Here is a 47,864-nt window from a genome sequence, read left to right as displayed (position 1 = left end):
AGTCGCTTGTCAAATGACAGTGGATTTATTAGGACTAAAAGAAGAAGAAATTATGGAAGATGTTGAATTTGCCGGAGTTGCAGCGTATTTAGCGGATGCATCTGAAGGAAATGTGAACTTGTTTATTTAAATTCAATCTCTAATGGGTAGTTGCACTTATCCCGCTATTCGTGGGCAGTAATACTCCCACCTCAAAATTCGGCGAAAGCATTGTCCAGCTCCAGCGGCTAGAATCTCCGGTCGTTTCGCCCCCTCGGACGAGGCAAAAAGCGCCTCTTTGTCAGGGGCGTGGGCGCCCTGCGATTCTGAGCGAGCCGCTTCCGCTTTTCTTAAGAAGTTAGGAGGGAGATAAACTGCTGGCATGCGCCCGATTGGTGAGGGCTGATAATCAGTGGGGGATGAAGAAAACCCCCACTGATTAAAGTTTCACTTTATCGAAATAAAGAAATGGATTAGGGTATTCTTTGAATAGCATACCTTCTTTACAAAAGGGGGAAGAATAAAGATGAGCCTTGGCTTTATCGCTGTGCTCTTTATCATCGGTTTTATTGGCTCATTTATTTCGGGAATGGTCGGCATTGGTGGTGCCATTATTAACTATCCCATGATTTTGTATATTCCAGTGCTATTAGGGTTTACTGGGTATACAGCGCATGAAGTAAGTGGGATTACAGCTGTACAAGTGTTTTTTGCAACTTTTGCAGGTGTATGGGCGTATCATAAAAGTGGTTATATAAATAAAACATTAGTGCTATATATGGGAACGAGTATTTTAATAGGAAGTTTTGCAGGGAGTCTTGGTTCCAAAGTACTAGATGAGAATCAAGTAAATGTTGTGTATGCAATTTTAGCTACAATTGCAGCTATTATGATGTTTGTACCGAAAAAGAATCGTGATGATCTCCCGTTAGAGGAACTAACGTATAATAAATGGTTGGCTAGTGTTTTCGCTTTTATTGTAGGATCTGCTTCAGGCATTGTTGGAGCAGGAGGAGCTTTTTTGTTAGTGCCTATTATGCTTGTTATTCTCAAATTGCCTACACGTATGACAATCGCGACTTCATTAGCGATTACTTTTATTTCGTCTATAGGTATTATGGTTGGAAAAATTTCTACAGGACAAGTGGTTGTATTTCCGTCTATAATCATTGCTGTTGCAAGTTTACTTGCATCACCTATCGGAGCAAGTATCGGTAAGAAAATGAACCAAAAAATATTACAGTGGATATTAGCGATATTAATTGTCGCAACATCGGTTAAGATTTGGATGGATATGTTGTTGTAATATACCCATTTTGCTTTTGGAGAAGAATTTTCGTTTGCGGAATTTCTTCTCCAAAAGCCTTTTTTGTGAAGAGGAAATTTCAATAATTACAGATTGCTCTTGAATAGTAAAATATTTACTTTAATTTCACACATGGTTAAAAATCCCTTAATAATTAAAGGTTATAGTAAAAATATAAAAAGGAAACAAACTTCGACTAAAAAATAATATTTGTGAGAATGTATGGATAGAGATAATTTACGAACACCTGCTTGCATAGAATAGTGCCATTCACAATCAATAAGAGATCATAAAAGTTGTCTATGTATTGTGTGTGAATGACAGTCTATATATGCAAGTAGGTGTTATTTGTTTTTGTAAAAATAGACTGATTTTTTCATTCTTTTATATTTGGAAATAAGAGGGGATTATATCATGATTACTTTGCGAAACGTATGTAAAACATATGAAAACTCAACTCAAAAAGCAGTACAAGATGTTTCTGTTCAGATTCAAAAAGGGGAGTTTTTCGTTTTAGTAGGACCTTCAGGGTGTGGGAAAAGTACATTACTTCGAATGATCGCTGGGTTAGAAACGATTTCATCAGGCCATCTTTTAATTGATGAAGTTGTTTCAAATGACTTGCAACCGAAAGATCGTCACTTATCAATGGTATTTCAAAACTATGCGTTATATCCGCATCTTACGGTAGAAGAAAATATTTTATTTGGCTTAAAGGTACGAAAAATAGAGAAAATGGAACAGAAAAAACGTTTAATGGAGGCTACTGAATTAGTTGGATTAACTCCATATATAAAGGCGAAGCCGAGAGAACTTTCAGGAGGACAGCGTCAGCGTGTAGCACTTGCACGGGCAATTGTCAGTCAAGCACCGATCTGTCTTATGGATGAACCGTTATCTAACCTTGACGCAAAACTGAGGGCGCAAATGCGCATGGAAATTCGAGATATTCAACAGCGTCTTGGCATTACAATGATTTATGTAACACATGATCAAATTGAAGCGATGACAATGGGAGATCGTATGATGGTATTAGATAAGGGAGAAATCCAACAAGTAGGGACACCGCTTGATATATATAACAAGCCAGAAAATGAATTTGTTGCTACTTTTATTGGTTCTCCGTCTATGAATGTTGCTAATTGTCAAATTGATACGACGCAAAATTCTGCTCATGTAGGATCTTTACGTATTCCGCTTACAGATTCGTTAGTTAGTCAATTGCAACATACAGATGTACGTATCGGTATAAGGCCAGAATATATTCGTATTGGCGAGCAGGGACAGCCTGTTATTGTACAATCTGTTGAAGTATTAGGTAATGAATCAATTGTTAATTTTCTAGTAGACAATAACATGTGGAGTGCTAAGGTGACTGGACAATTGAAGTGTAAACGAGATGAAATTGTACATGTACAGTTTCAAGTAGATAAGCTACACTTCTTTGAACAATCTACATTAGAATTCTTATTATTACATAGTGAGCAAGGGGTGGCTATAACATGATCGATGTGCCGAAACCTTTAACAAAGCAGCAAAGTGTAAGAAAACGGAATGTATGGAACCGGGCATCGGATTTACGTATAGCTTGTATATTTTTGGCTCCATCACTTATTTTATTTTCGGTATTTTTGTTTTATCCGTTGATTAAAACGTTATTTTATAGCTTTCATTTAACGAACGCCCAAGGTGAAGCAAGTGTCTTTGTAGGTCTAGAAAACTATCAATATTTATTAACAGATCCTTCTTTTTATCAAAGTATAAAATCGACGTGTTTATTTACTTTATATACTGTTCCTGCTAGCATATGTATTTCTTTATTTCTAGCATTGCTAGCGAATGAAAAGTTACGAGGGATTGGGATTTTTCGTGTGCTTTTTTCTTCCACAATGGGAATTTCCGTGGCTGCGAGTGCGGTGATTTGGTTGTTTTTATTTCATCCAAGTGTTGGTGTGTTTAATAATATACTAGGCATTCTTCATCTACCTACAATTGAATGGCTAACCAGTCAAAAGTGGGCATTAATCTCGGTATCTATTCCAACGATTTGGATGAATATTGGTTTTTCATTTTTAGTAATTCTAGGAGGCTTGCAAAATATTGATACGACACTTTATGAAAGTGCATCAATTGACGGTGCATCTTATTTTTATAGACTTCGTAAAGTGACATTGCCGATGTTATCGCCAACTTTATTTTTTATAGCAACTGTTACGCTAATCAATGCAGTTCAAAGCTTTGGGCAAATCGATATTTTAACAAAGGGTGGCCCAAACAATGCAACGAATTTAATTGTTTATTCAATTTATAAGGAAGCCTTTGTGAATTACCAGTTTGGTACAGCAAGCGCTCAAGCTATCGTGTTGTTTATTTTTATCTTTATTGCAACAATACTTCAGTTTAAATTTGCGGAAAGAAAGGTGCATTATCAATGAGTTATACATGGAGACGGAAAGTATTGTTATACATATTACTTTTACTTAGTGCAATACTTGTATTCTTTCCGGTGTTATATGCAGCTTCAATCGGATTTATGACACCTGATGATATCCAAATGCGTCATCTTTTTCCGACGAATTTCACTTTTAATAATTTTGTTCATATTTTCGATAAAGTACCATTGCTTTTATATTTGAGAAATAGTTTTATCATTTCAACAACTGTTATGATTGGACAACTTATTGTATCTAGTTTAGCAGCATATGCGTTTGTGTTTTTACGATTTAAAGGAAGAAATGCAATCTTTTTCTTATTCATCTCAACGATGCTTATTCCATGGGAAGCAACAATGATTCCGAATTTCTTATTGGTTCAGCAATTTGGATGGACAAATACTTTGATGGGATTAACAGTACCATTTTTTGCAATGGCTTTTGGGATTTTCTTGTTAAGACAACATTTCCTCACAATTCCGCATGAACTTCGAGAAGCTTCATTAATTGAAGGTATTGGTCATTTTGGATTCCTTTTTAAAGTAGTAGTTCCGTATTGTAAAACGAGCTTTATTACGTTAGGGGTATACGGATTTTTAACAACTTGGAATATGTATTTGTGGCCACTTCTCGTAACGAATGATGCAACATCTCGGACAGTACAAATTGGGATTAAACAATTGCAAACACAAGAAGTAGCAAATGATTGGGGAGGTGTTATGGCTGGCATTACAATTGTGATTCTTCCAACATTGATATTGTTATTTTTAGGTCAAAAACAATTACAACAAGGATTGACAAAAGGTGCGATTAAATAAGGTGTCATTACTAATAAAGTGAAACTTGAATCAGTGGGGGTCTTACTGCCCGTTAAAGCGGGATAAAAAATGAGAAAAGGTGGATAAAAACATGAAGTTAGTAAAAAAAGGTTCTTTATTACTTACAGCAGTGGCAATGGCAATGTCAGTAGCAGCATGTTCAAGTTCGCAAACTTCAGTTAAGGATTCTTCACAAGCAAAAGCTGAAACAGCACCTGTTGAAAAAAATGGGAATAAAGTTGTTGTACGTTTTTGGCATGCAATGAGCGGAGATTTGCAAAAGAAATTAGATGCACTCGCAGCAGAATATAATCAATCTCAAGATAAGTATGAAATTAAACCTGAATTTGAAGGCACATACGAGGAGTTATTAACAAAGTTTCGTAGTACGGCTACATCTAAGGACGTACCAGCAGTAGTACAATCCAGTGAAATTACAACGAAATATATGATTGATAGTAAAAAAATTACGCCTGTACACGAGTGGATAGACAAAGATAAGTATGATACATCGAAATTAGAAAAAGCCATTACAAACTACTATTCAGTAAATGGTAAAATGTATTCCATGCCATTTAACTCATCTACACCTGTATTAATCTATAATAAGGATGCGTTTAAGAAAGCAGGTTTAGATCCTGAAAAAGCACCTAGCACGTATTCGGAACTAGAGGAAGATGCCAAGAAATTGACGATAAAAGAGGGGAATACAACGAAGCAATACGGTTTCTCTATGTTAAACTATGGCTGGTTCTTTGAAGAATTATTGGCAACGCAAGGCGGCTTGTATGTAGATAATGAGAATGGCCGTAAAGGTTCTGTTAAAAAAGCAGTATTTAATAGTAAAGAAGGACAAAAAGTTTTCACAATGCTTAATAACTTAAATAAAAATGGGGAACTTGGAAAATACGGTAACGATTGGGATGGTATGCGTGCAGCATTTCAATCTGGACAAGTAGCAATGTATTTAGACTCTTCTGCTGGTGTTCGTAATATTATTGATACATCTAAATTTGATGTAGGTGTTGCATATATTCCTCATCCAGATGGCGTAGATTCAAAAGGTGTTGTAATTGGCGGGGCATCATTATGGATGACAAATATGGTTGGAAAGGAGACACAACAAGGCGCATGGGATTTCATGAAGTACTTAACTAAGCCAGATGTGCAAGCGAAATGGCATACACAAACAGGATATTTCGCTATTACACCATCGGCGTATAATGAACCATTAGTAAAAGAACAATATGAGAAATATCCACAGTTGAAAATAACAGTTAATCAACTTCAGTCTACAAAAGCATCACCAGCGACACAAGGAGCATTAATCAGTGTGTTTCCTGAATCACGTGATGCGGTTGTAAAATCACTAGAAGCAATGTATGGCGGGGCAGACGGTAAACAGGCGTTAGATGATGCAGCGAAAGCAACAGATCGTGCTATTGAAATTGCAAACAGAACAAACGGTAAAAAATAACACATATCGTAACGGGGGAAATTTATAAAATACGCAGAGACTATCTTGAAAGCTGAGATAGTCTCTGCGTATTTTTAAACGATTAAATGCTTGACTAGAGGCACCGGAAGGATGTATAAAATAGCGACATTTTATGTGATTATAAAAAATAAGCCCTATTTTCATAGGACTTATCCTTTACATTAATTTTCACTTGTTTCACTAGTTGCTGTATTCTTTTGTGCGGGTTGTTGTTTATCTTCTTGATTTTGTTTTTTATCTGGATCTTTAGTTTTATCCGTATTCATATCTTTATCTTGTGAAACAGAATTTGCATCAGCAGGAAGCCCAAGATGTTCACGGAGTTGTTTTGTTATGTCAGCTATATTTTTTTGATCAGGCATGTAGTAATACGTATGTTTTGGAGCAGGGTTGGGTTTACAAATTTTATCTTCCGCCGACATATAGCAGTCTTCTCCAGCTAGTTGGAGTTTTCCAATTGAAGAATCTATACCATATTTGTAGAATGATAACATATCGTCAAATGAGAAGTTTGTTTTAAATTCTCCATTAATATCATCAATAATTTTTCCTACTTTTGTGATGGATCCAGCACTTGCTAGTTTTTTAACGATCGCTTCAATAACAATTTGTTGACGTTGACCGCGCATTGCATCGCTATCAATTTTACGCGTTCTTGCTAGTGCAAGAGATTGTTCTCCGTTTAGATGTTGAAACCCTTTTTCAAGATGAATTGCACCAGCTGTATCGTTACTATCTTGTTCTGTAAATGTAACAGGTACATCTAAGTCAATTCCTCCTAAATCGTCGACAATTTTTATGAAAGATTTAAAATTAAACCGCACAAAATAATCGACTGGAACGTTGAAGAGTTTTTCTACTGCGTCAATAGTAGATTGAGGCCCACTGTCTTTTCCGTTTTTTGCAACCCCGAGTGAATATGAGTTTGTAATTTTATCTTTTTTCTTCTCTACTGGAATGTATGTGTATGTATCACGCGGAATACTTACTAGTTTTACTGTTTTATTATCTTTATTAAACGTTGCAAGTAACAGTGCGTCTGGATGAAATGCACCAGAATACTCCTTTTCACGCCCTTGATTTTCATCAATTCCCATAATTAACACAGATACATTATTGGAAACGGGTTTAACCGCTTGTTCGCGTAATTCAGACTTTTCACCACGTTCTAAATTTTGAGAGGCATTTTGAACAGCGGAAGAGGCCTTATTTACTAAAAACCAAGTGTAACCTCCACCGCAAATTAAAAACAAGACAATAATGAACATTGTAATTTTTAGCTTTTTATAACTTTTTTTATGCTTATTTTCACGTAAATCCGTTTTTTGATCCATTTTCTATGCTCCTTCATCAATAATGAGAGCGCATCCACTCCCTGCATCAATTAATTATAATTCTTTGTTGTAAAAAAGAATATTACAAGTTATTTACATTTTTAAAATTTTCTTTCTTTTCTAGCGGTAAGTTAGTTTCCTTCTTTCATATTCTGTAGAAAAAAAGGTTGCCATATCTAGCAACCTTTTTACTATTCATATCGCAAGCACTCAATTGGGTCTAGTTTCGCTGCTTTGTTTGCAGGAAGTAAACCGAATGCAATACCGATTAACATGGACAGTCCAACTGAAATTAATCCTAATTTTATTGAGACAACGAGTGGCCATGCTGCAAATATTGATACGATCCAGGCAAAGAAGATACCGAGTACAAATCCGATCAAGCCACCTAGTGCTGTTAAAATACAAGATTCAATAAGAAATTGTGTTAATACTTTCCCACGCGTTGCACCAAGTGCCTTACGGACGCCGATTTCACGTGTACGCTCTGTAACGGATACAAGCATGATATTCATAACGCCGATACCACCAACTAATAGTGAAATAGCTGCAATACCACCGAATACACTTTTTAAAATACCTGTGAATTTATCAATTTCTTTTAGTACTTCTCGTGGATCTGGTACTTCGAATTTTCCAGTAGTTCCTTGTTTTTTTGCATTATTTAATGATTTTACAACTGCATCTTGTACAGTTTGCTTATCTTGATTAGGAGCAATTTTTACTGTGATACCATCATAGTTGTTTTTGCCAAATAAAACAGGCCAGTTTTCTGCGGAGATGATTCCTTCTTTAAATTCCGCACCACCTATCATTGATTTGATGGAATATACACCTACTACTTTATAAGGTGTACCTTTCACATCTACATATAAGTTTGGCTCCCATGACGAGAACAATTTATTGAATGCATCTTTATTTAATACAATTGTATGTTCTGGTTTATCCAAATTGGCAGCTGTTAAAAAGCGGCCATGTTCCAGTTGGAATTTAGAGGTATCATCAAAGTAATCTCCTTTAGCACCAATTACATCGATATCTAATTCTTTTTTTCCTGCATATATTTTCGCGTTGCTTCTAACATCAGGATAAACATCTTGAACACCAGGAATTTTTAAGACATTGTCATACATGCTTGCAGACACTTTACCGTCCATATCTGCAACTTCTTCTGTTTTATAGTTTACTTGAAACTGATCTTTCTTTTCTTTCCCGATTTGTTCACGGAATTTCGCATTGGTTCCATCACCAATAGAGATAATGGTAATAATCGCACTAACCCCAATAATAATTCCAAGCATTGTTAAAATCGAACGCATTTTATGAGCGAAGATGGAGGAAAGGGCCATACGTATATTTTCATTTAAGTTCAAACTCAACCTCTCCAATCTTGGACGATCTTTCCGTCACGAATTACAATTTGGCGCGCTGCCGCTTCCCCAATTTCTCGGTCATGGGTGATTATAATAATGGTAGAGCCTTGTTTATTTAATTCGTAAAAGAGATCCATAATTTGTGTACTTGTTTTCGTATCAAGGGCACCAGTCGGTTCATCGGCTAAAATGAATTTTGGGTTATTCACAATCGCACGGGCGACAGCGACACGTTGTTTTTGTCCACCTGATAATTCATTCGGTAAGTGAGTTGCTCGGTCCGCAAGCCCTACTTTTGCTAATGCAGCTAACGCAAGCTCGCGTCGCTCTTTTTTATCTACGCCAGCATAGATGAGCGGTAGTTCGACATTTTGCATCGCATTGAGGCGAGGGAGCAACATGAAGTTTTGGAATACAAATCCAATTTCCTTATTGCGAATGTGCGCCAGTTCTGTTTCAGACATGTTTGAAATATTTTGCCCAGCTAATGTATATGTGCCCGCTGTCGGTCTGTCTAAGCAACCGATGATATTCATTAATGTTGATTTCCCGGAACCAGATGGTCCCATAATAGAAGTAAATTCACCTTGATTTAGTGTTACATTAATACCATGTAGTACTTGAACAACTTCTTCTCCGTTTTGAAAAGACTTCGTGATGCCTTTTAGTTCAATCATTTAATGTTAACCTCCATACCATCTTGTAAATCTTTTTCTGGTTTTGAGATCACTTGCTCACCTGTTTTTAATCCGGCAATTTTTGCTTCGCTATCTGTTTCAAATTCAATGGTAATGGCTTGTTCTTTTGCCTTTCCATCTTTTACAACGAATACGACGTTTTTATCACCCTTTTTCACGATACTGCTTTTCGGAACAACGGTACCGTTTGCTTCACCAGATTTTGCCGTTACATAAACATGGAAGCCTGGTTGTAGGTCATCATTATTATCTAATGTAATAACGAAAGGATAGTTAGAAACTGTTTTGTTTTCATCCATATTCTTTACTGGCGTTGTTCCAATTTCTGTTACTTTTCCTGTCCATGTTTTTCCAGGTACTGTTTTGGATGTAACAGAAATCTCTTGACCAATTTTCATTTGAGAAAGTTCATATTCAGATAGCTGACCTTTTACTTTTAATGCCCCAGCATTGCGAATAGTAATACCGCTTATAGCTGCTTTTTCTTCTGTACCTTTGTTAATGTCTTCGATTGTGCCATCTACAGGGCTTGTTACTGATAGTGTATCTTCTTTTTCTTGAGTATTTTGGATCATTTGCTTCGCTTTTTCGACTTCGAACTTTTTCGTTTCAAGCTGCGTTTCATGTGCTTGCACTTCTTGTTCAGCAGCCTTTAGCATTTCACCCGCAGCACCAGCTTGTTTTGCTGTTTGTAGCTTTTGTTTTGCTGAGTCCAATTGCTTTTGAATGAGTGTAACTTCTTTCTCAGCTAATTTCTTTTGCATTTCTGCTTCATTTTTTTCTAGTTTAATAGATGAATTGTTATATTTAAAAAGCAACTGTCCTTTTTTTACTTGATCGCCTTTTTTAACGGCAAGCTCATAGTTACCTTTTGTTGGATCAAATGAAATTGTTTCGATGCCGTTTGGAATGACTTCTCCGCTAAATTTTTGCGCATTTTCAATTTTCTTTTCTGTTACTTTATAACCGCTGTATGCCATAGCTGGTGTAGATCCGCCAGCCAGTGCAAAGTAAGAACCAGCACCAATTCCGATTGTCGCTAAACCGATGATTACTAATTTCGTTTTCTTTTTCATTCTATTTTCACCTTTTCGTGTCATTTTTGTCTCTGTAACTTCCAGTGTAAGGTAGATATTACATTCGGCAAATCGTTTTATCTTACAATAATATTACAATTTTGTAAGGTTAGGAATGAAATATATATAGAAAGTATAAAAAAACTCTTTTTTACTATAGAGTTGGCAGGAGGAACTGGCCGTGTATTGGAGCGATTAGGGCCTATTTTTGCCACATGCGAAGTTTTAAAACAGAGGTAGGGAACGAGAACGTGGCCTGTTTTGTGTAGCGGTGATTGATATGTTGAAAAATGAAATTGTAATAGAGAGATCCATATAGAGAAATGCAATAGGGTGAATTAACAGAAAATATATACAATTACAAAAATATTGTATAAAATGGGAGAAAAAGGATTGGGGTCAGGCGAATATGGCAAAGAGGGTATTTATACATAGTTCGGAAGTCGTTGTGCAACTTTTTTTATCGATTGTCGGAATTATTTGTGTAGGGGCGTTACCTGGTTTGTTCCAAGGTTTAAAAGTAGATTTTCATAAATATGTAGAAACAATTAAGATGGTATGTAACAATTTGGTGCATCTATCATCGATGACGTATATACCATTTAGCAATAGCGCACGTCCAATTCCCAGGCCGCTATTTCCACAACTACTTATCCACTATAAAGAGACGATGATTATTTTTTTAGCAGCCTTTTTTCTTTCACTTTTGATTTCTTTTTTCATTGTTTATATCGTTTTACGGAGTAATGCTAATGTTCAAAAGAAAATTAAATCATTTTTACTTTTTCTCGAATCTATTCCTGATATTCTTCTTATTATTGGTTCGCAGCTTTTCGTCGTTTGGATTTTTAAACAAACAGGTATTTTAACTGTAAGTATTGCCGGGGTGGGAGAGGAATCCGTTCGAGGATTACCTATTATTTGTTTAAGTGCACCGACAACGATTATGTTTATAAAACTAGTATTACTGCGTTTTGAAACCGAGCTTGAAAAAGATTATGTCCTATTCGCAAGGGCAAAAGGGCTGGACAAGCTTTATATTTTAAATCATCACGTATTACGTAATGTGCTATTAAGTACGCTCTTTTTTGCGAAAACAAATATTTGGTTTATGTTATCCAATTTGTACATTATTGAATGGATGTTTAATACATACGGCATGTTTGTATTTGTAAGAGTAGCAGCCGAGAGGGATTTTGTGACAGGTATTCCTCTGTTTACAGTTAGTTTGCTGCTGCTTTATGTACCTGTTTTTATTATTTTTAAGCTGTTTCATTATTTCGTGCCAAATGCAATGAAAGAGAGGGTTTAAGATGTGGCAACATTTGAAACGTGATAAGCGCTTTTGGATTAGTAGTGGATTCATTATTATATTTCTTTTATTAAGTGTTGGAAATACCATTTTTAATGATGGACATATTCGGAAGGTATCCATTCAGTTTAATAAAGAGGGAATACCAGAAGTACCTCCATTTTCACCTTCATTTCAGTTCTTACTTGGAACAGATAGAAAGGGATTTGATTTATTAAACTTAGTAATTGAAGGAGCAAAATGGACAATTGGAATTTCCATACTCATCGCATTGTTACGAATTGTATTTGGAGTTTGCTTCGGTGTTTTACTCGGTATGTACGTAAAGAGAGGGTTTACAAAGTTAGAAGCTTTTTTTGATAGTTTTACAATTATTCCGATGGTTATGATTGCAGCTTTTTTATTACAACATGCAATTAAATTTGGGAGCGGCGAAGCGACGTCAACTTTTTTTGAACGAGCTTCGTTTGAAATTATTTTATTAACAGCGCTTGCAATACCGACTCTGTCTTTATACATTGCCAACGAAATTCGTAAAGTATTAACAGAAGAATTTATTGATGCTGCTAAAATTTTAGGAGGAAGTAAACGACATCTTCTTATAAAACACGTGTTTCCGCATTTGTACCCAACTTTCGTCATTGTACTTATGCAGCAGTTTGTTCAGACACTTATCGTTTTATTGCACCTCGGTTTATTAGATTTATTTTTTGGGGGAACGGTAAGTTTTTATGGAGGAGAGACCGATTCTTTTACTCATGAATGGTCAGGATTAATTGGGGTATACTTCCGTTCTTTATCAGTGCATCCATGGATTCCACTTGTACCAATTACTTGTTTTGGATTAACCATCTATTCAGGGAATATGATTGTGAAATGTATTCAAGATGCGGTGGCGAGAGCAAGATTAGGGGAGAGATCGGGGCAGGAAGAGGGAGAAATGACACAATCTATAACACAAGCGAAGGAAGAATTATTTGTATTTAAGCATACGATGTAAGGACTTAAGCCCCTTAAAACCCTCTTTTTTAGAGTGGGCGAGAGGGACTGCCCGTGTGTAGGAGCGGTCAGGGCTTATTTCTGCCACATGCGAGGTTTTAAAACAGAGGTAGGGAAACGGGGAGCTGGGCATGTTTTGTTTTGCCTAGCAGTGATTTATATGTAAGTTGCAAATAACAATTAAAAACTCTTTTTTACTATGGGATGGGAGAGAGGAACTGGATGTGCGTAGAAGCAGTCAGTTCCTCTTTTTTTCAAGCGGATTGTGTTGTCTTTTCGTAGCAGTGACGTATATGTTGAAAAATGAAAGTGTAATAGAGGTTCCACATATAGAAATGCAATAGGGTTAATTAACAGAAAATATATACAATTGAAAAAATATTGTATAAAATGGGATAAAAAGGATTGGGGGCAGGCGAATATGGCAAAGAGGGTATTTATACATAGTTCGGAAATCGTTGTGAAACTTTTCTTATCGATTGTCGGAATTATTTGTATAGGAGCGTTACCTGGTTTGTTTCAAGGCCTAAAAGTAGATTTTCATAAATATATAGAAACGATTAAGATGGTATGCAATAGTCTACTGCATCTATCATCGATGACGTATATGCCAGTTAGTAATAGTACAAGACCAACACCAAAACCACTATTTCCACAACTATTTATCCACTATAAAGAAACGATGATTATTTTTTTAGCAGCTTTTTTTATTTCACTTTTGATTGCCTTTTTAATTGTCTATATCGTTTTACGAAGTAATGCTAGAGTTCAGAAGAAAATTAAATCATTTTTACTCTTTCTTGAATCTATTCCAGATATTCTTCTTATTATTGGCTCGCAGCTTTTCGTCATTTGGATTTTTAAACAAACAGGTATTTTAGCTGTAAGTATTTCAGGGGTAGGGGAGCAATCCGTTCGAGGATTACCAATTATTTGTTTAAGTGTACCGACAACGATTATGTTTGTGAAACTAGTATTATTGCGTTTTGAAACAGAACTTGAAAAAGATTATGTTCTATTTGCAAAGGCAAAAGGACTAGATAAGCTTTATATTTTAAATCATCATGTTTTACGTAATGTGTTATTAAGTACGCTTTTTTTTACAAAAACGAACATTTGGTTTATGTTATCTAATTTGTACATTATTGAATGGATGTTTAATACATATGGAATGTTTGTATTTGTAAGAGTAGCTGCTGAGGAGCATTTTGCAACAGGTATTCCTCTTTTTACGGTGAGTTTGCTGCTGCTTTATATACCTATTTTTATTATTTTTAAGCTGTTTCATTATCTTGTACCAAATGCAATGAAAGAGAGGTTATAAGATGTGGCAACATTTGAAACGTGATAGGCGCTTTTGGGTTAGTTGTACATTTATTATCATATTCATTTTATTAAGTATTGGAAATACAATTTTTAACGATGGAAATATTCGAAGGGTGTCCATTCAGTATAATGAAGATGGAACACCAGAAGTACCTCCCTTTCCACCTTCGTTTCAGTTTTTGCTTGGAACAGATCAAAAAGGATTTGATTTGTTAAATTTAGTAATTGAAGGAGCAAAGTGGACAATTGGAATTTCCATACTCATTGCATTGTTACGTATTGTATTTGGTATTTGTTTCGGTGCTTTTCTCGGTATGTACGTCAAGAGAGGATTTACAAAATTAGAAGCTTTTTTTGATAGTTTTACAATTATTCCGATGATTATGATTGCAGCCTTTTTATTACGACATGCGATTCAATTTGATAACGGCGAAGAAATGTCAACTTTTTTTGAACGGGCTTCATTTGAAATTATTTTATTAACGGCGCTCGCAGTTCCTACCCTTTCTTTATACATTGCAAATGAAATTCGTAAGGTATTAACAGAAGAATTTATTGATGCTGCTAAAATTTTAGGAGGAAGTAAACGGCATCTTCTTATAAAACACGTGTTTCCGCATTTGTACTCAACCTTCATCATTGTATTTATGCAGCAGTTTGTACAGACGCTTATTATTTTATTGCATCTCGGTTTATTGGATTTATTCTTTGGGGGAACGATAAAGTTTTATGGAGGAGAGACCGACTCTGTTACTCATGAATGGTCAGGCCTAATTGGGGTATACTTTCGTTCTTTGGCAGTGCATCCATGGATTCCTCTTGTACCGATTACCTGTTTTGGATTAACCATTTTTTCAGGGAATATGATTGTAAAATGTATCCAGGATGCGGTAGAGAAAGCAAGACTAGGAGAGAGAACAGAGCAGGAAGAGGGAGAAATGACGCAACCTATATCACAAACGAAGGAAGAGTTATTTGTATTTAAGCATACGATGTAAGGGCTTTAAAACCCTCTTTTTTAGGTTGGCGAGAGGGACTGGCCGTGTGTAGGAGCGGTCAGGGATTACTTTTGTCCCGTGCGAGGTTTTAAAACAGAGGTAGGGAACGGAGAGCATGGCTTGTTTTGCATAGCGGTTCAAAGGGCCCCCTCTTTTTGTCAACATCCCTTAATAAGTGCTTTTTTAATAACATTTACATATAGAAGAATACACATTACTTATATTCTAATAACATGGTAATAGAGAGGTGAAGGAATATATTAGAAGGTTTTCTTGGATTTGAATTCAATCGTATCTTCGGTTAATATTAAAAAGTGAATGAATTACCATAAATTTCATTTTTTAGAATGATTGGGGATAAGATGTTAGTATTCTTGAGTGCAATTTTAATAGGTGTTATGGTTAGTTTAAGAGTGTATGCTTTAAGCATGATAGAACGCCAAGCAGAAGAAGAATTATATGTTTTTTGTTCAAAATGTAATAAGAGAATTAGAAGGGGAAACTCAGCGCCATATTGTTCAAAGTGTAATATATTTTTTTAGTAAAATATATTACACTTTGAATGAAAACTTTATGAATTCAAAAAATAAAAGCGCTCACTAAAAAACAACTTTTATTTGTAGAGTTAATTATATGGTTCACGCTCTCTCCTAGAGGCCGTGAATAGATAAATAAAGATATAAAAACAGAGAAAAGGGGGAGCGCAAAGCGCGTCCCCTTTTTTTAACAGCTATGGATTCCTAGTCTTTTCATTTTGTAGAAACTTCACCTTCAGTTTGTGTTTGCGGAATAAAGTAACCGACAATACCACCAATAATTGCTGGGACGATCCAGCCAATTCCTAGTTTGTAAAATGGAATTGCACTTGCAAGAGATGATATGGCAGATGGCATCATGCCGATGTTATCAAGGGCATGGATGCAGCTTATAATAAAGGCTGCAATCATGGCGCCGACATATACACTTGGTTTTCTTTTTGTGTATTTATCAATAAACGATACGAAAATTAGGATGATTGTAATTGGATAAAGGATAATTAATACTGGTAGTGTCAGTTTAATTAATAAGCTTAATCCTAAGTTAGAAACAACAAAGCTAAATATACAAACCCATAGTACAAGTTTTTTGTATGATACGTTTGTTAATACGTTTGAAAAGTAGTTTGCAAATGCACTGACAACGCCAATTGCTGTTGTTAAACAAGCGAAAATAATGGCTAGGCTTAGTAATATGTTACCGCTTGTCCCAAATAAATTGTACATAATCGTTGCTAATAGCTGACCACCGTTTTCAAATTGTCCAAGGTGACCGTTTGATGCACCGATATAACCTAATGCGAAATAAATGACTGTTAAAAAGAACGCTGCAATACTTCCGCATAAAATTGTATATTTCGTAATCGCTTTTTTATCATGTACGCCATTTTGACGAATCGCATTCACAACAATGCTAGATAATACAAGTGCTCCAATTGCATCTAATGTTAAAAAGCCTTCTAAAAACCCTTTGAAAAAGGGGATGTCTTTGTAGTCACCAATAGGAGTAGCGAACGAGCTTGTTGGTGAAAGAATCGCTTTTGTTGCCATTACCGCAATAATAACGAGTAAGATAGGTGTTAAAATTTTTCCGATGTGATCTACTAATTTGGAAGGGTTTAACGATAGGAAGTAGACAATCGTAAAGAAAATTCCTGTAAAGAGCAACATCGAATACCAGTGATTTTGGAAAAGCGGTGCAATTCCGATTTCATATGAAACAGATCCTGTGCGCGGGATAACGAAAAGCGGTCCAATAGAAAGGTAAATAATGATGGCTAAAACTGCTGCGAATTTTGGATGAACACGGCTCGCAAGTGTTTTGAAGCTGCCTCCTGCTAATGCAACTGCAACAATTGCTAATAGTGATAAACCGACATCTGTAATTACAAATCCTGCGATAGACACCCACATATTCCCTCCAGATGAAAGGCCGAGTAGCGGCGGGAAAATCATATTACCAGCACCAAAGAAAATCGCAAATAGCAATAAGCTAATCGAGAGAATTTGGGATGGTTTTAAAGTTGTACGCATTCTATAAAAATCCTCCTAGATGGTTTTTGTCGAAAATTCAAATAATTTGTCGAATTGATGTTTTTATTTTAAAGGTGTGATGACTAGAAAGCAACATTTAATTTTTAAAAAATTATTAATTGATTTACTAAGTTGAATACTTATTTTGAGGAAGGAAGGATAACTATAGAAAAAGTGATATAAAACCTTTTTCTTTTTAGGGGGACAAAGGGAGAAAATAAGGGGGGAGAAGATTATGAATGAAATGGTTAGAGAAAAAACTTTTTGAAAAATGGATAGCGATACCAAGAGGAATTAGAATGATATCTTTATTTGTAATAGTATCGATTACTTTTTTTATAATGTTTTTTTTACCAGGTATAAAAGCAGTACAGGCATTATTAATTGATTTTAATAGCATAGATAAAGTTAGTTTAATTGTTGCAGTGGTTAGTTCTATCTTTATTTTAGTGATTTTAAAAAAGAGTTTTGCAGGAAAAAAATAAATTCATAAAAATTTTTGAGGTTACAAGGTGCTTTTAATCAAACTTTATTTGAAGCCAACATTGTATTTTTTTCTTTCCCATGCGGTGGTGAATTAAAGACGGAAATCTATTTCATGCGAATAGAAAAATGTAATGCACATACCGATTACAGTATGTGCATTACATTTTAAAAATAAATTTGCCTGTCTCGTTCTTCTTTTAATATTTCGACCGCTTCTCGAAAACGTTGGGAGTGAACAATTTCACGTTCTCGTAGAAAGCGTAGTCCATCGTTTATATCAGGATCGTCGGACATATTGATGAGCCATTGGTATGTTGCTCTCGCTTTTTCTTCTGCGGCGATGTCTTCATATAAGTCTGCAATTGGATCTCCTTTTGCTTGTATGTAGGTTGCTGTAAATGGAGCGCCTGCAGCATTGTGATAGAAAATGGCGCTATCGTGATCAGCGTAGTGAGCATCAAGGCCGGCAGCTATCATTTGATCAGGTTTGGCGTCCTTTGTTAATTTATATACCATTGTCGCAATCATCTCAAGATGAGCAAACTCTTCCGTTCCGATGTCTGTTAATAACCCAATTACTTTGTCAGGGATGGTGTAGCGCTGATTTAAGTAACGCAGAGCAGCAGCTAATTCGCCATCGGCACCGCCGTATTGTTCAATTAAATATTTTGCAAGTTTTGGATTACAAGTACTGACCTTTACAGGATATTGTAATTTTTTTTCATAAATCCACATATTTTCCCCACCTTTATCCTGCTATTTGTGGGCAGTAAGACTGCCCGTAAAAGCCCCATTGGTTCAACTAACCATCAGTGGGGGATGAAGAATCCCCCCACTGATGGAAGTTTCACTTTATATTTGCCATGGCCAAGGTCCTTTACTCCATTCCCAAGGGGCATTTGAATAACTATTACCGAACTGTTGAAGAGGTCCGTATTTTTCTTCAATTTGTTGTTTCATTAGTCTCCGTTTATAGGAAAAATCGTTAAATTGCTTAATGGATGTAACATCATCAGGATGGGTATCTAAATATAGAGTCAGTTCAACTAGTACAAAATCGAGTTCTTGCAGTTCTTCCATCCATTTATAAAATTCATCGGGAAGTGTTTGCACCACGATGGTTTCACCGTCCTTTTTTATAAGGATTTTCATAATAATCATATAAAGCAGGCCACAATGTCCCTTTTCTTAATGCTTCACTCGGAGAAAATTGTGGTAAGTTTACTGGCTGAAATCCCATAAATAAATGAGGGGGAGTAAAGTAGTATTTCTTTCCGATTGGTGGACATGGGTCTTGTGGACTGTGAAACGGTGTGTATGACCTCACTGATTTATCCAACCGATACACCTCCTTTAGAAAACATCGCTATTATGTATTGTATTCAAACATAATTATCATTTATGACTCATATACAGAACTAATAGATGAGAAAGGGGAAGGAGGATACGATGACACATTCTGTTGTGTTAGAGGTGAAAGATTTAAAGAAAACATTATATTTTTATGAAGGTATATTAGGTTTTCGGCCAAGTATAGAAAGGCCGCAATTAGATGTACCTGGAGTTTGGTATGATGCAGGGGAAATGCGGATTTGTTGTGTTCTGAATAGGGACAAAGAAGCTGCTCAGTGTGAACAATTTCTTCCGAAAATCGAAATAAATATACAGTCGCATGAAGTAGGGAATTTACTGAAAAAGTTAGATTACTATCAAGTCATGTATACAGAACTAGAAGATTATATAGAGAAGAAAAAAGTGATATCTGTATATGATCCTGACGGGTATATGATTCAATTGCAATCACAATATGAGAGTGAAGAGTCAATATCATACGCAAAAGGTATGTGAAAATAAGCTAATTATTGCGAGGAGGAGAATATGATGGATCGAGCTTATGAAGAAAATGCATTATTCGAGCATCGGTTTTGGTTAAGGATTTTGGAAGATCATGCTCATTTTATAACGGATGCTTTACCTCCTAAAGAAAAAGAAGAAATCGAGCGAGCGATGTATTTTATACAAAAGTTTGATGAATTGAAAAAGAAAATTGGAACTACTGACTTAATTGCACTTGCAAAAGAGGCAAATGAAGCGGCAAATGAAATAAGAAAGTTTAAATTGCATATTCTACATAAACAATTAGAAGGGAAAATTTCTGTTCATTTAACACCGACATTTTTTAATCACATGGTTAATGAAGTCGAAGAATACATAACGATACTGAAATATTTAATGGAAGGGAAAGTACCTCCTCTTTTTCACGAATTACACCATCATCTTCTTTGGTTAATAGATGCAGCCGGTCATGCAGAAGCCATGTCTACCGGATTAGATTCTGTCGAAAAACGTTTAAAAGAAAAAAGTGAAGAATATGAAAAGCATTTTGAACAACTTTATTTAAAAGCTGTTGAAATGGCTGGTTATTTACGGACAGAATTAGTATCTTTCTCTGCTTTAAAGAAGTTCACAAAAGATGTTTCGCTGGAAATTACTTTATTTTCGCGTTTTCTTCAGGAACTAGAAGAGTTAGAGTTATCGGGACAAATGCTAAGCACGCTTTCGGGGAGAATGCCAGATCATATGGCAAGGGAAGAGTGCTATTATCTATTAAAACTGGCGCAGTCTTCGGGGATAGAGATTCCAAATTGTAAACCTTTTTAGGGAAATGAAAGGCCGATTTATTTGGCCTTTCGTTTTTGTGGTTTTGTTTTTTGTTTTATTTGTTCAATACTGGCGTTTAGTGTTTCCATAATGTCTACAATGTTTTTGGAAGGGAAAATTGTTTCTGTTTTTTCATCATGTTCTATTTTTTCTTCAATGAGATCAAGAAGAGCTTCTCGATATTCGTCTGTATATTCTTTGGGTGTAAACGGAGTGGTAAGATGATGAATCAGGTTCATTGCTGCAACAAGTTCTTGTTTTTGGATGGGGATTTCTTCGTACTTCGGTAGATTTGGAATGTTTTCAACTTCGCGGATTTCATCCGAATAGTAGATGGTTTGTAACAGTAGACCTTGACCAAAATTGCGGACAATTGCTAAATGCTGCTTTTTACGAAGAGAAATATGTACAAGACCTAACTTATTCGTTCGTTCAAGGGCCTCTTTTAATAATAAATATGCTTTTTCTGACCCAGAAGTAGGACCAACAAAGTAGGAACGATCGAAAAAAATAGGATCTATTTCGTCACTTTGAATAAAGGAAAGAAAGTGTATTGCTCGCAATGCATGGGTTCGTTTTAAGTTCTCTAATTCTTTCTCATCTAAAATAATGTATTTATGAGGTTCGTATTCGTAAGCTTTCACAATATCAGTTTCCTCTACTTCTTCATCTAAACAATTGGGAGCGACTTTTTTATATTTAATAGGAGTAAGACAATCTTTATGAAGATGTAATAACTTAATATCTTTTTCTTCTACTGCACTGTACAATTTAATCCCAATTTTGAGTAATCCAAATGAGAGAGAACCTTTCCAAATTGTATACATAAGAACATCCTCCTTTACACAAGATCACTGATAAAGAACATGAATATGTTTAGTATGCTAGCAATGAGGGATTTCTATACAGAGACTTATTGTCATGAGTTGTCAGGACTATTAGCTAATGCATAAAACGTTGACTTTTTGGATGAAATCTTTTACCATAGCGGTATAAAACATGTATATAAAGGGGAGTAGCTCTAGCAGCAAAGTCGTCATTACAGGGAGAAACCCTCGGCTTTGTTGGCAACAATCTTGTTGTTAGTGAGACCTTTACCAATCATGGTAAGGGCCCCTTATTGTCTTTTTAGGACCTTTACCATTTCGGTAAAGGTCCTTTTTGTATGCGGAGAACGAGAGAGGAGAAGGACTATGAGAAAGTTGTGGAAAAGAGTACGTCTAATCTTTCAAGTACGTAAATTCATTCCGTTTTTAGGTGAATTCTTTCTATCGAAGGATGTTGAATTGAAGAAAAAAGTGCTTTCTATCTTATTTTTATGTGGATATGTTTTGTTTCCGTTTGACATCATTCCAGACTTTTTATTGTTTTTTGGTGTGCTAGATGATGTGGCGGTAATTCTATTTATTTTGCAGCGCATTGTGAAGATGGCGCCTGTTCATTTACAGGATAAATACGGATTAATAGAATAGGAGAAAGATAGATGGAACAACTGATTTTAGATTTTATTCATTACTTAAAACAGTTTTCTTATTTTGGTGTTGTGTTAGCTTTAACGTTTGAATTTGTCCCAGCCGAAGTTGTATTGCCGCTCGTTGGCTATTGGGTATATGAAGGTGATATGAATTTTTGGATTGCGGTTTTAGCGGGAACAATTGGAGGAACGACAGGACCGTTAACATTATATGCCCTAGGATATTACGGAGGCCGCCCGCTATTAATGAAATATGGAAAGTATTTCTTTATTAAAGAAGAACAAATTCAAAAAGCAGATCATTTCTTTGCGAAATATGGACCGGTGGTGGCATTTACAGGGCGCTTTGTTCCAGGTGTACGTACACTTATTTCGATTCCATGCGGCATGGCAAAAATGAATATTTGGCAGTTTATCACCTATACATTTGTTGCGATGTTTCCTTTAACAGCGCTTTATGTTTATGTGGGAATGAAACTTGGTCCGCATTGGCACAAGGCTGGTGCGATGGTGGAGCAGTATATGCTGCCAATGTTAGGTGTTATCGCTGTTTTCTTAATTGGGGTCGTTTTGTACAAGCTGATTAAGAAGAAAAGTCGAAGAGAGTGCCGAAAGGAAAATTGCCTTTAACATATAAAAAGTGTTTGCTTGGAGTAAGTAACTAAATAAGGAAAAAGAATCAGCTATTTATAGTAGAGTACTGATTCTTTTTCTCTCTAACCTATTTTTCATATATACTTTGTTTCCTATTTTTTTGAAATTGTAATCTAAATTTATTTGGGGACATTTTTTTGTATTTGGAAAATGATTTTGAAAAGTGAGATAGGCTATTGAATCCTACTAAGAAAGCAATATCTTCAATTGAATAGCTCGTTTTTCTCAGTAGTTCAGTTGCTTTGTTTAATCGATAGTGAATTAAATATTGCTGAGGACTCATCGTAACAAATTCTTTAAATAATTTAAATAAGTATGTACGTTCAATTTTAATCGTTTCTGCAATCGTACTAACCGTTAACGTGTTTTTATTATATTGATTGTGAATGATATCAAGTGCAAGTGAAACGAGTTTTTCTTTTTCATTTGTTTTATATCGATTATTTTCTTCGTTTTGTACGATTAATGTACTCAAAATATGATATAAATCTCCGATTGCAGCATAAAGATGATTAGCATGGCAATGATTAAACACATCGGAAAATAATTGATCCATTTCTTTCATATTTTCATAGTGAAAAATATAGTTATCATTTAGAAAGCCACATTTATTTAATAGTTCTTCCGATTTACTTCCTCTGAAGCCTATCCAACGATAACTCCATGGATTACCTGCTAGTGGATAATAGTTATTATCTGTATATGGTGGAATGACAAAACCTTCGCCGGCTTTTAAGTGGTGCACGTCTCCGTTGATAAAAAATAAACCTTCTCCTGAAACGATGTAATGCATAAGATAGTAGTCAATTTGCTCATATTGGTAAGGTTCCCTAGGGATGACATCTTCATAGCCGCATTCATATATATATAGTTCGTTACTTGGTGCTTTATCTGTTTGAAATGTTCCAATTGATCCGAACATGGAAAATCCTCCATTCAACATAACTACAAATTCCGGCAACAAATTATTATAGTGTTAAAACATCACTTATTATACCATGAAAGCGGAAACAAAATATTTTGTTATTAAATAATTATTGATTGCTTAATCTTAACTTTCTTCGTAATTGCATTCTTTATTTCTACGTTTTGCATGGATTTGTTATAAACGATATGAAAAAAAGGGAGATTTAAAATGATGAGAAATTTAAAAAGATGGGAAAATAACCAAATTGATCATATGAATAGAATGGAATCGAGAGCTCATTATAACAGTTATCCAAATTATGAATCTGCTTTCAAAAATGATGTGAATCATAGTCATTTTCATATGAGTTTAAATGGGACATGGGATTTTCTTTTCTTGGAGGCACCTGAATATAGCCCTGAAGATTTCTATCAAACGAATGCAGATCTTTCAAACTGGGACTCTATCATTGTACCAAGCAATTGGCAAATGCAGGGTTATGGAAAAATGCATTACTCTGATTTATGGTATAGCTTCCCAATTATCCCGCCTTATGTGCCAACAGAGAATCCAACCGGGATCTATCGTAAAACATTTACATTACAATCTATTTCGGAAGATCATCAAATGATAGTGCGCTTTCAAGGTGTAGATTCAGCATTTGAAGTATATTTAAATGATACATTTGTAGGATACAGTAAAGGGGCTAGAATTCAAAGTGAATTTGACATTTCTAAACATTGTAAGCTAGGAGAAAATGTTTTAACAGTTCGAGTGTTTCAATGGTCAGATGGTACATACCTTGAAGATCAAGATATGTGGTGGTTAAGTGGCATTTTTAGAGATGTTGATATTTATGAACGTCCTGTGCAAGGTTTATACGATTATACGATCAAAACCTTTTTAGATGATAAGTGGGAGCATGCAACTTTATTTGTACACCCTGTATTTGAAAGCTTCGATAACCAAGTAATCAATTATCAGCTATATGATCAAGATGGAGCTCTGCTTTTTGAAAAAGAAATACTAGGTAATGAGTCACTTATGGAAGAAGTAAGGAATCCTTTAAAATGGTCCGCTGAAGCGCCTCATTTATATCAGTTAATTATGACTGTTAAAAAGGATCATGAAACGATTGAAGTTATGAATCAATCAGTTGGATTTAGACAAATTGAAGTTGCCGGGAAACAATTTTTAGTAAATGGTGTTGCTATTAAATTGAAGGGTGTTAATCGACATGATTACAATCCGAAAAATGGTCGTGTTGTAACGAGAGAAAGCATTGAAGAAGATATTATATTAATGAAGCAACATAATATTAATGCGATTCGAACTGCTCACTATCCAAATTCGCCGTATTTCTATGAGCTATGTAATCAATACGGTATGTATGTAATTGATGAAACGGACCTAGAATGTCATGGGTTTGAATTAACCGGGAATTATAATTGGATTTCTGATAATCCAAAATGGAAACTAGCTTATGTTTCAAGGTTGAAGAGAATGATGAATCGTGATAAAAATCATCCATGTATCATTATGTGGTCTTTAGGAAATGAATCAGCATTCGGAACTAATTTTAGAGCAATGGCTGCCTATGCGAAACAAGCTGATCCTACTAGATTAGTACATTATGAAGGAGATTTTGATGTAGAAGTTTCTGATGTGTACTCAACGATGTATACGTGGCTTGAGCATGATAAGAAATTAACAATGGATCAAGTGATCAACTCTACCCAAAAACCGCACATTTTATGTGAATATGCACATGCAATGGGGAATGGACCTGGAAATCTAAAAGAATATCAGGAATTATTTTATCGTCATGATCATCTCCAAGGCGGCTTTATATGGGAATGGTTTGATCATGGGATTGAAACGAAAACAGCAGAAGGAGAAGTTTACTATCGATATGGAGGAGATTTCGGTGACGAGCCAAATAACGGTAATTTCTGTATTGATGGGTTATTACAACCAGACCGTACACCTTCAACGAGCTTAATAGAATTGAAAAAAGTAATCGAACCAATTGAAACAAGTGTAGTTGATATGCAAGCGGGGATATTCCAGTTAACGAATCGATTAGATTTCAATTCAACAAAAGATTATCAGCTTATTTGTTCCTTTTATGAAGATGATCGTTTAATTGAAGAAAGAGAAGTGGAATTGCCAGTTATATCTGCAAGAGCGTCTGAAAGAATTGTTATGAAATATCCACCTATCTCACATAGAATTCTTGGTGCTATGTATACAATTCATTTCTCTTATCGATTAAGCAATGATACAAATTGGGCGGAAAAAGGTTTCGAAGTAACACATAGTGCATTTATTTGGCATAAGGAGCCAAAAGCTAAAGAAAAAGGAATTTCGAACGGGTCTATGTTAGAGGTAACAAACAATAATCATATTGTAACTGTAACAGGGAAAGATTTTGTCGTTACATTTGATGATGTATTTGGTACGTTATTAAGCGTGAAATATGGCAGTGATAAAGTGTTGGAAAAAGGTCCTAAAGTTAATTTTTGGAGAGCACCAATTGATAATGATATGTATCTATTAAATGATTATAAAGAAAAGTATTTTATGCATTTGTGGCATGAAATGGTACAAGAAGTGTCTTACGAATTAGAAGATAACGTATTTATTTGGGAAGTAACGACATTTAACGGTACAACAAATAGTTCTTGGTACTATGAAGTGACATATCGTTATGAATTGAATGGTGATGGAAAACTTAGCTGTAGCATTTCTGGAATCGCATCAGGTCAGAAAGAGAACGCTCCTGCCATGTTACCAAGAATAGGTGTGAATATGCATGTAAACAAAGAGTATAACAATGTGTCATGGCGCGGATTAGGGCCGAATGAAAATTATCCAGACTCAAGACAATCTTGTTATCACGGCGTATTTCATCAAGACGTTGCTAACCTTTTTGTTAACTATGTGAAGCCACAAGAAAATGGAAACCATATGGAATGCGATTGGATTGGGTTAAGTAATCGTAGTTTAGGAATTCTTTATCAGGCGAAAGATACAGTAAACTTTAGCGCCTCCTATTATGAAGATACAGATCTAGAACATGCAAAACATACGATTGATTTAAGAGAAAGAGATTATATTGCATTAAATATTGATTATTTACAAAATGGACTAGGAAGTAATTCTTGTGGACAAAGTCAATTGGATAAATACCGTTGTAAATTTGAAGATTTCCGTTTGGATTTTTCGATAAAACCATGTGATTTGTCTAAGAAAACGATTGTTGAATATGGTAGGGAAGTGTAAAAAAGATAAATAGTATTTAGCAACGAATAAGGATTGAACTCTGTAATCTACAGGATTCAGTCCTTATTCCTTATTCGTCTTATCTTAATGCGTTTATGACTGTAATACTCGATATAATATCTTTCTTCTTTGCATAATAAATGGTTTGAAAAGAGTCGTTGCGAATATAAAGAAGATAAAATAAATCTATAAAAAGAGAAGGGGAATATAAGTGAAGCTTTCTGAATTTCAGCAGTATGTATCAAATTTCAGTAAAGAAAAAGGATTTGCTGATACAACGATTGAGAAGCGTACCATGTATTTAATGGCCGAACTAGGAGAACTAACAGAGGCGATATTAAAGCGAAATGATGATAATGTAAAAAGAGAAATAGGGTTAGAAATGTTTGATGTAATTTGGAATGTATGTGACCTAGCAAATAAATTAGGAATCAATTTAGAGGAAGCGTTTCGGGAAAAAATGGAAATCAATCGAGGTAGAGAGTGGTAAGGTTATATGGTGTGGTTGGTATGTGACTAATAGGAGAGAATAGAGAAGTTTAAAGAAAAAAGAACTTGGAATACACCAAGTTCTTTTTTATGCTACATCGCAAATATTAGAGTAATTGTAGGTGTTCATTTTGTTAATTTTTGTATGTATAATGAATACGGAAGGGGGAATGGCATGAAAAGATTATTAAATCTACTAACGATTGTAGCATTGTTAACATTGTCAGCTTCTTTTCCGTTAGCGAGCATTCTTTGCAATATATCGGCGCTTTTCACGATATATCGGCGCAAATGCATCATTTATCGGCGACTTTTACAATATATCGGCGCTTCGACACGATATAAAGACACGTCGACTATATTCGACATGCGAGTAGTCAGCTCCTTCTTTTCATCTGTTTATAACCTCAATAAAAGATGTATTCCCATTGTTCCTAATTGTAGAATGGAATTTCTGATTTTCTAACGTCTCAGCAACTTGTTCTAATTTTTGTATATCATCGTGATGAATGAGTAAACTGTCTGATCCACTTTCTTCAATATGGATATGTTCAATATTCCCAACGGCTTTTTGTATGGATTGTAAAAAATCAGGTTTCATCAATAAGGCCTCCTGTATTTGCAGTTATTCGTTCTTATTATTTCCTTGTTTATGAAAAATTAGGCCGGTTTTTAAACGACTCTTAGTAATTTTGTTTTTTGAGATGGCATGTTGTATATCATTATAAGTACTTAACTATTGTAGATTGAAATCGGCAAGTAAACATTGAGATAACTAAGAAGGCCGCTGAAGTTGATTTTCTTATTTTAGCGGTTGTTACTTTGTTTTGGTTCACCAAAAGAGATAGATGTACACTCCACTCCGAGTGAAAGCTTTCTATGGGAGAGAGCGGGGGCTCACTTTCCTCGCTGTTCCGTGTATTAAAATGATTCATTTTCAAAAAAAATCCTATGTTTTACAATTTTTTAACATTTTTTACCTTTACTTTATACTAGTTTAATAACGTTTCGCTAAAATATTCTTGTATTTTACAATATATGCGAGGAGGATTTTTGTGATTAAAAGGATGTTGTGTAAAGTGAAGGGTCTTATTGGTTTTTTAGCAGTTCTCTTTTTAGTATTTACATCTTTCTCTTGGACTAGCTTCGCGGAAACAAAAGAAGAAAAAACAGAGAAAGAATCGTCAGAGAAGAAGCTTGTTTTTCCGGTGTTAAGTGATGTGCACATTAAAAATAGTGGAACGGATGATACGTTTCGTTTTCAAAGAGCGCTGCAGCAATTGAACGCAGTAGCTCCAAGACAAGATGCCTTTGTAGTTGTTGGTGATTTTACAGACAGTGGTTCAACGCAGCAGTATGATCGTTTCTTTCAAACTTATAAGCAATATGGAAACCAAAATGCAACTGCTATGTATGCTCTAGGTAACCATGATTATTGGAACGGATTAATCGCACAAGATGCACAGAAACGTTTTCTTAAGAAAACAGGAATGGAATCTATCTATTATCACAAAGTGGTAAAAGACTATCATTTTCTTGTGATGAGCCCGGAAAATGGAGTGACACATGGATATTATTCAGATACACAAATTAATTGGTTGAAACAGGAGTTAGTAAAAGCGAAGCAAGCGGATCCAAATAAGCCAATCTTTGTCTTTTTACATCAGCAAATTAAAGGAACAGTGTACGGGAGTCATGAATGGGGGACAAATGATAGTGCCAAAATTAATGAAGTCTTAAAAGAGTATCCACAAGCTGTAACGTTTTCTGGTCATTCTCATTATCCACTTGATGATCCAAGGTCAATTCATCAAAAAGACTTTACGTCTGTTGGTACATCATCAGTTAGTTATATGGAAGTGGAAAAAGGAAAAGTACAAGGAAGTAAGCCGCCGGGAGGTGAAACATTAAGCCAAGGCCTATTGGTAGAAGTAGACGATCAAAAAGTGACGATTCATCGCCGTGATTTTCATAATAACTCTTGGGCAGGTGATCCGTGGGTAGTTGATCTTCCAGCAAAGAAAGAATCTTTCAAGTATACAGAAGATCGTGATAAGGAAAAGCCGGCATTTTCACAAGATGCAAAGCTGAAACTTTCGAATATAACAGAGACATCTGTGACAGCGACATTTCCGCAAGCTGTAGATAATTTACTCGTTCACTCATACCGTTTGCAAGCAAAAGAGAAAGCAACAGGAAAGGTGAAAAACCAGCTTTTAGCCTTCTCCGAGTTCTACCGGGATCCGGTGCCTAAAGAGCTGACATTTACATTAGGTGGACTAGATATTAATACGGAATATAACATAGAAGTAACAGCATTAGATTCATTTGGAAATGAAAGTGGTGCTCCTTTACGCGAAGAATTTGAAACGAATACAGAAGTAATTGATCCGAATGCGAAAGTACCGAAAGCAGATGTATTCGATGTAAACTTTTTAGATGGTACTTTTAAAGATTATTCATCGTTTGGTGCAAATGGAAGTGTAAAAGGAAATGTAGCAATTGAGTATGAGCAACCTTTAAAGAAACACGTAATGAAATTAAGTGGACAGAATAATACATATGGATATATTCCATTTTCAAATGAGCAAAAAGAAAAGGTAAAGGATTCCTTTACACTAGAAGCAGCGTTTTCTATGAATCAAATTCGCAATCAAGCAATTATGGAAAATACCGAAAGCGGTGGAATTGGATTTGAATCAACAGGTTCTGGTTATGTAGAATTATGGGCACATATTGGTGGCAGTTATAAACATATTGGTGTACAGCTAGAAGCTAATAAAACATACCATCTAACAGGAACATATAATGGAAGTGAACTTGCAGTATATGTAGATGGAAAAAAAGTAAATAGTCAGCGAGTAACGGGGAAAGTGTATCATCCGAATGTACCATTTGCGATTGGAGCAGATCCAACAAGTAATGGTAATGGTAATGTTCCATTAAATGGAACAGTTGCACTTGCAAGACTATATAGTAAGGCACTAACGCCTTCTGAAGTGAAAGCGGCTTATAATGAGTTTCATAATCGGATAAAAATAGAAGAGATCCATAACTTATATGAAGAAATGAATAAGGTAAAAGAAACATTGGCAGGTACTTATGAATTTGGAGAGAAACCCGGTCAATATTCACAAAAAGCATTTGTTGCATTACAAAAAGCGTATAACGGTGCAAAAGAAACGTTGGAAAGAATGATGGTAACAAAAGAAGAAACCGTTACAATGTATCAATCGTTACAAACGACCCATCAAACCTTTTTACATTCTAAAGTGGCAGAAGAAAAGCCACAAACGGCGAAAGAAAAACTCCAAGTAACGATTAATGGAGCAAAAGATTTCTTAACGAAGATACAAGTAGGAACAGAGGTAGGTCAATACAAGCATGAACCAGTAAAAGCGTTAGAGCAAAAAATACAAGTAGCCGAAGCAGTTGTACGTGATCAAAATATGACGGATCAACGTGCAGATAGTATAGAGCGTACATTAAAGGATGCTACTTTTCTTGTTGAGAGTAGTATAAACAAATAGGGCGGGGAAGAGACTTGTCATGGACAAGTCTCTTTTGCGTGAGGATCATTCGGGACTTGAGGAAGTAGAATATATGTTAAAATAGAATAGAGATTGTTTAGAAGGAGCGGATGATGTGTCGAATCGAAAGATAAAACAAATTCTTGAGTATGTATGGGTTGGTATCGTGCTCCTAGTCGGATATAAATTTTTAGGAGATAAAAGCCTATGGATGCTTTTTTTAATAACCTTTGTATTAGGGGGACTAGGAGCATTATTTATTAACTTTTTCTTTGATAGTATGGAATCTTGGAAAAAGAAGAAAGAACAGAAATGATAAAAAAAGCAAGCCCGCTGTTTTTAGCGAGCTTGCTTTTTTAAGCTTCTTTTTTCTCATCGTTCGTTTTGGAAAGGAGTAAATGACTGTTTCGCTTTGAGTAGAAAAAGTAGACACATAAACCGATTGTTAGCCATATTCCAAAGCCAATCCATGTTTCTTTTGAAAGGTTGAACATTAAGTATAGACAACAGCAAATTGCAATGATTGGTAAAATAGGGACAAATGGAACGCGGAATGCTCGCGGTAAGTCTGGGTGTGTTTTTCGTAGAATTAATACCGCAAAGCAAACGAATGTGAATGCTGTTAATGTACCGATACTTACAAGGTTTGCAAGTATGTGTAAATCTAATAAACCAGCAAGTGCTGTAGCGCCAATCCCCATGATCCATGTGTTTACTAAAGGCACTTTGGATTTTTGATTGACGCGAGATAACGCTTTTGGCAGTAATCCATCGCGACTCATTGCATAGGAGACGCGTACTTGTCCATACATAACGACAAGAATAACAGTTGTCATCCCTGCCATTGCTCCTACAGCTAGTAAGCTAGCGATTGTATCTTCACCAACAAACCGTAATGCATAAGCAACTGGATCTGATACGTCTAGCTTTGTGAAAGGAACCATCCCTGTTAATACGAAAGAAACAGCTATGTACAATACGGTACAAATAAGAAGAGAACCGATAATTCCAATTGGCAGGTCGCGCTGCGGTTTCTTTGTTTCTTCAGCAGCAGTTGCAATCGCATCAAAGCCTAAAAAGGCAAAAAATACAGTTGCGGCTCCAGCAATAATGCCGTCGTAACCAAATGGTAGAAACGGTGTCCAGTTTTCTGGTTTTACATATTTAGTGCCAGCGGCGATGAAGGCAATAATGACAGCTAGTTTAATTAATACCATAATATTATTTATACGGGCGCTTTCGCGAATCCCTCTACTTAAGAGTAGTGCAATAAAAAGAATAATAATGACAGCTGGTAAATCAACGAGACCTCCTTTTCCGATACCAGGGGCAGAGGCGATGATGGCCGGAAGTTTAATTCCAAATCCAAGCAGTAGTGATTGTAAATAACCAGACCAACCAGCGGCAACGGCAGCAACCGCGAGTAAATATTCAAGCATTAAACACCAGCCGACGATAAAGGCGACAATTTCTCCAACTGTCATATAAGCATATGTATAAACGCTTCCCGAAATCGGAATAGAAGAGGAAAACTCAGCATAGCAAAACGCAACGCATGCACAAGTAAAGGCGGCAATGAGAAATGATAGAATAATGGCAGGACCAGCGTGTTTTGCAGCAACAATACCGGTTAAAACGAAAATGCCTGTCCCTATTACAGCTCCAATGCCTAAAAAGGTTAAATCAAGGGCGCTTAATGTTCGGTTGAGCTGACGTGGTGATTCGGTCGTAAGGGGTTTCTTTCGTAAAAGTGTTTTCAAATTCAAATCTCCTCTCTGTAAAATGGTGGTCTTACTCCCGCTCAAACGGGATCGATACAACTGCGAGGCTTCGTAGCACCTGAAAGAATAAAATAGAGAGTCGAGATTGTATGATATATAGATACAATGGGGAATGGTGCAGTTGTAATTTCACTTGTGAATTTATCATATTTCAGAATATTTTGTCAATAAAAAGTGTAACAAATAAAACGGCACAATTAAGTGAACGCTATGCATTTTGTGTAAATCGATTATCGTCTGTTGTTTGTGATATATCAGCGATTTTTAGAATATATCGGCGATTCGACACGATTTAAAGTGAAACTTCCATCAGTGACGACTTTCTCACTGATGGAAAGCTCTCACCAATCGGGCTTTTACGGGCAGTTTTCTTCCCTGCGCTTCTCCAGCTTTTACTGCCCGTTAATGCGGGATAAAGACACTTCGACGATGTTCGACACGCTGAACGTACTAGAAGAAGCTGACCTATCGGGTCAGCTTCATTTCTAATGCGTCTTTGCCAAGCTAGTGGATGTATATTCTTGTTTTGAAGTAGTATTTTTAAAGTGCGAAAATAAGTAACAGCCACCGATTACAATCATACTTCCGACGATTTGAATCCACGTCATTTGTTCACCTAATAAGAGAAACGCTAAAATAGCAGTGAAAATCGGATTGAAATTCAAGAAAATACCAGCTGTAGTCGCCCCTAATTTTTGAACACCGATATTCCAAAAAACCATACATAACACGGTTGAAATCACACCTGTGTATAGAATAGATCCTAAGAACGAAGCGTTTACATTTGAAATTGTGAAATCAGAGATATTAAAGGGAATCAATAGGATAATACCAAAGATACCAGAATATAAAGTAGACATCATTGGTGTCGTTTTTTTCGTTGCCCATCTACTGCAAACGGAATAAATTCCCCATACGCATACCGCAGCCATCATCCACAAATCACCGATATTAAAATGTAAGGAAAACAGTGTATCTATTTTTCCTTTTGAAAGAACAAGCGTAACGCCAAAAAAGGAAATGATCATCGATGTGACTTGCCATATATTTATTTTTTCTTTTAAAAATAGAGCGGCACAAACAGCGATCGAAATCGTATTTAATGTAGAAATAAGACCAACATTTGTTGCGGATGTATGTTCTAACGCCCAAAATTGAAAAATGTTAAAGAAAACAACGCCAGTAACCCCCATTATAAATAAAGGGAGAATGGCCTCTTTCGGCGGGAATAGTTTCTTTTCTTTCAGCCAGACAATTGGGAAAAGACAAATGATGGCAATGCCCCAGCGAAGAGTCGTAAGTGTCATCGGCGAAGCGTGCCCAACAAGAGATTTGCCGACTACAAAATTTCCGCCCCACAATAGGCTTGTGATGAGTAATAAAATAACATAAGGCATAATACGAGTTAGCTCCTTTTATAAGAAAGTAGGGCCTATGCATTGCCCGTTTAATAAAAAAGCCACTGTGCACGGTGGTGTGATACATATACGTTAAACTATGTAAATTGTAGCATTTTTCTTGTTTGTCATATATGTTATTTTGTATAATTAATAAAATTCGAAATAATATAAAGCGATTAAGTTCTTTTGCGGAATGTTATTCATTTTAAGTGCGGTTGTCATATGTTTTCGTGAATAATCGTTCGTTAGGAAAAGGGAGACTGGAAATGGAACAGAAGGGGTTAGATGATTTAGATGTACAAATTTTAGATGTGCTGCAGCAAGAAGGACAGCTGAGTAATGCGGAGGTTGCTCGCCGCGTGAATCTTTCGCCGCCGGCTACACATGCGCGGGTGAAACGATTGGAAAACGAAGGATTTATTAATCGGCAAGTAGCTATTTTAAATCAAGAAAAACTTGGATTTGACTTATTATGCTTTATTTTTGTTAGCACAAATATTCATCAAGCGGAGAAACTCGAAGTGTTAGAGAAAGCTATGCGCGAGATGCCAGAAGTATTAGAATGCCATTGTTTAACAGGTGAGTATGATTATATTTTAAAAGTTGTGCACCGCGATCGAAACGAATTGGAACGGTTTATTCGCAAATTAAATATGCTCGGCATTACGAGAATTCAAACGAGTTTAGCGCTGCGAGAGATTAAGTATTCTACTGTGTTGCCTTTGCGGAGAGAAGAAGAAGGCGGAGCTGTTTAGCTCCGCCTTCTTATGCATGAGGACGAATCCACAGTTTGGCAAAGTCTGTCCATCCGAACGAATCGATCGTGACATTTTGAAGTTCAGATGGGAAACTCCTTCTTTTTAACACATGGTAGTAAAAGACAAGAAGGTACTGGTCGCTAAGAAGCCTTTCGATGTTACATATTAAGTCATATCGTTTTTCTTTACTTGGCTCTGCTATAAAGCGGTCAAGCATGCCCTCGATTTGCTCATGATAATGGGGATGCCTGAAGCGATGAACGAAGCAACTTTTATTTTTAAAGATATGTAAAAAGGCCATTTCAAGATTAGCGTCGAGCACTTCTCCTGTTAAAATGATATCAGCTTGTTTGGCAATCTCTTCGTTAAAGTAATCAGTGACTAGAAAAGGATGAAGCTGCAGATGTATGCCGAGTGGTTCACATCGTTTTTGTAACCAGATCGCATCGCTTTCGCTACCTTTAAACGCAAAGAAGTAGATGTGTATCGTTTCTCCATTATACGTACTTTGTTGTAAATATTCTTTCGCTTTCGATATAGATGTTTCTTTATGCATGGTTCTGCTTTTATCGGGAAAAAAGCTATAAGCCGGCATTGTCCGATTATCACCAAGGTCGTGAATTAATGATGTAGGATCCATGATTTCTGCCCACGCTTTTCGGAAAAAGATATCATGCTGCGGGCCGTCTTTTTGAAAGTTAAATGCTGCGTATATACAGCCGATTTCTTCTGTTTCCACTGCCCTTTCTTCTTTACATCCCATGTTTGGTAATTCGTAGTTTGTTTGTATTTTTGACTGCTCTGGAACAAACCAAAATTTAATCTGATCAAGTAGTGCCCGCTCTTTAAAATAATCGGGAAATGCTTCTAAAATAAAATTATCTTCGGTAAAGCTTTTTATTTTAAAGGGACCTGTACCACTATACTGATGAGTTTGAATCATTACATCATGCGGTAAGATGGATAATTGTACAGAGCTTACATAATGTAGAAAAAAGCGATTTGGTTTTCGTAAATGAAAGATAACTCGCAGAGGAGATGGGTTTTCTATTTTCGTAATTCCCTCTGTTAACCAATCAAAAGGAGATTGGACAGCTTGTAATCTTTCGAAGGAGAAGATTACATCTTTTCCTGATAATGTTGTTCCGTGATGAAAGCGAACACCTTTACGTAGGTAGAATGTCCATGTAAGTTGATCATCGCTTACTTCCCAAGTATGTGCCAAATGCGGCTCGATTTCGTCAGTTTTTTCGTTATACCGCACCAATGTATCAACGATTTGACTAATAAGATGACTTTCCGTCGTTACAGCCGCAAAAGCCGGATCAATGGGGAGTAATTTTCGGTTATATGGGATTTTTAACACATCATACAGATCGTCTGAAGTTGTATATCCAAAATAAGTATTTAATCGCTCTTCTATCTTTTCACGCAGTAAGAAAGGTAGCGGTTCTTTTAATAATAAAAATACTTCCTTTAACTTCTCATTTTTTAAAAGTTCTTCAACATGCGGCAATATTGCTTCTGTAAATGTATGAAGAAAGCGAATTTCTGTTTTATTTCCCCGGCCTCTTCCTGGAATCCAGTCGATTAATTTTTCATCGCTCATTTTTTTAAGTAAAAATTTCACGTTTTTTGTGCTGCAAAATAAAATAGTAGCTAGTTCTTGGAGACTTTGCTTCATATGCTGCTCATTTGGAAAGGCAAATCTTAGCCGAATATAGTGGTCCATAATTTTCATGTTTTACATCTCCTTTTTCTCCCGCATTAACTGGCAGTAATACTCCCACCTCAAAATTCAGCAAAAGTATTGTCCAGCTCTAGCGGCTAGAATCTCCGGGTGCTCCAACGTCCTGCGATTCTGAGCGAGCCGCTTCCGCTTTTCTTAAGAAGTTAGGTGGGAGATAAACTGCCAGTAAAAGCCCGATTGGTTCAACTAATAATCAGTGGGATGAAAAAAATCCCCACTGATTAAAGTTTCACTTTATAAAAGGGGAAACTCTTCTGAATATTTTAACCTTTTTCTTCCTCTTTTTCAAAGTAAAATGGAGAAACAGAAGGAGGAGGAAACAGATGGGATTTTGGTCAATGCATCGCAACATTAAAATTAGAATTATTACATCCTTTTTAACGCGGACGGTAGGAACGATGATTTTTCCATTTATGGCGATTTACTTCTCCATAAAATTAGGAGCAGCATTAGCTGGATTTTTATTGTTATTGAATGTAATTGCGTCACTCATTGTCGGTTTATATGGCGGCTATATTGCCGATACATTAGGGCGGAAAAAGGTTATGATTATTGGACAGGTAATTCAAGTAATCTCTATTGCATGTATGGGGGTTGCGAACTCAGAGTATATAGATTCACCTTGGCTCACATTTGTATTTTTACTGATTAATAGCATCGGTTCTGGCTTGATGAACCCGGCAACGGAAGCGATGTTAATTGATGTAAGTACACCAGAAAATCGAAAAATGATGTACAGCATTAATTACTGGGCAATCAATTTATCGATCGCGATCGGTGCAATTTTCGGAGGACTCCTGTTTGAGAAATACCGTTTTCAATTATTTATGCTGCTGACGAGCATTGCATTATTAACACTATATTTAATTACGGTTTACATGGAAGAAGTATATGTCGTTCAAAAGAAAGCAGAAAAGAAAAACGTATTAACAGATATGGTAAACAATTACCGAGTTGTCATGAAAGATAAGGCGTTTATCATACTGTGCTTAGGAAGTATATGTGCATTATCACTAGAGTTTCAAATTAATAATTACATCGGCGTTCGTCTGCAAAAGGAATTTGAAACGATAACATTTTCATTCTGGAACGGAAGTAATTTTGATTTAACAGGGATTCGGATGCTAAGCTGGATATCCACTGAAAATACCGTATTAATCGTGTTATTTTCAGCGCTTATGGTAAAAATCATGAATCACTTTGATGACCGGAAAGTACTGTATGTAGGTTTATTTATCTATACAATTGGGTTTACGATATTTGGAGCAAGTAACAGCCTATGGATTTTATTACTGGCAGGCTTGTTCCAAACAATTGGAGAAATGATGTATGTGCCAATCAGCCAATCGATTCGGGCAGATATGGCAAAAGACGATGCGAGAAGCTCTTATATGGCTATTACCAGCATGGTCTTTCAAATCGCGAAAATGGTTGGAACGCTTGGCATTATGATCGGTTCCGTTATTGCTTCTTGGGGGATGAGTATTTTATACTGCATCATCGGAATAAGCAGTATTCTCTTATTCAAGAAAGCGGTGGATATGTATCATCTTCAAAAGGAGAAAGTAGAGAAAATAGGATAACGAGAAGGCTGCTTGTTTTGAAGACAAGTAGCTTTCTTAGGATAGGAGATAATTGTAATGAAAATTAGCCCAAAAGAATTTTATAGTCGTAATATACGTTATTTGATTAGGTCCGCAATGGAAGAAGATGCAAAACAATTATCTGAAGTACGATTACAAATAGATGGCGAAACAGAAAACTTAGATAGAGAAAAAGGCGAAGCATACATAGATGAAGCTGGTTTTAAAAGAATCATTAAAGAGGATACAGACAGTGTTAGTAATCTATTTTTAGTAGCAGAAGTAAGTGGAAGAATTGTAGGTTTTTCAAGATGTGAAGGGAACAAGTTGAAAAGAACATCTCATAAAGTAGAATTTGGCGTGTGTGTATTACAAGAATATTGGGGATACGGTATTGGAAAGAACTTTTTAACAGAATCCATCAATTGGGCAGACTCGCACGGAATTAAGAAAATCACCTTGAATGTTCTTGAGACGAATGATAAAGCGAAAAGCCTTTATGAAAGATATGGGTTTGAAGTAGAGGGGATATTAAAAAACGACAAAGTTTTATCGGATGGGAATTACCATAATACTGTTTTGATGGGGAGGTTTAATGGATAAATGGTCTCTTGTTTCGTATGATACGAATGTATATTCCTTACTCCCAACTACTGCTTACACCCGGAACTAAATATATCGGCGCTTTTTGCGATATATCGGCGCAAATAGGACATTTATCGGCGATTTTTGAAATATATCAGCGATTCGACAAGGAATAAAGACTCTTCGGCAATGTTCGACAGGTAAGCGGAGCGGATCAAACCAAAAAGGAGCTGAAAATCAGCTCCTTTTTGGTTTGATATATATATCTTGCATTACAAGTTAGTGTATGGTATTTTATGGTTATAACACTTACATTGCAAGTTATTAGTATAATTATTTACCTTGCATTACAAGATATTAAGAAGTATGTACAAAAAAAGGAGAGAGAAAATGGCTGATTCAACGCAAATGCTAAAGGGCATTCTAGAAGGCTGTATTCTAGCCATTATTCAAGAAGGAGAAATATACGGCTACGAGTTAACGGAGAAATTACAAAGTTATGGTTTTCACTCCTTTAGTGAAGGAACCATTTACCCTTTATTATTGCGTATGCAAAAAGAAGGATTACTGACAAGTGTGTTAAGGGAATCAACTGCTGGGCCAAAACGAAAGTACTATCTTTTGACAGAATTAGGGGAGAAGGAATTGGATAGTTTTAAAAACCGATGGAACGATTTAAAACTATCTGTTGAAAACGTGATAAATAAAGGGGGAAAATAACATGTTATCAACGAAGTCCGAGCAATTTTTAATTGAACTGAGAATGTATTTATTGCAGCGGGGCAAGAAAGATGAAGATATCAATGAAATTGTCGACGAGCTAGAAATTCACTTAATAGAAGCTGAAAAAAGAGGGAAGAGTGTAGATCATATTATTGGGAAAAGTCGTAAGCAGCATATGAAGAATATCGGGAAAGAGTTGCCTGTAGATAAAGAAGGGTTAATGAAACTCATTCCTGCAGCAATCTTGGTTATTATCGCTTATATGGCCTTCCCGCCAGCTCTTAAGGGAGAATTTAAAATTTCTCAAAATATATTGTTATTTGGATCATTACCGCTATTTTTAACTCTTGCTGTATTTGCAATTACTCTATTGAAAGGAATCCCTAAAGTATATCCATCTACAAAAAAGTCGCTATTTCTAATGTTGCTAGCTAATTGTATTGCCATTGGTGGCTGGTTAGTATTCTATTTTTGGATGGATGGAAAAATGGATACGTATTATTTTGTGGCAACGAGGGCGCAAAATTATATAATTGCTGGCGTATGTATGCTGATTTTTGTTCTTTTTGCACTGTATGCAAAATCGTGGCTTACGATCTTTGTAGCATTTACAATTTGTATTGGTCCAACCTTAGAGCACATTATTCCAAGTGAAATAAATAAAGATCCACGGTATATTACAGCAACGATTATTGGTAGTGTGATCATAGGTATATGTTTAGGTATTTATTTCTATAAGAAAGCGAAAAATCAACAAGTTATTGAATAGGATTAATGCAAAGAATCCATTTAGAGCAAAATGGATTCTTTCTATTTTAGTAAAACTACCCTGCAAAAGCACAAAAACTTTATAAAAATCACTCTATATACAAATGAACTGGACCACTGATATGAGACAGGAATAAAACACCTATGCTATCTGTTCCTTATATTCAACCGGGAACAGGTAGTATTCTTTGTGCGGTCTTTCGGTTAACGTGTATTGCTAATTTTGTTCGTAATAACCCCGTGACGGTGCGATGTCCAATTCGAAGTTTGTAAGTTGTACAATGCCTTTTAATTTGCTTTTCTAGAGGAGGCAAGTAGGTAACGTACCTCTTGAACATTGAAACAAGCTTGTCATTACAGCATTCTTATTATATAAAATCTCCTTGTAAAAAAGGTTGCAGATCAATATAGATTTGCAACTTTTCTTTGTAGAGAACAGTATTAACTTAATATTTATTTTAAGTTGTTGAGAAATATTTTGGTAATTTTTACAAAATTATACTGTGTCTGAAATTATTATACAGAATAATCAAAAAATGTTACTATTATATAGGGTATGTAAATTATAACCATTACAAAAATTTGATAAAAAGGAAAAGATATACAAACTATCTTTTTCTTTATGTATAATCGAAATTGTAAGAAAGAAGGGGAAATTACATACACTGTTTTTTTCTTTCTTTTCTTTCATAGCTTTATGAGTCTTATAGATTCATAAAACTACTCTAAACTATATTCAGGGGAGGGATATGAATGCAATATGTTGCACCACAAGTAGAGTTTAATACTTTAAACATTATTCAAGATCAGGCTTGGTGGCTAGTATTCGTCGCTGTATTACTAGCTTTGGGAGCTACGGTAGTTCTTGGAGCAGCTATATGGTGTCTGGCGAATGGCAAAGGATCTTTCACTGGCGGTGTGCAGTGGGTTAACGGTCTTCAAGTTAAAATTCAGTGTAGTTAGTTAGGCTTAATTTATTAATGATCATTTACAATTTAGCCATCCTTTTTAAAGGGTGGTTAAATTAGTTTATATATATATTTTTGGAGGTGCGAAATAATGCTAAAAATTCATCAGCTATCAAAACAATACAAGAATTCTGTATGGGGTGTCCAAAATTTTAATTTGATTATTAATAATAAAGAAATTATGGGAATTGCAGGCCCCAATGGTTCAGGAAAAACTTCTTTAATTAATTGTTTACTTGGTATTATTTCTCCTACATCAGGGAATGTGGAATTAAACGGATATTCTAGCCAATCTAAAGAATTTAAACAAAATATTGCTTATGTTCCTGATGATTTAATTCTACCTGAAGCTCTTACTGGAAAAGAATATCTAGATTTTGTTACCTCTATGTATGAACTAATAAATTCAGAGAAGACAGAAGATTTAATAGAGATATTTGATATGAAAGAAGCTTTAAATGAGCCAATAGAAACGTATTCTCATGGTATGAAGAAAAAAATACAACTAATTGCAGCTTTTATGCTGAAAAGCAAAGTTATTATACTTGATGAACCTTTTCGTGGATTAGATGTAGAAGCAATTATTATGACTAAAAAGCTTATGGAAAGATATATAAATAAAGGGGGAAGTATTCTTCTATCTACTCATGATTTGTTAGGAGCAGAAAAACTTTGTAATCGCATTGCTATCATTGCTAAAGGAGAAAAAATAGCAGAAGGCAAAGTTGAAGAACTTAAAACCCAGCATAATTCTAGCAGTTTAGAAGAAGTATTTATGAAAGTGTCTATGCTAGGTAGTAGGAGTGATCATTTTGAAAAAATCATTAATAATTTCTAGTTTAATGCTAAAAATGTGGAAAAAAGAAATACGGAAACTCCTTGATACGAAGATGAAGGTGTTCATAGCTAGTGTTTTCACATTATCAATAATTTCTATTGCAGTCTTTGGAGGATATCAAATTACTAGTGTAAGTTTGCAAGGTTTTCTAAATGGAGATACAAGATCTATTACGTTACTGACAGTTTCAATGTATTTAAATGCTTCTATTTTAACATTTGTTTTTTTCATTTTTTTTAAAGCAATGGCATCTGATCAAGATCGCTTATCTATTCAGTTAAGCTGGTTTCCTGTAAATTTATTCGAAAAGAATTTAGGATATTTCATTCCATTTTCTAGTGTAATTTTATCTCTAGTATTTTGTATGATCAGTATCATTATGGTACCTGCATTCTTCACACAAAAGGCAGGATTCATTTTTAGTTGTGCCTTTCTTTTCGGTTTATTGTTGCAAAGCTTTTTTGTATTATGTTTAATGCAATTCATTTATAACATTTCAACTTTTCTTGTAAAGATATGCAAATTACCTTTTGGTAAGCTTCTCACATTATTATTAGTAATTTTAGTTTGTTTAATATACGGATTAGAAAGTTTAAGTATCAAAGGGATGCTTAATACATTTACAGTTTTTGATTATAATGTTACTTATTTTGCTTCTCCTATTTTTCTTGGGGTTATCGGGGAACTTGCATATATGAAAGTTAATATACCAATTATCATCATTGGTTATATAGGAGTAATTCTACTATCGTTTTTCTCTTTGTTTCTCATAAATATAAAATCTGAGAAACGTTCTCTTAAATTATTTCGTTTCCTTCCCATCCCACGGAATAAATTAGGAGCACTTATTGTTAAAGAGGTTAAGTCCCAATGTCGAAATGAAGAAAACTTATTAAACTCTATTTTAATAATAATACTTGTAATACTATTCAAACTTAAGTTTAATTTCCAGGATAATTCAGTTATTATTATTGCTTTGGCTGGAATAACAGGGATTATTGCTTTAAACTCTTTCGGAAATGATAAGAAAATGTATTTAGCATATAAAACATATAACATTACATCTCTTAAAGTTCTTACCGGAAAGTTCATAGGTCTATGTATTTTATCTTTAATACAATTAGTCATCTTTTGTTTATTATTGTTATATACTCCTGACACATTTAAAGAATCATTTCAAATTATTCTTATTGTAATAAATTCAATAGCAGCCTTCTATTTAGCAGGAACTATTATACCTTTAGATAAAAATAACCCTTATGCAGGAATATTAGCTTTTATTTTTATCCTATGTTCCCTGATTCCAATTGTATTCATTGGAAATCAAATTATAGGACAAACTAATGAGGTTTTAAAATTTGGAAGTATTATTCTAGCAGAAATATTACTTGGTATAATAATTGCTTTAACTAATAGATGGAGGTTGAAAAATGAATAAACGGAAACTAGTACCTTATTTTCCTTCAGGAGTGTCTATCAAAAATCGTAGCGTATATGACGCAACTCTTGATGTATCTTTACCTATGAATAGTACCGCTAAAGTAATGTTAACAGAGATAGATGGAAAGCAGGATATGGAAAAAATTATTAATAATTTAAATACTAAATTTAATATAGATGAAAATACACTATTCCATGATGTTGCTTCTTTATTTGGAAGTTTAAATCAAAATTATATGTTAAACTGGAAATATGAAACTGGAAATAAATTCAAAGATGCCTTACTTCATTTTTTTTCCCAGTATAAAATAGGGTATAAAGAACGATTTAATATTGGGGACTTTGATTTTTTTTCCATATTCTTAAAAATGCTGTTGGTTGTAATTCGAAAAATTGTCTTGTTTTGGACTATCGTAATGATTCTATGTATTGTTGCATACAGCTTTATACAATCAGATTTTATTTTATCTTTAGCTTATTATTTTTCAATATCATATATTGGTATTATCACAAGTTTTTCTTTGCATGAAACTTTGCATGCTTACATGCAAAGAAAAATGACTAGTAAATATCCAGGTTTTATTGCAAGTGACTTGTTGTCCCTTAGATTGGTAAGACCAGTGATTATGCCTTATCAAAAAAAAATGATTTGGATTACTGTATTAGGACCACTAATCCCTGGAATATTCGGTGTGTTAGGGATCATACTTACGCAATTGTTGGGTGTAAGTGGTTCATTAGCTTACACATTAAATATTATTTTTATTACCTTTGCACTACACATACTTTACTTACTTCCATTCGTAGGAGATGGGAAATCTATTGTGGAACAACTTATGCTTAATAAATTAGGAGGTTAATTTTATGATTCCATCTTTTAAAAATTCACTAATTTTCTCTTCTGTTTCCAGCTTTTTTGTATTTCCGTTTTTAACAATAGGTATTGTCTTCTATTACATATTTTCAGGAACTTCTAAAAGTAGTTTGATATTTAATAGTGTATCTGTAAGCATGGATGAATCAGGTTTTTCTTTCTCATTAAAACCTAATTTCTTTATTTTAATGGGAATAGTGTTTGCAATTTCATTTATTATAACTTTTGTTGTTCAAAAAATAACAAATTCTAAGTAAAGGATAGGACAGTAGCTATGGATTATAAGAGAATATGTTCTAAATTATTAATTGTAGCTTTGTTTATTATAATTCCACTAATTTTCACATCTTGTAAACAAACCAGTGGTTCGAGTTCTAAACCAATAGATTTATCTGAAGGAATTGCTGTTGGTGATAAATCTGCACCATTGCAATTTATTGAATATTCAAGCTTCCAATGTCCGGATTGTAAAAAATTACATCAAAATATTCAAGATGTATTGCAAAAATATATAGATGAGAAAAAGATTTTTTATGTTTTTAAACCTGTAGATGTTCAAAGGTTTGCAAATGATCAGTACGTTTATAAAAATTTCTCCAATAATAATGAGAACTTTAATATGATAAAAACCGCTTTTGAAAAACAAGATCAATGGAGTAACGCAAAAAACGAAGAAGAGGTTAAACAAATTTTGGGTCTTGAAAATATTGATACAGAGACACAAAATAAGCGAAAAGAAACTATGAATCGTATAAACATAGACTTGAAAGAACGAGGAATAAAAGAAGTTCCATCCTTTTATATAAATGGGAAGAAATTTGTAGGAGTTTATAGTAAAGAGGAATTTAAAAAGTTATTAACAAAAGCAGAAGCTAATTAATTCAAGTTTAGTGAAAGGAATGATATAAATGCTGCGCTTAGCATTTATTGTTTCATCTTTAGCAACAATTGGAAGTTTGTATTTTAGTGAAATAAAAGAACTTCCACCTTGCGATCTCTGTTGGTATCAAAGAATTTTTATGTATTCTATCCCATTATTAATTGGTATTTCTAAATGGAAAAAGCATAAAGACATTACAATATATATAAAAGTTTTCTCGGGGATAGGATTAGCTTTTGCTTTATATCAAGTTATTCTTCAAACTTGGCAAATAAAAAATCCTGCTTGTGGGATTGAAACAAATTGTAGCAACATAGACGTACAATATTTTGGTTTCTTAACTATACCAATGATGTCATTATTCGCTTTCCTTATTATTTTCCTTTGTGCTTTCTTTATAGAAAAAAAGAAGTATTCTTTTTCTCTGTAGCTTTAGGAGATAATTTGCGGAGTTTTTAAATGATAAATTGCATATAAAAAAGAGAAATCTATAAAGTGAAACTTTAATCAGTGGGGGGGGTTCTTCATCTCCCACTGATTATTAGTTGAGGTAATAGAGTAGTAATCTTCTTTAAAAATGGAATAATAAATAATTTCCTCTGCGATCTTTCCGCCAAATTCCACTATCATCTTAGACAATTGCTAGTTTTAATAAAATAACCAAGAAAAAGAATACAAATTGTATACAACTCACTATATATACAAACGTCATAAAAGCCTGCTTTCGTTCCATAACTGAAACAGGATACAATGCTACAATACTATTTCCCAAACAATAATTCCAAAAAGCACGAAGTTGTACAAATGATATGTATAGGAAACATAACGCGGTGATTCCTGTTCCAATCCAGCTAGGAATATAGTAAGAAAGAAACCCTCCTACTAAAGTTAATCGTATATACATACCGAAGTAATCGTTAGTACGTACAAACGATAAACTATACAAATATAAAAAAGGAGATCGTTTTTTATATAGTATTCGTTCCAGTAAAGTGGTGAGCCACTTTCTTCGTTTTACTTGCTGTTTGATTTGCGGTACATCTGTAAAGAAATGAACAAATTGATAAAAGCGCATGTCCATTTTTTCTTCTTGCTCTATTAAATATTCCCAGTGAATGTGCCGTTTTTGTTTGTTCATCGTATATAAAAATAAGAGTGTTACGACAAGGAGTATACTTCCTACAATTATCATCGAAGTGAATTGAAACATTGTATATGTAATGGCAGCATTGCAGAATATCCGAATAAGCAACCAGTATGAAGCAATTTCTGTATTTTGATATGTCCAATGTATGTACATGTTCCACCATTTTATAAAAGCAAGGATGACAAAAGCACCGCATAAAAAAGCAGGTGTTGTATGTAATGATTGCCCGGCAAGCGGTGTAATGATGAGTACCGCGCATAATAATGGAAAGAGTTGAATGAGATAACTATATAAAAGAGACCGCTTAAAGTAATAGGCTAGTTTTTCTTCTATCGGCAATAAATATAGCATATCTGGCTTTTGTAAAAATGTGCGAATAGGAGAACGAGTGAGTATTACCGTAAGTAAAATCGTCACAATGGTTAATGCAACAAACTCAGACGGAAAGGAACGAAGAAACTTTGCATAATAATAGCCGCCAACACCAAGAAGAATAAGAAAGCCATAGACGAGACTACTTGCAATACGTACAAAGTATATCGTGATTTTTTTGAGATGTTGCTGGAAACGGCTTGTCCAAAGCGTTTCGATTGTCACTGAAATCACCCCTTTGTTTCATTATAAACGTAACTAAATTTCTAATAAAGTCAGTTATATCAAGACTGTATTATTTGGGCTGTTTATTATGCGATGGTTGGATAGTGAAATTCTGCAGGTGTAGGCCTAAGCGAGACATACCAAAATGGAACACAACTTGGACTAGCAATTACACCAGTTGACCGTCTAATGTTGCGGTATACCCCTTACTTCAACACCAAAAATAATTGTACAAAAAGACCAATTTTATCTTTAAAACGGTCTTTTTGTACAATTATTTTTCAGTTATACCTTTTGTAAAGTAATCATATCAGTATGTCCAAGATTTATAAAAAAAGTTTGTTTTTTTCTAAAAAATGTATATAAATACGAAATAAATAATAAATACACAAAAATAATTTTATATTTCCCTAATTTAGTCCTTTCCTTCTACAGGAATCATCTATTATAACAGTGTTCACATCTAAAATAAGATGTTTCAACAAAGGAAAGTATAAGTATCTTTATAATAATTTTCCAATATAATCAATGTGTTAACCAAAGGAATTCTGTATTATTTTTTCGTTTCTACTAACTAATACAGCTTCAAACAATGGACACAATTGTTACATGCCAAGTGTAATTTATTATCTATTCAAGATTCTGTTTATTCAATCTTTCTAAAAATACAAAAATATCATAACTCATAAATATACAAGCTATAATGAGGGCGTCGAGAGATAATCTATTACCTCTAGAGAAAATATCAAATCTGGTTCTGGTGCAAAAATTCTAAACTTCTAAAATTGGACATACTGATACGATTACTCTAAGAAAGGCGTGTGATCAGAAGGGAAATTTATTTAACATGAAAATGGAAGCGTTATCATCCCAATCTTATTTTGTTAACATTTGGTGATACTTCTAATACAGTTTTTATCCCGCTATTCGTGGGCAGTAATACTCCCACCTCAAAATTCAGCGGAAGCATTGTCCAGCTCTAGCGGCTAGAATCTCCGGCCGTTTCGCCCCCTCGGACGAGGCAAAAAGCGCCTCTCTGTCAGGGGCGTGGGCGTCCTGCGATTCTGA

The 47,864-nt window shown here is 35.0% G+C and carries 48 protein-coding genes; 32 read left to right on the top strand and 16 right to left on the bottom strand.

From position 1 onward, the window contains the following. From BM211_RS19540 to BM211_RS19510, 6 genes are all read left to right on the top strand, one after another. Nucleotides 1-130, top strand: a 130-nt coding sequence (locus tag BM211_RS19540) for a DsrE/DsrF/DrsH-like family protein (protein WP_177206966.1), incomplete at its 5' end; no start/stop codon positions are given. Between the two features lie 375 nt (nucleotides 131-505). Continuing rightward, nucleotides 506-1,285 carry a sulfite exporter TauE/SafE family protein gene (locus tag BM211_RS19530; RefSeq protein WP_090999060.1) on the top strand — a complete coding sequence of 260 codons (780 nt, stop codon included), beginning with the start codon at nucleotides 506-508 and terminating at the stop codon, nucleotides 1,283-1,285. 414 nt (nucleotides 1,286-1,699) lie between these two features. Next, the gene (locus tag BM211_RS19525; protein ID WP_090999058.1) at nucleotides 1,700-2,791 is read left to right on the top strand and encodes an ABC transporter ATP-binding protein; all 1,092 of its coding nucleotides are present in this window, start codon (nucleotides 1,700-1,702) and stop codon (nucleotides 2,789-2,791) included. Continuing rightward, nucleotides 2,788-3,720, top strand: a complete 933-nt coding sequence (locus BM211_RS19520; protein ID WP_035432930.1) for a carbohydrate ABC transporter permease — start codon at nucleotides 2,788-2,790, stop codon at nucleotides 3,718-3,720. Before BM211_RS19525 ends, BM211_RS19520 begins: the two co-directional genes overlap by 4 nt. After that, nucleotides 3,717-4,535 carry a carbohydrate ABC transporter permease gene (locus BM211_RS19515; RefSeq protein ID WP_090999056.1) on the top strand — a complete coding sequence of 273 codons (819 nt, stop codon included), beginning with the start codon at nucleotides 3,717-3,719 and terminating at the stop codon, nucleotides 4,533-4,535. The genes BM211_RS19520 and BM211_RS19515 overlap by 4 nt, the downstream gene beginning before the upstream one ends. A 91-nt stretch (nucleotides 4,536-4,626) precedes the next feature. Beyond that, nucleotides 4,627-6,012 (top strand): ABC transporter substrate-binding protein, encoded by a 1,386-nt coding sequence (locus tag BM211_RS19510; RefSeq protein WP_090999054.1) that lies wholly within the window; start codon nucleotides 4,627-4,629, stop codon nucleotides 6,010-6,012. A gap of 182 nt (nucleotides 6,013-6,194) precedes the next feature. Here BM211_RS19510 and BM211_RS19505 read toward each other — a convergent pair whose 3' ends face one another. From BM211_RS19505 to BM211_RS19490, 4 genes are all read right to left on the bottom strand, one after another. Beyond that, entirely contained in the window at nucleotides 6,195-7,367 is a 1,173-nt protein-coding gene (locus BM211_RS19505; protein WP_090999052.1) for an LCP family protein, read from the bottom strand. A gap of 191 nt (nucleotides 7,368-7,558) precedes the next feature. Continuing rightward, entirely contained in the window at nucleotides 7,559-8,740 is a 1,182-nt protein-coding gene (locus BM211_RS19500) for an ABC transporter permease (protein WP_035432922.1), read from the bottom strand. Nucleotides 8,741-8,742: 2 nt separating this feature from the next. Beyond that, the gene (locus BM211_RS19495; RefSeq protein WP_035432920.1) at nucleotides 8,743-9,417 is read right to left on the bottom strand and encodes an ABC transporter ATP-binding protein; all 675 of its coding nucleotides are present in this window, start codon (nucleotides 9,415-9,417) and stop codon (nucleotides 8,743-8,745) included. Then, nucleotides 9,414-10,514: an efflux RND transporter periplasmic adaptor subunit gene (locus BM211_RS19490; RefSeq protein ID WP_035432918.1), complete on the bottom strand. Its 1,101-nt coding sequence runs from the start codon at nucleotides 10,512-10,514 to the stop codon at nucleotides 9,414-9,416. The genes BM211_RS19495 and BM211_RS19490 overlap by 4 nt, the downstream gene beginning before the upstream one ends. A gap of 409 nt (nucleotides 10,515-10,923) precedes the next feature. Between BM211_RS19490 and BM211_RS19485 the strand changes: the two genes are divergently transcribed. From BM211_RS19485 to BM211_RS27250, 5 genes are all read left to right on the top strand, one after another. After that, nucleotides 10,924-11,826 carry an ABC transporter permease subunit gene (locus BM211_RS19485; protein ID WP_090999050.1) on the top strand — a complete coding sequence of 301 codons (903 nt, stop codon included), beginning with the start codon at nucleotides 10,924-10,926 and terminating at the stop codon, nucleotides 11,824-11,826. A gap of 1 nt (nucleotide 11,827) precedes the next feature. Beyond that, nucleotides 11,828-12,826 carry an ABC transporter permease gene (locus BM211_RS19480; RefSeq protein ID WP_090999048.1) on the top strand — a complete coding sequence of 333 codons (999 nt, stop codon included), beginning with the start codon at nucleotides 11,828-11,830 and terminating at the stop codon, nucleotides 12,824-12,826. A gap of 420 nt (nucleotides 12,827-13,246) precedes the next feature. Further along, nucleotides 13,247-14,149 (top strand): ABC transporter permease subunit, encoded by a 903-nt coding sequence (locus BM211_RS19475; RefSeq protein WP_090999046.1) that lies wholly within the window; start codon nucleotides 13,247-13,249, stop codon nucleotides 14,147-14,149. 1 nt (nucleotide 14,150) lies between these two features. Beyond that, nucleotides 14,151-15,149, top strand: coding sequence for an ABC transporter permease subunit (locus tag BM211_RS19470; protein ID WP_090999045.1), 999 nt, complete (start codon nucleotides 14,151-14,153; stop codon nucleotides 15,147-15,149). A gap of 362 nt (nucleotides 15,150-15,511) precedes the next feature. Continuing rightward, nucleotides 15,512-15,691, top strand: a complete 180-nt coding sequence (locus BM211_RS27250; RefSeq protein WP_090999043.1) for a hypothetical protein — start codon at nucleotides 15,512-15,514, stop codon at nucleotides 15,689-15,691. A gap of 207 nt (nucleotides 15,692-15,898) precedes the next feature. Here BM211_RS27250 and brnQ read toward each other — a convergent pair whose 3' ends face one another. Then, on the bottom strand, nucleotides 15,899-17,218 hold the full coding sequence (gene brnQ / locus BM211_RS19460; protein WP_090999042.1) for a branched-chain amino acid transport system II carrier protein BrnQ2: 1,320 nt from the start codon (nucleotides 17,216-17,218) through the stop codon (nucleotides 15,899-15,901). 239 nt (nucleotides 17,219-17,457) lie between these two features. On the opposite strand from brnQ, the gene BM211_RS19455 reads away from it, so the two are divergent. Then, the gene (locus BM211_RS19455; RefSeq protein WP_090999040.1) at nucleotides 17,458-17,703 is read left to right on the top strand and encodes a hypothetical protein; all 246 of its coding nucleotides are present in this window, start codon (nucleotides 17,458-17,460) and stop codon (nucleotides 17,701-17,703) included. A gap of 166 nt (nucleotides 17,704-17,869) precedes the next feature. Here the strand turns inward: BM211_RS19455 and cotJC are convergent, their stop codons facing one another. From cotJC to BM211_RS19440, 3 genes are all read right to left on the bottom strand, one after another. Further along, nucleotides 17,870-18,439 (bottom strand): spore coat protein CotJC, encoded by a 570-nt coding sequence (cotJC, locus tag BM211_RS19450; protein WP_090999039.1) that lies wholly within the window; start codon nucleotides 18,437-18,439, stop codon nucleotides 17,870-17,872. Between the two features lie 117 nt (nucleotides 18,440-18,556). Then, nucleotides 18,557-18,820 (bottom strand): spore coat protein CotJB, encoded by a 264-nt coding sequence (locus tag BM211_RS19445; protein WP_141771672.1) that lies wholly within the window; start codon nucleotides 18,818-18,820, stop codon nucleotides 18,557-18,559. 7 nt (nucleotides 18,821-18,827) lie between these two features. Beyond that, complete coding sequence (locus BM211_RS19440) at nucleotides 18,828-19,043, bottom strand: spore coat associated protein CotJA (RefSeq protein WP_090999035.1); 216 nt, start codon at nucleotides 19,041-19,043, stop codon at nucleotides 18,828-18,830. Between the two features lie 110 nt (nucleotides 19,044-19,153). Between BM211_RS19440 and BM211_RS19435 the strand changes: the two genes are divergently transcribed. Both BM211_RS19435 and BM211_RS19430 read left to right on the top strand, forming a co-directional pair. Next, entirely contained in the window at nucleotides 19,154-19,552 is a 399-nt protein-coding gene (locus tag BM211_RS19435) for a VOC family protein (RefSeq protein ID WP_035432904.1), read from the top strand. A gap of 33 nt (nucleotides 19,553-19,585) precedes the next feature. Beyond that, a complete protein-coding gene (locus tag BM211_RS19430) occupies nucleotides 19,586-20,365 on the top strand; it encodes a DUF2935 domain-containing protein (protein WP_035432901.1) in 780 nt (259 codons plus the stop codon). Between the two features lie 17 nt (nucleotides 20,366-20,382). On the opposite strand, the gene BM211_RS19425 is transcribed toward BM211_RS19430, so the two are convergent. Then, nucleotides 20,383-21,192: a non-homologous end joining protein Ku gene (locus BM211_RS19425; protein ID WP_090999031.1), complete on the bottom strand. Its 810-nt coding sequence runs from the start codon at nucleotides 21,190-21,192 to the stop codon at nucleotides 20,383-20,385. A 366-nt stretch (nucleotides 21,193-21,558) separates the two neighbouring features. On the opposite strand from BM211_RS19425, the gene BM211_RS19420 reads away from it, so the two are divergent. Next, nucleotides 21,559-21,837 carry a YkvA family protein gene (locus BM211_RS19420; protein ID WP_035432899.1) on the top strand — a complete coding sequence of 93 codons (279 nt, stop codon included), beginning with the start codon at nucleotides 21,559-21,561 and terminating at the stop codon, nucleotides 21,835-21,837. An 11-nt stretch (nucleotides 21,838-21,848) separates the two neighbouring features. After that, nucleotides 21,849-22,469: a DedA family protein gene (locus BM211_RS19415; RefSeq protein ID WP_090999029.1), complete on the top strand. Its 621-nt coding sequence runs from the start codon at nucleotides 21,849-21,851 to the stop codon at nucleotides 22,467-22,469. Nucleotides 22,470-22,560: 91 nt separating this feature from the next. Here the strand turns inward: BM211_RS19415 and BM211_RS19410 are convergent, their stop codons facing one another. After that, the gene (locus tag BM211_RS19410; protein ID WP_090999027.1) at nucleotides 22,561-23,415 is read right to left on the bottom strand and encodes an AraC family transcriptional regulator; all 855 of its coding nucleotides are present in this window, start codon (nucleotides 23,413-23,415) and stop codon (nucleotides 22,561-22,563) included. A 213-nt stretch (nucleotides 23,416-23,628) separates the two neighbouring features. Between BM211_RS19410 and ebgA the strand changes: the two genes are divergently transcribed. Beyond that, complete coding sequence (gene ebgA / locus BM211_RS19405) at nucleotides 23,629-26,685, top strand: beta-galactosidase subunit alpha (protein WP_256217150.1); 3,057 nt, start codon at nucleotides 23,629-23,631, stop codon at nucleotides 26,683-26,685. A gap of 211 nt (nucleotides 26,686-26,896) precedes the next feature. Beyond that, a complete protein-coding gene (locus tag BM211_RS19400; protein WP_035432893.1) occupies nucleotides 26,897-27,175 on the top strand; it encodes a MazG nucleotide pyrophosphohydrolase domain-containing protein in 279 nt (92 codons plus the stop codon). A gap of 125 nt (nucleotides 27,176-27,300) precedes the next feature. Here the strand turns inward: BM211_RS19400 and BM211_RS26805 are convergent, their stop codons facing one another. Together BM211_RS26805 and BM211_RS19395 are read right to left on the bottom strand one after the other, a co-directional pair. Next, nucleotides 27,301-27,471: a hypothetical protein gene (locus BM211_RS26805; protein ID WP_218160818.1), complete on the bottom strand. Its 171-nt coding sequence runs from the start codon at nucleotides 27,469-27,471 to the stop codon at nucleotides 27,301-27,303. A 94-nt stretch (nucleotides 27,472-27,565) separates the two neighbouring features. Next, nucleotides 27,566-27,775 carry a hypothetical protein gene (locus BM211_RS19395; RefSeq protein WP_035432891.1) on the bottom strand — a complete coding sequence of 70 codons (210 nt, stop codon included), beginning with the start codon at nucleotides 27,773-27,775 and terminating at the stop codon, nucleotides 27,566-27,568. A 454-nt stretch (nucleotides 27,776-28,229) separates the two neighbouring features. On the opposite strand from BM211_RS19395, the gene BM211_RS19390 reads away from it, so the two are divergent. After that, nucleotides 28,230-30,704: a LamG-like jellyroll fold domain-containing protein gene (locus BM211_RS19390; RefSeq protein ID WP_141771671.1), complete on the top strand. Its 2,475-nt coding sequence runs from the start codon at nucleotides 28,230-28,232 to the stop codon at nucleotides 30,702-30,704. Nucleotides 30,705-30,819: 115 nt separating this feature from the next. Then, entirely contained in the window at nucleotides 30,820-31,020 is a 201-nt protein-coding gene (locus BM211_RS19385) for a hypothetical protein (protein WP_020061018.1), read from the top strand. Between the two features lie 40 nt (nucleotides 31,021-31,060). On the opposite strand, the gene BM211_RS19380 is transcribed toward BM211_RS19385, so the two are convergent. Both BM211_RS19380 and BM211_RS19375 read right to left on the bottom strand, forming a co-directional pair. Then, nucleotides 31,061-32,464, bottom strand: coding sequence for an amino acid permease (locus BM211_RS19380; protein WP_035432886.1), 1,404 nt, complete (start codon nucleotides 32,462-32,464; stop codon nucleotides 31,061-31,063). A gap of 506 nt (nucleotides 32,465-32,970) precedes the next feature. Then, nucleotides 32,971-33,882: a DMT family transporter gene (locus BM211_RS19375; protein ID WP_090999024.1), complete on the bottom strand. Its 912-nt coding sequence runs from the start codon at nucleotides 33,880-33,882 to the stop codon at nucleotides 32,971-32,973. A gap of 269 nt (nucleotides 33,883-34,151) precedes the next feature. Between BM211_RS19375 and BM211_RS19370 the strand changes: the two genes are divergently transcribed. Further along, complete coding sequence (locus BM211_RS19370) at nucleotides 34,152-34,640, top strand: Lrp/AsnC family transcriptional regulator (RefSeq protein WP_035432881.1); 489 nt, start codon at nucleotides 34,152-34,154, stop codon at nucleotides 34,638-34,640. A gap of 10 nt (nucleotides 34,641-34,650) precedes the next feature. Here BM211_RS19370 and BM211_RS19365 read toward each other — a convergent pair whose 3' ends face one another. Then, nucleotides 34,651-36,384, bottom strand: a complete 1,734-nt coding sequence (locus BM211_RS19365; RefSeq protein ID WP_090999022.1) for an SgrR family transcriptional regulator — start codon at nucleotides 36,382-36,384, stop codon at nucleotides 34,651-34,653. Nucleotides 36,385-36,716: 332 nt separating this feature from the next. Between BM211_RS19365 and BM211_RS19360 the strand changes: the two genes are divergently transcribed. The 11 genes from BM211_RS19360 (at nucleotide 36,717) to BM211_RS19310 (ending at nucleotide 45,482) form a co-directional block, all read left to right on the top strand. Continuing rightward, the gene (locus BM211_RS19360) at nucleotides 36,717-37,976 is read left to right on the top strand and encodes an MDR family MFS transporter (RefSeq protein WP_090999020.1); all 1,260 of its coding nucleotides are present in this window, start codon (nucleotides 36,717-36,719) and stop codon (nucleotides 37,974-37,976) included. Nucleotides 37,977-38,033: 57 nt separating this feature from the next. After that, nucleotides 38,034-38,579, top strand: a complete 546-nt coding sequence (locus tag BM211_RS19355; RefSeq protein ID WP_035432875.1) for a GNAT family N-acetyltransferase — start codon at nucleotides 38,034-38,036, stop codon at nucleotides 38,577-38,579. Between the two features lie 372 nt (nucleotides 38,580-38,951). Beyond that, on the top strand, nucleotides 38,952-39,281 hold the full coding sequence (locus BM211_RS19350) for a PadR family transcriptional regulator (RefSeq protein ID WP_035432873.1): 330 nt from the start codon (nucleotides 38,952-38,954) through the stop codon (nucleotides 39,279-39,281). Nucleotide 39,282: 1 nt separating this feature from the next. After that, a complete protein-coding gene (locus tag BM211_RS19345; RefSeq protein WP_035432871.1) occupies nucleotides 39,283-40,053 on the top strand; it encodes an NADH dehydrogenase in 771 nt (256 codons plus the stop codon). A 752-nt stretch (nucleotides 40,054-40,805) separates the two neighbouring features. Beyond that, the gene (locus tag BM211_RS19340; protein ID WP_035432869.1) at nucleotides 40,806-41,015 is read left to right on the top strand and encodes a hypothetical protein; all 210 of its coding nucleotides are present in this window, start codon (nucleotides 40,806-40,808) and stop codon (nucleotides 41,013-41,015) included. Between the two features lie 96 nt (nucleotides 41,016-41,111). Next, nucleotides 41,112-41,858, top strand: coding sequence for an ABC transporter ATP-binding protein (locus BM211_RS19335; protein WP_035432866.1), 747 nt, complete (start codon nucleotides 41,112-41,114; stop codon nucleotides 41,856-41,858). Beyond that, nucleotides 41,833-43,296 (top strand): hypothetical protein, encoded by a 1,464-nt coding sequence (locus BM211_RS19330; protein WP_035432864.1) that lies wholly within the window; start codon nucleotides 41,833-41,835, stop codon nucleotides 43,294-43,296. The genes BM211_RS19335 and BM211_RS19330 overlap by 26 nt, the downstream gene beginning before the upstream one ends. Beyond that, nucleotides 43,289-44,158: a PqqD family protein gene (locus BM211_RS19325; protein WP_035432862.1), complete on the top strand. Its 870-nt coding sequence runs from the start codon at nucleotides 43,289-43,291 to the stop codon at nucleotides 44,156-44,158. The genes BM211_RS19330 and BM211_RS19325 overlap by 8 nt, the downstream gene beginning before the upstream one ends. Before the next feature lie 4 nt (nucleotides 44,159-44,162). Further along, nucleotides 44,163-44,429 carry a hypothetical protein gene (locus BM211_RS19320; RefSeq protein ID WP_035432860.1) on the top strand — a complete coding sequence of 89 codons (267 nt, stop codon included), beginning with the start codon at nucleotides 44,163-44,165 and terminating at the stop codon, nucleotides 44,427-44,429. 17 nt (nucleotides 44,430-44,446) lie between these two features. After that, nucleotides 44,447-45,052 carry a thioredoxin domain-containing protein gene (locus BM211_RS19315; protein ID WP_035432858.1) on the top strand — a complete coding sequence of 202 codons (606 nt, stop codon included), beginning with the start codon at nucleotides 44,447-44,449 and terminating at the stop codon, nucleotides 45,050-45,052. 28 nt (nucleotides 45,053-45,080) lie between these two features. Continuing rightward, a complete protein-coding gene (locus BM211_RS19310) occupies nucleotides 45,081-45,482 on the top strand; it encodes a disulfide bond formation protein B (protein WP_035432856.1) in 402 nt (133 codons plus the stop codon). Between the two features lie 201 nt (nucleotides 45,483-45,683). Here BM211_RS19310 and BM211_RS19305 read toward each other — a convergent pair whose 3' ends face one another. Then, a complete protein-coding gene (locus tag BM211_RS19305) occupies nucleotides 45,684-46,796 on the bottom strand; it encodes an ABC transporter permease (RefSeq protein ID WP_090999018.1) in 1,113 nt (370 codons plus the stop codon). Nucleotides 46,797-47,864 lie beyond the last annotated feature (1,068 nt).

It is taken from the genome of Bacillus sp. 491mf (genome assembly GCF_900112415.1).
Taxonomy (GTDB): Bacteria; Bacillota; Bacilli; order Bacillales; family Bacillaceae_G; genus Bacillus_A.
The sequence above is the reverse complement of the archived record's forward strand: the minus strand, read 5'-3'. Positions and strand labels throughout refer to the sequence as shown.

Excerpts from the sequence above, each read along its gene's own strand:
- brnQ (WP_090999042.1), bottom strand. The coding sequence starts at position 17,218 with ATGCGTACAACTTTAAAACCATCCCAAATTCTCTCGATTAGCTTATTG.
- BM211_RS19340 (WP_035432869.1), top strand. The coding sequence starts at position 40,806 with ATGCAATATGTTGCACCACAAGTAGAGTTTAATACTTTAAACATTATT.
- BM211_RS19485 (WP_090999050.1), top strand. The coding sequence starts at position 10,924 with ATGGCAAAGAGGGTATTTATACATAGTTCGGAAGTCGTTGTGCAACTT.
- BM211_RS27250 (WP_090999043.1), top strand. The coding sequence starts at position 15,512 with ATGTTAGTATTCTTGAGTGCAATTTTAATAGGTGTTATGGTTAGTTTA.
- BM211_RS19490 (WP_035432918.1), bottom strand. The coding sequence starts at position 10,514 with ATGAAAAAGAAAACGAAATTAGTAATCATCGGTTTAGCGACAATCGGA.
- BM211_RS19520 (WP_035432930.1), top strand. The coding sequence starts at position 2,788 with ATGATCGATGTGCCGAAACCTTTAACAAAGCAGCAAAGTGTAAGAAAA.
- BM211_RS19495 (WP_035432920.1), bottom strand. The coding sequence starts at position 9,417 with ATGATTGAACTAAAAGGCATCACGAAGTCTTTTCAAAACGGAGAAGAA.
- BM211_RS26805 (WP_218160818.1), bottom strand. The coding sequence starts at position 27,471 with ATGCATTTGCGCCGATATATCGTGAAAAGCGCCGATATATTGCAAAGA.
- BM211_RS19475 (WP_090999046.1), top strand. The coding sequence starts at position 13,247 with ATGGCAAAGAGGGTATTTATACATAGTTCGGAAATCGTTGTGAAACTT.
- BM211_RS19515 (WP_090999056.1), top strand. The coding sequence starts at position 3,717 with ATGAGTTATACATGGAGACGGAAAGTATTGTTATACATATTACTTTTA.
- BM211_RS19395 (WP_035432891.1), bottom strand. The coding sequence starts at position 27,775 with ATGAAACCTGATTTTTTACAATCCATACAAAAAGCCGTTGGGAATATT.
- BM211_RS19410 (WP_090999027.1), bottom strand. The coding sequence starts at position 23,415 with ATGTTCGGATCAATTGGAACATTTCAAACAGATAAAGCACCAAGTAAC.
- BM211_RS19310 (WP_035432856.1), top strand. The coding sequence starts at position 45,081 with ATGCTGCGCTTAGCATTTATTGTTTCATCTTTAGCAACAATTGGAAGT.
- BM211_RS19455 (WP_090999040.1), top strand. The coding sequence starts at position 17,458 with ATGAAATGGTTAGAGAAAAAACTTTTTGAAAAATGGATAGCGATACCA.
- BM211_RS19325 (WP_035432862.1), top strand. The coding sequence starts at position 43,289 with ATGAATAAACGGAAACTAGTACCTTATTTTCCTTCAGGAGTGTCTATC.
- BM211_RS19360 (WP_090999020.1), top strand. The coding sequence starts at position 36,717 with ATGGGATTTTGGTCAATGCATCGCAACATTAAAATTAGAATTATTACA.
- BM211_RS19375 (WP_090999024.1), bottom strand. The coding sequence starts at position 33,882 with ATGCCTTATGTTATTTTATTACTCATCACAAGCCTATTGTGGGGCGGA.
- BM211_RS19315 (WP_035432858.1), top strand. The coding sequence starts at position 44,447 with ATGGATTATAAGAGAATATGTTCTAAATTATTAATTGTAGCTTTGTTT.
- ebgA (WP_256217150.1), top strand. The coding sequence starts at position 23,629 with ATGATGAGAAATTTAAAAAGATGGGAAAATAACCAAATTGATCATATG.
- BM211_RS19530 (WP_090999060.1), top strand. The coding sequence starts at position 506 with ATGAGCCTTGGCTTTATCGCTGTGCTCTTTATCATCGGTTTTATTGGC.
- BM211_RS19320 (WP_035432860.1), top strand. The coding sequence starts at position 44,163 with ATGATTCCATCTTTTAAAAATTCACTAATTTTCTCTTCTGTTTCCAGC.
- BM211_RS19425 (WP_090999031.1), bottom strand. The coding sequence starts at position 21,192 with ATGTATACAATTTGGAAAGGTTCTCTCTCATTTGGATTACTCAAAATT.
- BM211_RS19505 (WP_090999052.1), bottom strand. The coding sequence starts at position 7,367 with ATGGATCAAAAAACGGATTTACGTGAAAATAAGCATAAAAAAAGTTAT.
- BM211_RS19355 (WP_035432875.1), top strand. The coding sequence starts at position 38,034 with ATGAAAATTAGCCCAAAAGAATTTTATAGTCGTAATATACGTTATTTG.
- BM211_RS19510 (WP_090999054.1), top strand. The coding sequence starts at position 4,627 with ATGAAGTTAGTAAAAAAAGGTTCTTTATTACTTACAGCAGTGGCAATG.
- BM211_RS19470 (WP_090999045.1), top strand. The coding sequence starts at position 14,151 with ATGTGGCAACATTTGAAACGTGATAGGCGCTTTTGGGTTAGTTGTACA.
- BM211_RS19525 (WP_090999058.1), top strand. The coding sequence starts at position 1,700 with ATGATTACTTTGCGAAACGTATGTAAAACATATGAAAACTCAACTCAA.
- cotJC (WP_090999039.1), bottom strand. The coding sequence starts at position 18,439 with ATGTGGATTTATGAAAAAAAATTACAATATCCTGTAAAGGTCAGTACT.
- BM211_RS19420 (WP_035432899.1), top strand. The coding sequence starts at position 21,559 with ATGAGAAAGTTGTGGAAAAGAGTACGTCTAATCTTTCAAGTACGTAAA.
- BM211_RS19365 (WP_090999022.1), bottom strand. The coding sequence starts at position 36,384 with ATGAAAATTATGGACCACTATATTCGGCTAAGATTTGCCTTTCCAAAT.
- BM211_RS19335 (WP_035432866.1), top strand. The coding sequence starts at position 41,112 with ATGCTAAAAATTCATCAGCTATCAAAACAATACAAGAATTCTGTATGG.
- BM211_RS19345 (WP_035432871.1), top strand. The coding sequence starts at position 39,283 with ATGTTATCAACGAAGTCCGAGCAATTTTTAATTGAACTGAGAATGTAT.
- BM211_RS19415 (WP_090999029.1), top strand. The coding sequence starts at position 21,849 with ATGGAACAACTGATTTTAGATTTTATTCATTACTTAAAACAGTTTTCT.
- BM211_RS19430 (WP_035432901.1), top strand. The coding sequence starts at position 19,586 with ATGGATCGAGCTTATGAAGAAAATGCATTATTCGAGCATCGGTTTTGG.
- BM211_RS19480 (WP_090999048.1), top strand. The coding sequence starts at position 11,828 with ATGTGGCAACATTTGAAACGTGATAAGCGCTTTTGGATTAGTAGTGGA.
- BM211_RS19370 (WP_035432881.1), top strand. The coding sequence starts at position 34,152 with ATGGAACAGAAGGGGTTAGATGATTTAGATGTACAAATTTTAGATGTG.
- BM211_RS19435 (WP_035432904.1), top strand. The coding sequence starts at position 19,154 with ATGACACATTCTGTTGTGTTAGAGGTGAAAGATTTAAAGAAAACATTA.
- BM211_RS19350 (WP_035432873.1), top strand. The coding sequence starts at position 38,952 with ATGGCTGATTCAACGCAAATGCTAAAGGGCATTCTAGAAGGCTGTATT.